Raw genomic sequence first — 55294 nt, 5'->3', positions numbered from 1 at the left:
ACCTGTTCGGCACCACCGTGCTGGAGAACCTCCGCGTCGCGCGGCCGGACCTGTCCGAGGACGACGCGCGCGCCGCGCTGGCCGCCGTCGGCCTCGACGCCTGGCTCGACGCCCTGCCCGACGGCGCGGACACGATGCTGGGTCCCGACGGCGCGGACGTCTCCGGCGGCGAGCGGCGCCGGCTGCTGGTCGCCCGGGCGCTGCTCGCCCCGGCCGGGGTGCTGCTCGTCGACGAGCCCGCCGAGCACCTCGACGCCGCCACCGCCGACGCCCTGGTCGCCACCCTCGCCGCGCACGCCCGCGAGACCGGGCGGGCGGTGGTCGTCGCGTCGCACCGGCTCACGCCGCTCGCGGTCGCGGACGAGGTGCTGCTGCTCGGCATCTCGTCCGCGACCGGGGGCCGCGCCGCGCGGGTCGTGGCCCGCGGCCCGCACGCCGCGCTGCGGCGCGACGAGCCGGCCTACGCGTGGGCGGCCGACCAGGAGCGGGCCGGCGAAGCCAGGGTCCTCCCAGGGTGATGCCGGATGCCGGGGCGCGCCCCGGCACCCCTAGGGTCGGGCCCATGATCACGATCGACGCCCTGACGAAGCGGTACCGAGAGGTGACCGCCGTCGACGACGTCTCCTTCACCGCGCTGCCGGGCCGGGTGACCGGGTTCCTCGGCCCGAACGGCGCCGGAAAGTCGACCACGCTGCGGCTGCTCACCGGGCTGGGCGAGCCGACGTCCGGCACCGCGCGGGTGCTCGGACGGCGGTACGCCGACCTGCCGAACCCGGGCCTCGACGTCGGCGTGCTGCTCGACGCGTCCGCCCAGCACGGCGGCCGCACCGGCCTCGAGACGCTCACGCTCGCGCAGCGCACCCTGGGGCTGCCCGCCCGGCGCGTGGACGCGGTGCTGGACCTCGTCTCCCTCACCGCCGCCGAGGCCCACCGGCGGGTGCGCGACTACTCCCTCGGCATGCGGCAGCGCCTCGGCGTCGCGACCGCGCTGCTCGGGGAGCCGCAGGTGCTCGTGCTGGACGAGCCCGCCAACGGCCTCGACCCCGCCGGCATCCGCTGGATGCGCGACCTGCTGCGCGCGTTCGCCGACGACGGCGGCACGGTGCTGCTGTCCTCGCACCTGCTCACGGAGATCCAGATGGTCGCGGACGACATCGTGGTCATCGGGCACGGCCGCGTGGTGGCGCAGGGCACCAAGGACGAGCTGCTCGCCGGGGCGGGCACGCTCGTGCGGGCCGCCGACCCCGCAGCGCTCGCCGCCGCCCTCACCGGCGCCGGGTTCACCGCCGCACCCGCCGCCGACGGCGCCGTGACCACCGACGCCGGCCTCGCCGCCGCGGGAGCAGCGGCGTTCGCCGCCGGGATCGCCGTCACCGAGCTGCGCGCCGGTGACGGCGCGAGCCTCGAGGAGACGTTCCTGGCCCTGACCACCGACACCCAGCGCGACACCCTGGACCGAGCGAGCGGAGCCGCCGCATGACCGCCGTCGACACCGCCCCGCCCGCCCACGACGCCGTGGCACCGACGCTCCGCGGCGCCACCGCTCCCCCGCTGGCGCGCCTCGTCGACGTCGAGCTCCGCAAGGTCCGCGACACCCGCGCAGGGGCGTGGCTGCTCGCGACGATCGCGTTCGTCGTCGTCGCGATGATCGCGGCGGGCACCGCCTGGGGCGTGAACGCCACCGCGTCCTTCGGCTCGTTCGTGTCCGTCCAGGTGATGCCGATGCAGCTGCTGCTGCCGATGGTCGCCGTCCTGGCGGTCACCGGCGAGTGGAGCCAGCGCGGGGCGCTCACCACGTTCGCCCTGGTGCCGCGCCGCGGCCGCGTCGTCGCCGCGAAGGCGCTCGCCGTGCTGCTCGTGACGCTCGCGGCGACGGCGCTGTCGGTCGCCGTCGCCGCGGTCGGCGTGCTCGTGGGCGGCGCGCTGCACGACGTCCCCGTCGCCTGGGACCTCACCGCCGACCAGGCCGCGCGCGCCCTGCTGATCCATGTGGTCTCGGTGGCCGTGGGCTTCGGCCTCGGCGTGCTGATCCGGTCGTCGGCGCCGGGGCTGGTGGCGTACCTCGGCTTCGTGCTCGTCGCGCCCATGCTGTCGGCGATCGCCGCGTCGTACGTCGCCTGGTGGGCCTCGCACGGGCTCTGGCTCGACCTCCCCACGACGCTCCAGGCCTTCTCCGCGCCCCAGGTGACGGGCGAGTCGTGGGCGCAGCTCGGCACGTCGACCCTGCTGTGGGTCGGCGTCCCGCTGGCGGTCGGGCTGCGCGGGCTGCTGCGGACCGAGATCCGCTAGCCGGCTCCCAGCACTGCCATCGCCGCGGCGCGGCCGGGGACGCCGCTCACTCCCCCGCCGCGCCTCGCGCCCGCTCCCGCCAGGAGCACGCGGGGGTGCGCTGTCTCGACGCCCCACGTGCCGGGCCGGTCCAGTCCGGAGTCGTCCCCGGCGTCGCCGGCGGCCCACGGCCACGTCAGGTCGCGGTGGAAGATGTGCCCGCCCGGCAGCCCGACGTCGTCCTGCAGGTCCACGGGGGTCCGGGCCTCCAGGCACGGCCGCCCGTCGGCGTCGCGCAGCAGCACGTCCTCGACGGGCTCGGCCAGCACGGAGTCCAGCGACGCGAGCGTAGCCGCGAGCGCCCGCTCCCGCGCCGCGTCATGGGCGGCGGCGTCGCCCCGGAACAGCCGCGCCGGCATGTGCAGGCCGAACAGCGTGAGCGTCTGGGCGCCGGACTCCCGCAGGTCGGGGCCGAGGATCGACGGGTCCGTCAGGGAGTGGCAGTAGATCTCGCACGGCGGGAGGGTGGGCACCCGCCCGGCGGCGGCCTCGGCGTGCGCGGCCTGGAGCTGCGCGAACTCCTCGTTGACGTGGAAAGTCCCGCTGAACGCCGCCACGGGGTCGACGCCGTCGCGCAGGCGGGGCAGCCGGCGCAGCAGCATGTTCACCTTCAGCTGCGCGCCCTCGGGGGGCCGGGTCGTCCCGCGGCCCGACGGCGCGGCCCCGGCGGCGGCCAGCAGGCGGTCCAGGGTGTCGGGCGCCGCGCCGCACAGCAGGGCGCCCGCCGCGACCTCGTGCTCGCGGCCGTCGTCGGCCGTCCAGGAGACCCGTACCTCGCCGCCGGTCCCGGGGTCGACGGCGGTGACGTCGGCCCGCGTGACGACGGTGGCGCCCGCCGCGCGCGCGGCGTCCCGCAGCGCCCCGGACACGGCGCCCATCCCGCCCACCGGCACGTCCCAGTCGCCGGTGCCGCCGCCGACGACGTGGTAGAGGTAGCAGCGGTTCTGCGCCAGCGAGCCCTCGTCGAGGTCCGCGAACGTGCCGATCAGCCCGTCTGTCGCGACCGCACCGCGCACGACGTCGGAGGCGAACCGCGCACGCAGCGCCTCGCCGAGCGGGCGCTCGACGAGGGCGCGCCAGGTCGCGTCGTCGTCCACCAGCGCGCGGGCCTGCGACCGCGACAGCAGGGGTTCGGTCAGGGTCGGGAAGAGCCGACGCGCCAGGCGGCCGGTGGCGGCGTACCAGCGCCCCCACGCCGCGTGGTCGCCCGCCGCGCCGAGGGCGGCGAACGACGCCCGGGTGGCGGTGTCGTCGCCCGTGTCGACGAGGAGGCCGGCGTCGCCAACCGGCGTGTACGAGGAGTACCGGCGCCGGCGCAGCGTCACTGGCAGCGCCAGCTCGTCGACGATCCGCCGCGGCAGCAGCGACACGAGGTAGGAGTACCGCGACAGCCGCGCGTCGACGCCCGGGAACACCCGCGCCGACACCGCGGCGCCGCCCACGTGGTCGAGCCGTTCCAGCACCAGCACGCTGCGGCCCGCCCGTGCGAGGTAGGCGGCTGCCGTGAGCCCGTTGTGCCCGCCGCCCACCACGACGGCGTCGTAGCGGGCGGCGGGTGACGTCGTCGTCATGTCCACATCGTGCCGTACCCGCCGGGACGACGGTGGCCAGCCCTACCGGATCACGGCGGACAGCACGGTGGGCGCCGCAGGTCGGCGAGCCTAGCGTCGTCGACATGCAGACGCTCGAGGCCACCATCGGCACGACCAGCTCACGTCCGCCTGTCGTCGTCCGTCGCGCGACCGCCCTGTGGGCCGTCGCGGTCGGGTCGGGGATCGTCGAGACGCTGCTGGTCGTCGTCCCGCTGACGACCACCGGCGGGATGGACGCCGGGCTCTGGGCCGGCCTCGCGATCCGCGCCGTCGTCTACACCGTCGCGGCGCTCCTGGTCGTCGCGTACCGGCGGCGGCGTCGCTACGCACGGACCGCCCTCACGGTCCTGCTCTCCGGGGTGGGGTTGGCATCGATGGTCGTGCCCGCCGTCGCCGCGCTGGCGGCCGGCGCGGGCTTTCTCGACGCCGTCGGGTCCGGGGGCGTGCTGGCACCGGCGTTCGCCGTTGTCCGCGTGGCGCACGTGGCGGCGGTCGTCGCCGCGACCGTCACGATGTTCCTCCCCGGGGCGAGCGCCTGGTACCGGGGAGCGCCTGTCAGTCCGAGGGCCCGGACGGCGGCCTGACGCCGAGCCGGGCGAGGAACAGCGCCTCCCCGACGGCGAGGTTCTCGATCTCGCTGGGGTGCACGCTCTCGTTCGGGGCGTGGATGAGGCACGCGGGCTCCTCCACCCCGAGCAGCACGATCGCGGCGTCGGGGTACTGGCTCGCGAGGATGTTGCACAGCGGGATCGACCCGCCCTGTCCCGCGGTCACGGTCGCCTGGCCGTAGGCGTCCGCGAGCGCCGCGGACAGCGCCTCGAAGACCTGGCCGTCGGTGCGGGCGGCGAAGGGCTGGCCCGGGGTGTCGCGCTCGACGGTGACGCGGACGCCCCACGGCGCGTGCGCCTCGAGGTGTGCCGCCAGCCTGTCCTGCAGCTCGCGGGCGTCGGCACCCGGCGGCACGCGCAGGTTGAGGCGGGCGGCGGCGCGCGGCTGGATCGCCGCGGCCGAGCCGACGACGGACGGCGCGTCGATGCCGAGGATCGTCACGACGGGCCGGGCCCACAGCATGTCGGCGACGGTGCCGTCGCCGAGCAGCCGCGTACCCGGCAGCGCGCCCGCGTCGGCGCGGAACTGGTCGGCGTCGTACCCGACCCCGGGCCACGTGCCCGCGGCGTCCACCCCGTCGATCGTCGTGTTCCCGTCGGCGTCCCGGAGGGAGGCGAGGATCGCGACCAGCGCCGCGAGCGCGTCGGGGGCGGCGCCGCCGAACATGCCGGAGTGGATCTCGCCCTCGAGCGCATCGACGCGCACGACGACGCTCGTCGCGCCACGCAGCGACACCGTGAGCGTGGGCAGCCCGAGCGTCGCGTTGCCCGTGTCCTGGATGAGCATCGCGTCGGCTGCGAGCGCCCCGGGGTTGGCCTCCACCCACCCGTCGAGGCCGCCCGTGCCCTGCTCCTCCGAGCCCTCGATCACGATCCGCACCCCCACCGGCAGGTCGTCGCCCACCAGCGCGCGCAGGGCCCGCAGTGCCGTGAGGTGCGTGACGACGTTCCCCTTGCAGTCCGCGGCCCCGCGGCCGTAGAGCCGGCCGTCGCGCTCCGTGAGCTCGAACGGCGGCGTGGTCCAGGCGGCGTCGTCCAGCGGCGGCTGCACGTCGTAATGGGCGTACAGCAGCACGGTCGGCGCGCCGGGCGGACCGGGCCGGTGGCCGACGACGACGTCCGAGCCGTCGGGCGTGCGCTCCCGGCGTGCGTCGTCGATGCCCTCGGCACGGAAGGCGTCGACGACCCACTGCGCGGCGCGCTCGCACTCGGCGCGCGGGTAGAGGCGCTCGTCCGCGACCGACGGGATGGCGACCAGGGTGCGCAGGTCCTCCAGCGCGCGGGGCAGCAGCGGCGCGACGGCGGCACGCACGGCGTCGACGTCCGGCATGGCGTCGGGAGCGGCGTCGGTGGCGGTCATGAGGCCTCCTCGGTGGTGGGCTCGGTGGTGGGCTGGGTGGTGGTGTCGTCCAGGTTGAGGGAGTCGACATAGGCGTCGAACTCGTCGAGCTGGTCGGGGCAGTACGTCTCGATCACCAGCCGGTCGCCCTCGAGCCGGCGCTCGTCGAGCACGGACGGCCGAAGGCCCGGCCCGGCGGCGCCGTTGGCGGAGCCGAGGTCGGCAGTGGCGTCCACGAGCGCGGCGGGGTCGGTGCAGAACCCGCCGCCGTCGGACCCGAGCACGCGGGCGATGGTCTCCTCCGTGAACGCCGTGATGCCGATGTCGGCGAACGCGGCGTGCAAGGTCGCGGCCTTCTGCTCGGCCTCACGCTGGTCCTGCCGGTCCTGGTGGCCGGCGAACTGGATCATCATGATCGCGCCGAGCACCAGGAGCAGGACGGCGGCCGCCGTGTACGTGATCCAGCGGCGGCGGTCCGGCCTCTCGGTCCCCGGCTCGGGGGACGGCGTCGTGGTGGTCATGTCACTCCCCCTCGTCCGTCGTGGCCGCGCTCGCCGCCGGCTGCCGCCACGACGGCTTGCGCAGCCGCAGGAACAGCCACGGGATGAGCAGCCCGATGATGCCGAGCCCGCCGCCGACGATGAGGATGTAGGTCCACACCGAGCCGCTGGAGAACTGCGCGGGCGGCACGAACCCGATGATCATCGCGGCCACCGAGGCGAGGAACCCCACCACGCACAGCACGTTCAGCGCGGGGGCGCGGTAGCCGCGGGGGTGGTCCGGGGCCGTGCGCCGGAGCCGCATCGCCGCGACGAACAGCAGCAGGTACATGATCAGGTACACCTGCGTGGTGATCACCGACAGGATCCAGTAGGCGCTGGAGACGTCGGGGATGAACGCGTACAGCAGCGCGATGAGGGTGGTGAACACGCCCTGCGCCACCAGGATGTTCTGCTGCACCCCGTGCTTGTTGAGCTGCTGCAGGAAGGGCGGCATGTAGCCCTCCTCCCGCGCCACGGTCAGCAGGCCCTTGGACGGCCCCGCGAGCCAGGTGAGCATGCCGCCGATCGACGCCGCGATGAGCATGAGGCCGAGGATCGGCGTCAGCCACGACACCCCGAAGTTGGCGAAGAACGCGTCGAACGCCTGCATGACCCCCGCGGTGAGGCTGAGCTGGTCCGCCGGGATCACCCAGCTGATCGCGACCGCCGGGAGGATGAAGATCACCAGCACCAGCCCGATCGCCAGGAACATGGCGCGCGGGAACTCCTTGCCCGGGTTGCGCAGCGTGTTGACGTGCACGGAGTTCATCTCCATGCCGGCGTACGACAGGAAGTTGTTGACGATGAGCACCAGCGACGCGATGCCCGTCCACTGCGGCAGCAGGTGCGACGCGTCCATCGGCGCCGCCGACTGGTTGCCCTGGCCGAGGAACACGATGCCCAGCACCACGAGGATCGCCGCCGGGATCAGCGTGCCGATGATCAGCCCGGCGCTCGACAGGCCTGCCACGGTCTTCGTGCCCTGGGACGACACCCACACCCCGGACCAGTAGATGACCACGATGACGATGGCCACGTACACGCCGTTGGACGCCAGCGCCGGGTTGATGACGTACGCGAACGTGCTGGCCACGTACCCGAGCAGGCTCGGGTAGTAGAAGATCGTCATCGCGAACTGGCACCAGACGGCCAGGAAGCCGAGCGGCTTGGACAGTCCCTCCGCCACCCACCGGTAGACGCCGCCCGACCAGCCGGACGCCAGCTCCGCCGACACCAGTGACGTCGGCAGCAGGAAGACGAGCGCCGGCACGATGTACAGGAACACCGCCGCGAGGCCGTAGACCGCCATCGTCGGCGCGGCCCGCAGGCTCGCCACCGACGAGGTGATCATGAACGCCAGTGTGATCCACGTGATGTAGTTGCGCGGCGTGCGCGCCGTCATGGCCTTCCGCACCTGCTCGCGGGTCGGCGGCGCCGTCCCTGTGCCCGTGCCCGACGTCGTCATGCCGACCTCCCCGTCATCCGTCCCTCCCGGCGGAAGCCGGCCCTTCGCACGATAAGAGGGCAGGTCACGGGCCGCACGGCGAACGGTACGGATCCACCCGGCTCCCGGCTGCTAACGTCGCGAGGCGTGAAGATCCTCGTGCCGGGCAACGCGCCCTTCGACCTGACGATCGACGTCCCCGGCGTGGAGGTGGCGCGCTACGTGATGCGTGACCCGGTGCCCGAGGAGCACACGGGCGCCGACGCGCTGGTCACGTGGTCGAGCCCCCAGCGCGTCCTGGAGGACGCCGCACGGCGGATGACGCGCCTGCGCTGGGTGCAGACCCTCAACGCCGGCCCCGACCAGGCGCTGGCTGCCGGGTTCGCCCCCGACGTCGTGATCTCCTCGGGCCGCTCCCTGCACGACGCGACCGTCGCCGAGCACACCCTCGCGCTCGTCCTCGCCTCCGTGCGCCGGCTCGACCGCACCCTCGCCGCGCAGCGCGAGCACGTCTGGGACCGCGACCTCGGCAAGGAGCAGGCGCAGGACGAGGCCCGCTTCACCCTGCGCGGTGCGCGGGTGACGATCTGGGGCTTCGGCTCCATCGCCGCCGTCCTCGCCCCCCTGCTCGCCGCGCTCGGCGCGCGCGTGACCGGCGTCGCGTCGTCGGCCGGCGAGCGCTACGGGTTCCCCGTGGTCACGTCGATCGACGAGGTGGCGCCCACCACGGACGTGCTGATCTCCCTGCTGCCCGCGACCGAGGCGACCCACCACGTGCTCGACGCCCGCGTGCTCGGGCTCCTGCCGGCGCACGCGCGGTTCGTCAACGCCGGGCGCGGCGCCACGGTCGACGAGGAGGCGCTCGTCGGCGCCCTGCGCGACGGCACCCTCGCCGGCGCCGCCCTCGACGTCACCGAGACCGAGCCCCTGCCCGAGGGCTCGCCCCTGTGGGACGCTCCGCACCTGATCCTCACGCCCCACGTCGCGGGCGGGCGCCCGCAGGGCGCGGCCGGCTTCGTCACCGAGCAGCTGCGGTCGTGGCTCGCCGACGGCGCGGCCGGGCTGCGCAACGTCGTGGCGCGCTGAGACTCGCTCAAGCGGCCAGCGCCAGGCCCGCCGCCGCGCCCGCGGCCAGCAGGCCGACGGCCGGCGTCCAGTACCGGTCGTCGGCCCGGGCGAATCGGGTGTCGCGCACGCGCTTGGAGACGCCCACGTAACGCCCGTCCCCGACGACGCGGACCAGCAGGACGACGAGCGCCGCGATCCCGAGCGGGCGCCACCCGGCACCGTCCGCGCCCAGCGCCAGGGCGAGGACGACGACGGCGTACACGACGAGCGCCACGACGACGGCCAGCGTCGCCGCCCGGCCGGGCCGGAGCACGGGCTCGCGGGAACCCGTCCGCTGGGGCAGCACCCGGCCGGCCCCCGCCGTGGATCCCGCCGCCCACGCGACGTGGAACCCCGCGGCGACGAGCGCGGCGGCCACGGCGGCGATCGTTCCGGACCACAGCGCCACGGCCGGCACCGCCGACCCGGCGGCCAGCGCGAGCAGGCCTGTCACGGCGAGCACCGGCCACGCGAGGTGGCCGGGCACCGCCGCGAAGATCGTCACCGCGGTCACGAGGCAGAGCGCTCCGACGGTCACCGGCACCGACCAGCCGAGCAGCGCCCCGGCGAGGGCGTACCAGGCGAGCGACAGCAGGTGCCAGACGGCCCGGAGCAGGCGGTCCGCCCAGGGGCGAGGGACGCCGACGCGCCAGTCGGGCGACGCGAGCAGCGGGCGGACCACCACCCGCTCTCCCAGCAGGGAGTGCACGGTGGCGATGACGGCGAGCAGGACGGCGGCGGCGGTCGACATCGGATCCTCCATACGGTGGCGTACGGTCACGCTAGCCGTACGGTGGCGTATGGTCAACGGGTGGTTGCCCTCTCCGCCTCCGACTGGGTCCGCGCCGCCGCCCGGCGCCTGGCCGCGGACGGCGTCGACGCCGTCCGCGTGGAGCCCCTCGCCCGGGAACTCGGCGTCTCCAAGGGCAGCTTCTACTGGCACTTCTCCGACCGGGACGCGCTGCTCGGCGCACTGCTGGAGTACTGGCGCGAAGCGGGCACGGCCGGCGTCATCTCGCAGGTGGAGGACGAGGCCGGCACCGACCCCGCCGACCGGCTGCGTCGCCTCGCCCGCCTCGTCTTCGCGCACGCCGACAAAGGTTTCGACGGGGCGGTGCGCGCCTGGGCGGCGCGCGAGGGCAGAGCCCGCGACGCACTGCGTGCCGTGGACGACGTCCGCGTCGCCTACCTCGTCCGGCTGGTCACCGACGCCGGGGCCCCGGACGCCGATCGGCGCGCCGCCGTCCTGTACCGGACGCTGCTCGGCGAGTACGCCATGCGGCACGCCGGCGCCGACCCCCTGGACCGCGACGCCGTCGACGCCCTCGTCGACTGGGCGCTCAGCCGCTGACCGCCCCGGTCGTCACCAGCGTCCGTTCCGCGGGCGCGGCTGGCAGACCGGGCAGGTGTACGACGAGCGGTTCATGAACGCGTCGCGGCGGACCGGCGCACCACAGCGCGGGCACGGCTCGCCCGCGCGGCCGTAGACGGCGAGGCCCCGCGCGAAGTAGCCGGACTCGCCGTTGACGTTGACGTACAGGGCGTCGAAGCTCGTGCCGCCCTGGGCCAGCGACTCGGTCATGACCTCGGTGGCGGCGTCCAGCGCGCGGCGCACCTCGACCGGACGCAGCCGGTCGGTGGCACGCGCGAAGTGCAGGCGCGCGCGCCACAGCGCCTCGTCGGCGTAGATGTTCCCGACGCCGGACAGGAGCGTCTGGTCGAGCAGCGCGCGCTTGATGCCGGTGCGCCGCCGCCGGATCGCGGCCACGACGGCGTCGGCGTCGAACGCCGGGTCGAGCGGGTCGCGGCCGATGTGGGCCACGGGCTCCGGCACGGCCGGGAGCGCGCTGCCCAGGCCGCCGGGCGCGCCGTCGGGCGTGGGCTCCAGGTCGGTGACCGACAGGTGGCCGAACGTGCGCTGGTCGACGAAGTCCAGGTACTCCGCGCCGCTCGGCGCGTCCGCCACGTGGAGCCGGACGCGCAGGTGCGGGTGTGCCCAGCCCCCCGCGACGGCCGGGTCGCGCACGAGGAGCTGGCCGGACATGCCGAGGTGGGCCAGCAGCGCGGCACCGCCGGTCGGACCCGACGACGCCATGTCGCCCCGGGTCTCGTCGGACTCGCCCAGCGGCAGCCAGAGGAACTTGCCGCGCCGCACGGCCGCGTCCAGGCGCCGGCCCCGCAGCTGGTCCGCGAACCCGGCGGGACCGCCGTCGTGCCGCCGCACGGAGTAGTCGCGGAAGACCTCGACGTCGCGCACGACGGCGCCCACGACGAGGCGGTCGAGGCCGTCCCGGACGGTCTCGACCTCAGGGAGCTCAGGCACCGGCGGCGGCGTCCGGCTCGCCGGGGACCGGCAGGTGCTGGAGCGCCCGGTACGCCTCCTCGGCGGCGGCCTGCTCGGCGTGCTTCTTGGCCGAACCGGTGCCGAGGCCCAGCACCGGGCCCGCGGTCACCTGGGCGTGGAAGATGCGCGCGTGCTCCGGCCCCTCCCCGGTGACCTCGTACACCGGCGCGCCGAAACCGCGCACGGCGGCGGCCTCTTGCAGCGACGTCTTCCAGTCGAGTCCGGCGCCGAGCCCGGCGGCCGCGTCGAGCGTGGAGTCCACGAGCCGGTGCACGAGCTCGCGCGCCGGCTCCAGGCCGTGGGACAGGTAGGTCGCGCCGATCAGCGCCTCCACGGTGTCCGACAGGATCGAGTCCTTGTCGAAGCCGCGGGTGCGGAGCTCGCCCTTGCCGAGCAGCACGTAGCCGCCCAGGTCGAGGCGGCGCGCGATCGCGGCGAGCGCGCGCTGCGACACCGTCGCCGCGCGCATCTTCGCCAGCTCGCCCTCGGACTGGTCGGGGTGACGCCGGTACAGCGCCTCGGTCACGACCAGCCCCAGCACGGTGTCGCCCAGGAACTCCAGCCGCTCGTTGGTCGGGATGCCCCCGGCCTCGTGCGCGAACGAGCGATGCGTCAGGGCAAGCACAAGAAGCTCGGGGTCCAGGTGGACCCCGAGCTTCTCGAGAAGAGCGGTCGGCTCCGGACGCTGCCGGGTGCCGGGTGCAGGCATGTCAGCCCGCGTGCTCGGTGCGCAGCGCCTCGGCGTACTGGCGGCCCTTGTAGGCGCCGCAGGTGGGGCACGCGGCGTGGGACAGCTTCTGCCCCTTGCAGCTCGGGCACGTGGTGAGGACGGCCGCGGTGGTCTTCCACTGCGAGCGACGCGCCCGGGTGTTGCTGCGCGACATCTTGCGCTTCGGAACAGCCACGGCTAGCTCTCTTTCGTCTCGTCGGACACGCTCGACTCCTCGAGCATGGTCTGCAGTGCCGACCAACGAGGGTCGACCAGGTCGTGATGGTGGTCCGGGTCGTCCGCCAGCCGGGCTCCGCACACGGAGCACAGGCCGGGGCAGTCCGGACGGCACAGCGGTTGAAATGGTAGTGCAGTCACGAGGGAATCCCGAACCGCCGGCTCGAGGTCAGCCTGGTCGTCGACCAGCACCGCCTCGTCCTCGGCGTCCTCGTCGCCGGAGTCCTCGGCCGCCTGCGCCCTCTCGGGGTAGGCGAAGAGCTCCTGCACGTGCACCGTCACCTGCTGGGAGACCGGGTCGAGGCAGCGCACGCACTCCCCCACCGCCGTGCCGCGCACGACGCCGGACACCAGCACCCCCTCCATGACCGACTCGAGCCGCAGGCCCAGAATGAGGTCGTCGCCCTCGGGGACGCCGATGACGGCGGTCCCCATGTCCGCGGGGGCGGGCACGACGCGCGCGACCTCCTGCATCGTTCCGGGTCGCCGAGACAGCTCGTGCGTGTCGAGCACGAGCGGCGAGGGCTTCGCGGTCTTGATGGCAGGCTCCATGGACTGGGCGGGCAGGAAGAGTGCGGCCCGGACTCGGGCCAGCGACCTAGTCTAGGCCATCCGGACGGCACGACGCAGCACGCCCGGGAGTGACCCGCCTCTCAGCGCCGCGGCCGGCAGGCGTCAGGATTGCTGCTCCTGGGGCCAGCGCGGATCGGCGACGGCGTCCCACCGCACGCGCGGCGCGCCCCGCTCGAGCCGTTCCGCCAGCTTGTCCCGTCCGGCGCGCACCTGGCTCGTCAGGGCGTCCAGGTCCTGCTGGAAGTCCGCGAGCCGCCCGTCGCAGTACGCGTCGGCGTCCGTGCGCAGCGCGGCCGCGCGGGTCTCGGCCTCCGTAACGATCTCCGCCGCGCGCGACTGGGCCTGCACCACGACCTGCTCGGTCTGCACCAGCTCGATCGCGCGGGCGCGCGCGGAGGCCACGATCTCCTCGGCCTGGCGGTGCGCGTCGTCCAAGGTATCGCGCGCCGCCGCCAGCACCTCGTCGGCGCGGGCCACCTGGGTCGGCAGGGCGTCGCGCAGCTCGTCCACGAGCGCGAGCGCCTGGTCGCGGTCGAGCCTGACGTTGGTCGACAGCGGCACGGAGCGCGCGTTCTCGACCAGCGCGGCCAGGTCCTCCAGGATGTCCAGCAGCCCGCCGGCGGGGTTGTCCCGGCCGGCGCCGGTGGTGGTCTCGGTCGTGTCGCTCATCGGTGCTCCTCGATCCTGCTCATCGGCCCAGCGCCGCGCGCACGGCGTCGGCGACCCCGGGCGGCACGAGGTCGTCGATCGGCCCGCCGTACCGGGCCACGTCCTTGACCAGCGACGACGCGACATGCGCGTAGCGCTGCTCACCGGGCACGAAGATCGTCTCGATACCGGTCGAGCTGCCTGTCAGGTGCCGGTTCATGAGGGCCATCGGCAGCTCGGCGTCGAAGTCCGCGCCGCCCCGCAGCCCCTTGACCACGGCCACGGCCCCGACCTCCTCGCAGAAGTCCACGAGCAGGCCGGGCACCACCTCGACCCGCACGTCGGCGGTCTCCGGGTCGGCCGAGAGCGCGGCCCGGGCGAGGTCCACCCGCTCCTCGGGGCCCAGCAGCGCGTTCTTGGAGGCGTTGCGGGCGACCCCGACCACCACGACGTCGAACATCCGGCGCGTGCGCCGCACGATGTCGAGGTGACCGAGCGTGATCGGGTCGAACGACCCGGGGCAGACGGCGATGCTCACCCGGTCACGCTAGTACAGGGCCGTCACGATCCCGGGGAGCCCGGCCGGGCCCGTCGCCGGCCCGACGTCGGCCGCCGGCGCGTGCCGTGGGGCACGGTCGGGGAGACGATGGGTGGATGACCGCCGAGCCCGACGTCACGCCCCTGACGTCCGACGCCCAGCTCGCCTCCCTGTGGCGCGACGTGCTGGCCCCGTCGTTCCCGCCCGAGGAGCTGATGCCCCTCGACGACCTGCTCGCGGGCTGTCGCTCCGGCGTCCAGACCGCGTACGGCGTCGAGCAGGGCGACCGTGTGACCGCCGGGATCGTCGCGTCCTGGTCGCCCGGCACGCGGGTGCTGCTGGTCGACTACCTCGCCATCGCGCCGGGCGGTCGAGGCGGCGGCGTCGGCGGCCGGCTCCTGGACCTGTCGGTCGCGGCGTGGCGCGCGGAGCTGCGGCCGGCGGTCGTGCTGGCCGAGGTCGAGCACCCTGCCCACCACGCGACGCACGCCCGGCACGGCGACCCGGCCGCCCGGCTGCGCTTCTACGCCCGGCACGGCGCGCGGGTGCTGACTCTCCCCTACTTCCAGCCGGGGATGGGCGGCCCGGGCTCGTCGCGCGTCCCGGCGATGCTGCTCGTGGCGCTCGCCGTGGGCGACGCGGAGGCCGATCGGCCCCCGTCGTCCGTGCTCGCGGAACCGCTCCGTCGCTTCCTCGTCGAGCACCTCGTCGCGTGCGAGGGCGCGGTGGCCGACGACGCGGCGACGCGGCGCCTGCTCCAGGCGACTGCCACCGACCAGGTCGCGCTGGTCGACCCCGCCGACCCGGAGGCGCTCGCCACGGTGCCCGTCGGCGCCCTCGAGGGTGCGGAGCGCTACGCCCCGCCGCGGTCGGCCGGCTGAGGAGCCACCTCGTCCTCGGGCTCCGGCTCGGCGTAGTGCACCGCCGTCTCTCCGTAGTCCTTGCGGGCGAACGCCGCCAGCCCGGCAGGCCAGGCGGGCTCCGGGCTGCGGGTCGACCGCTCCACCACGACGACGGCGCCGGCGGCCAGCACGCCCGGCGCGGCGAGGTGCGCGAGCACCGTCGCGAGCGCGTCCTCGGCCAGGTCGTACGGCGGGTCGAGGAAGACGACGTCGAAGCCGCGCGCCGAGCCCCCTCCTGTGCCGGCCGCCGGGGCCGCGCCCGCGACGAAGCGCTCCGCGGCGTCGGCCACGACCCGCACCTCGCCCTGCAGCCCCAGGGTCGCGACGTTGCGGCGGGCGACGTCCGCGGCGCGCCGGTTCGCGTCCACCAGCACCACCTGCGCGGCGCCGCGGCTGGCGGCCTCGAGGCCCAGCGCCCCGGAGCCGGTGTAGAGGTCGAGCACCCGGGCGCCGTCCAGCACGTCGAGGTGGTCCAGGCGGGAAAAGATCGCCTCGCGCACCCGGTCGCTCGTGGGTCGCGTGCCCTTCGGCGGCACCTGCAGCGAGCGCCCGCCGAACAGGCCGGCCACGATCCTCGTCATGCCGCCGAGCCTAGGTCACCCGGCGGTGCCGCCCGGGATCACGATCGAGGTCACGCCCGCTCGAGGAACTCCTCCTGCTCGTCGTCCAGCTGCGCCTCGATCGCGGCGCGCAGCTCGGGGTGGTCGCCGAGCTCCAGGTCCGCGTCGACCACCGCGGACGCCTCGCGGCGCGCGTCGGCGATGAGGTCGGCGTCCTGCACCACGCGCAGCAGCCGCAGCGAGCTGGACCGGCCGGACTGGGCCGCTCCGAGCACGTCGCCCTCGGAGCGCAGCTCGAGGTCGAGGGTGGCGAGCCGGAAGCCGTCGGTCGTCTCCGCGAGCGCCTCGACCCGGGTCGCCGCGGGGGTGCCCGGCTCCGCCGTCGACACCAGGAGGCACAGCCCCGCCGCGGCGCCGCGCCCGACCCGTCCGCGCAGCTGGTGCAGCTGGGACAGGCCGAAGCGGTCGGCGTCGAAGACCACCATCACCGTCGCCTCGGGGACGTCCACGCCCACCTCGATCACGGTCGTGGAGACGAGCACCTGCAGCTCGCCGGACGCGAACCGGGCCATCGCGGACTCCTTGTCCGCGGGCGCCATCTGCCCGTGCAGGACGCCCACGTCGAGGCCGGCGAGCGCCGGTGTCTCGCGCAGCATGTCCGCGACCTCGAGCACCGCCCGCAGCGGCGGGCGGTCGCCCCCCGCCCCGGGGCCGTCGCCGTCGACGAGCGCCAGCAGGTCCGGGACGTCGTCGAAGTCCTGGTCCGCCGCCCCGCCGCCGGCCGGGAGGTCGTCGTCGGGGTGGATGCGCGGGCACACGACGTAGGCCCGGTGCCCCTTGTCCACCTCCTCGCGCACCCGTGTCCAGGTGCGCTCCATCCAGCGGGGGTTGCCGGCCGGTACGACGTGCGACGTGATCCCGGCCCGCCCCGCGGGCACCTCGGTGAGGGACGACGTCTCGAGGTCGCCGAACACCGTCATCGCGACGGTGCGCGGGATGGGGGTGGCCGTCATGACGAGCACGTGCGGCGCCACCCGCCCCTTGGCGCGCAGCGCGTCCCGCTGCTCGACGCCGAACCGGTGCTGCTCGTCCACCACGACCAGGCCAAGGTCCGCGAACTGCACCTGCTCGCCCAGCAGGGCGTGCGTGCCCACGACGATCCCCGCCTCGCCGCCCGCCGCCTGCAGCAGCGCCTCCTTGCGGGCCGCGGCCCCGAGGGAGCCGGTGAGCAGGGCGACCCGGGTGCCGTGCGCGGCGCCTCCCAGCAGCCCGCCCTCGGCCAACGGCCCGAGCAGGGTGCGCAGCGTGCGGGCGTGCTGCGCCGCGAGCACCTCCGTGGGCGCGAGCAGCGCGGCCTGGCCGCCGTCGTCGACCACCTGCAGCATCGCGCGCAGCGCCACCACGGTCTTGCCGGAGCCGACCTCGCCCTGCAGCAGCCGCTGCATGGGGCGTGCCTGCGCGAGCTCGTGCGCCAGGTCCTCGCCCACCGACCGCTGCCCCTCGGTGAGCGTGAACGGCAGCCCAGCGTCGAAGTCGGCGAGCAGGCTCGCCTCGCCCTGCGGCCGCAGCGGGCGGGCGGTCGCCTCCTGCTCGGCGGCGTGCGCCCGGCGCTGCGCGAGCGCGACCTGCAGCACGAAGGCCTCCTCGAAGCGGAAGCGGTCCCGGGCCTGCTGCCACGAGCGCTGGTCGACGGGCTGGTGGATCGCCCGCAGCGCGTCGAGCCTGCCGGGCAGGCCGTGCCGGTCCCGGACGTCCGGCGGCACCGGGTCCTCGACGTCCGCCTCCGTGAGGGGGTCGAGCACCGTGCGCACGGCGCGCTGGATGCGCCAGCTCGGCACCGACGACGACGCCGGGTAGATAGGGATGGGCCGGCTCGCCTCGAACATGGCGGCCTCGGCGTCGTCGGCGTCGACGCCCACGAGGACGTAGTCGGGGTGGGTGAGCTGGCGGGTGCCCCGGTACTCGCTGACCACCCCGGTGAACAGGCCGACGCGCCCGGGCCGCAGCTTCTCCTCGTGCGGGCGCAGCGCGCCGCCACGCTTGGCGAAGAACGTCAGCGCCAGCTCCTGCCGCCCGTCCGTGACGACCGCCTGCAGCATGGCGCCCGCGCGCGAGCGCATCGTGCGCACCGTGGCGCGCGACACCCGTGCCATCACGGTGACGTGCTCGCCGAGAGCGAGCCGGTCCATGTCCGTGAGCGTGCCGGGGTCGCCGTACCGGCGCGGGTAGTGCCGCAGCAGGTCCCCGACCGTCGTCAGCCCCAGCTTGGCCAGCGGGCCCGCGCTGCGCGCCCCCAGCACCTTGGTGAGAGCCTCCCCCTCGCGCCCCGTCACGGTGCCGTCCCGGTCGTGCCCGCGACGTCCGTCCCGAGCGGCTCGACGCCGATCGCCACGTGGTGGCCGGGTCGCCCGGTCCGCATGACGACCACGTCCGCGCCGTCCGAGACGGCGGCGGCCCGCGAGGCGAGCATCTCGAGGGTGGCGTCGGGCACGTCGTCGTCCGGCAGCAGGGTGACGATCGCGATCGGGGACCCCGCGACCAGCCGCTTGACGATCGCCCCGACCGTGACCGCCGGGCCCGCGCCGACCCGCAGGCCGGCGACCACCGCGCCGACGGCCGCGGGGACCTCCTCGTCCTGCGCCTCGGCATCCAGCGTCGCGGCCAGCGCGGAGGCCCCGGCGACCAGGTGCACGTCCCCCGGCGCGACGACGCGGACGATCTCCGGCGCCTCGTCCGGGCCCTCGGCGGGCGCGGCGGAGGCGACGTCGCCGGCCCCGGCCAGCAGCGGCTCGGGCGCGAGGACGAGCACGCGCGGCGCGCCGGCACCGAGCGCCGCGGCCGCGAGATCGTCCGCCGTGGGGTGGACGTCCAGGTCCAGGACCACGACGGCACCCGCGCGCGCGAGCTCGGCGGCAAGCGTCGGGGCCGCCGTGGTGACGACGAGGGCCCATCGGTCGGGCGGGACGGCGAGATGGCGCACCGACACCCGCGACACCGCGCCGCGCGAGGCCCACCGCCGCGCCACGGCGAGCGCGGCGTCGAGGTCCGAGGTGTGCACGTGCGCCTGCCACAGCGACCGGTCGGCGCCGTCCGGGTCGGGCCCGGTGGCGCCCTCGTCCCCGCCGCCCACCACGACGACGGAGCTGCCGACGTCGTCCAGGTCGGCGCGCAGCGCGTCCGCCACCGCGCCCGGGCGGAACCCGACCGCCGTGGCCGACCGTTCCAGGACGAACATCAGCTCGACGTCGTCCGCCGCGTCGCCACCCGGCGCGTCGTAGACCTCGTGCGGGCGCGCGCCGTCGGCACCCGGCGTAGGGGACGCCGGCTCCCCGTGGCCGTGCAGGTCGATGTCCAGCAGCACGGGGGCGATGCTGCCGTCCGCCTCCGACACGCCCTGTGCAGCGGCCCGCTGCGCCGCGGCCAGGGAGTCGAGCACGAGCACCAGCCCGCACGCGCCGGCGTCGAGCACGCCCGCGGTGCGCAGCGGCGCCAGGGCACCCATGCTGCGCAGCGCGGCCTCCCGCGCGCCGCGGCGGGCCGCGTCGATCGTGGTCAGCCGGGCGGGCGCGCCGGGCGGCCCGACCATCCCGCCCGCCTCGACGTGCCGGGCGGCGGCCGCCGCGGACTCGGCCGCCGTGAGGATGGTGCCGGGCGCCGGGCGCGCGACGGCCTGACGCGCCGTCCGCGCCGCGACGTCGAGCGCGATGGCGAGGCTGTCGCCGCGCGTCGCGGCGATCGTGAGGCCGCGCAGCCACTCGCTGAGGATGACCCCGGAGTTCCCGCGGGCGCCGAGCAGCGCGGCCCGCGCCGCCAGCCGCAGCAGCCGCGCACCGCTCGCGCCCGGCGGAGCGGCGTGGACGGCAGCCTCGGCGTCGCGGACGGTGAGGTACATGTTGGTGCCGGTGTCGCCGTCGGCCACGGGAAAGACGTTCACGCGGTCGATCTCGGCGCGGGCCGTGGCGAGCGCCCGGGCGGCGGTGCGCACCCAGGCGCGGACGACGGCGGCGTCGAGGAGCTCGGGCTGATGCACGCCCCCACGGTAGCGGTGAGGGACCCCACGTTGAGGGGCACCCCAGGGATCGGCTATCCTCGTGTGGTTGCCCGGTTGGTTCCGGGCTCCCCCAACCACCAAGCTTCACGCCCTGCTGCCCTGGCGCGGGTCGTGTCACGACGATTCAGGAGAGACCGTGGCTGCCAACTGCGACGTCTGCGGCAAGGGCCCGGGCTTCGGGCACAGCATCTCGCACTCCCACATCCGCACGAAGCGCCGCTGGAACCCCAACATCCAGCGCGTCCGTGCCGTGGTCGCGGGCACCCCCAAGCGTGTCAACGTCTGCACCTCCTGCCTCAAGGCGGGCAAGGTCACGCGCCAGGCCTGAGCCTGCGCGCCGGGCTCGCCCGGCGCATCGACGCCTTTCGCAGGACGCCCGTCGGGATCTTCCCGGCGGGCGTCTTGTCGTCCCCGCGAGCGACGCGTGCCGCGTGCACCGATCGCCTGCGGCCACCGGCAAAGAATTCGTGAAGGATTCACCAAACCGCCTTGGCCGACCCGGTGCCGCCGTGGCACTCTGAGCAGATGATCGTGCAGACCGACAGCGACGTGGAGATCCGGCCCGCCGCGGTGACCGACGCCGGCCGGATCGCTCAGGTGCACCTCACCTCGTGGAAGGGCGCCTACGCCAGCGTGCTGCCGGCCGAGTACCTCGACTCCCTCGACGCGACCGAGCGCGCCGCGCAGTGGCAGCAGATCCTCGACGAGGGCACCCGCACCACGCTCGTCGCCGAGGGCGACGGCCGCCTCCTGGGCTTCGCGAGCTACGGCCCGTCGCGCGACGAGGACGCCGAGGACGGCGACCTCGAGCTCTACGCGATCTACCTCGACCCCGAGTCCTGGGGCCGCGGCGTGGCCCGCGACCTCATGCGCACCGTCCTGGCCGACGTCCCCGACGGGGTGCCGATGTCGTTGTGGGTGCTCTCCGAGAACGAGCGCGCCCGGCACTTCTACCGCCGGCACGGCTTCCAGGCCGACGGCGTCGAGCGCATGGACGACATCGGCGACACGCCCGTCACCGAGGTGCGCTACCGCCGCGGCTGACCGCTCCGCGCTCGAACTCCGGCCGGCGAGGCTCTCGAGACCCGCCCCGGGTGTCGACGGGCTCAACCAGCGAAGTGGTCCCACCCGCCGCGCACGGCGGGTTCCTGGCCGTCGACGGTGACGCCGGCGGGACCGGGCAGCACGCGCCCCACCCGCCTGAATCCCTCCGGCAGCACGACGTCGGACGGGAACGCGGCGAGCAGGCCGTGGTCCTCTCCCCCGGTGAGCGCCCACGCCAGCGCGGCCTCGCGCCCCACGCCCAGCGCCCGCGCCGCGGGCAGCAACCGGTCGACGTCGCCCGCGAGCGCGTCCCGCTCGATGTCCACGCCGACGCCGCTCGCCCGGGCGAGCCGGCCGGCGTCGCGCAGCAGCCCGTCCGAGACGTCGAGCATCGCGGTGGTCCCGCTTCGCGCCGCCTCCGGGCCGGCAGCCAGCGGGGCCTCGGGCCGGAGGTAGCCGGCGACGCAAGCACCCACCCCGCCGCTGACATCGTCGGCACCGGGATCGGCGCTGGTGGCGTCCTCGGGCCCGACGAGGCCCGCGTCGAGCAGCGCCAGGCCCGCCGCCGACAGCCCGCGGTGTCCCGCGTACGCGAGCACGTCGCCCGGTCGTGCGCCGGACCGTGTCACGGGCTCGCGTCCCTCCAGGTCGCCGTGCGCGGTGACCGCCACGACGACGGCGTCCCCGCCCGACAGGTCGCCGCCCACGACGCCCGCGCCGACCGGGCCGCAGACGTCGGCCAGCCCGCGGGCCAGGCCGGTCACCCAGTCGACCGGCAGGTCCCCCGGCACCACGAGCGACACGACCAGGGAGGTCGGGCGTGCGCCCATGGCCGCGACGTCCGCGAGGTTCGCCGTCGCCGCCCGCGCGCCGACGTCGTCGCCGGCCGACCAGCGGCGGCGGAAGTGGCGGTCCTCGACCAGCACGTCGGTCGTGACGACGAACCGTCCGTCGGGCGCCGCGACCACGGCCGCGTCGTCGCCGGGCCCCAGCAGGGTCGCCGGCCCCATGGGCAACAGCGGGAAGATCCGGGCGAGCAGCTCCTCCTCGGTCAGGTGCCGTACGAGGGGGCGGGTGGCGTCGGTCACGGGGACGACTGTAGGCGGTCGTCACGCGCCGCCCGCCCGGTAGCGTGGTCGCCGTGCCCCGTCGTGCCCTGATGTCGTCCCGTGCCGCCCGCGCCCTGGCGCTGGGCGCCCTCGTCGTCCCGCTGGCGGCGTGCGCCACCACCATCGGCGCCACCGCGGCGGACGATGCCGCGAACCCGGCCTGCGCGCCCGTCATGCTCGCGCTGCCGGACGTGCTCGCGGGCGACCTCGACAAGGCGAAGACCAACGCCCAGGCCACCGCCGCCTGGGGCGAGCCGGGGGCCGCCGTGACGATGCGCTGCGGCGTCGCCCCGCCCGGGCCGTCGCCCGACTGCCAGCGCGTCGAGTCGGCCGCGGGCGCCGTCGACTGGATCGTCGAGGCCGGCGACGACGGCACGTGGCGGTTCACCACCTACGGCCGCGAGCCCGCCATGGAGGTCGTGGTGCCGCCGTCGGTCACGGAGAACCACTCGACGTCGTTCGTCGGCGATCTCGCCCAGGCTGTGGGCAACGTGCCCGCGACGGCGGAGTGCAGCTGACCCGACCGCGTGGCACGGTGACGGGATGGAACCCCGCGTCAGCCTCGTCACCCTCGTCGTCGCCGACCTCGACGCCACCCGGCGCTTCTACGTGGACGGCCTGGGCTGGGAACCGCTCATGGAGGCGCCCGGCGAGGTGCTGATGTTCCAGGTGGGGCAGCACGTCGTGCTGTCGCTGTGGGACGAGGGGCACGCGACGGCGGAGATCGGCCCCGTGACGCGCGGCGGGACCGCGCCGGTGACCCTCGCGCACAACCTCGGCGCCCCCGACGACGTGGACGCCGTGCTCGAGGACGCGCGGCGCGCCGGCGCCCCGACCGTCCGCGACGGCGTGCGGCGGGAGTGGGGCGGCTACTCCGGGTACTTCACCGACCCGGACGGGTTCCTCTGGGAGGTGGCACACGCGCCGGGCCCGCTCGGGGAGCTCGTGGTGCCCTGAGAAGGCCCCGGGCGGCGCTCAGCGCAGGCCGGTCCGCCGCTCCAGGGCGAGCTGGATGAGCTCGTCCACGAGCTCGGGGTAGGTCACGCCCGAGGCCTCCCACATCCGGGGGTACATCGAGAAGGGCGTGAACCCGGGCATCGTGTTGATCTCGTTGACGATCACGCGCTCGTCGTCGGTGACGAAGACGTCCACGCGCGAGAGCCCCTCGGCCTCGACGGCCTCGAACGTGCGCACCGCGACCTCGCGGATCTCGTCGATCACGTGCTGCGGCAGCTCGGCCGGGCAGCGCAGGTCGACGTGCGCCTCGTCGAGGTACTTCGCCTCGAAGTCGTAGAACGCGTGGCTGTCGTGGTCGACGACGATCTCGCCGGGAAGGGACGCCCGGGTCGGGGCGCCGTCGCGCCCGCCGAGCACGGCGCACTCGATCTCGCGGCCGTCGATCCCGGCCTCGACGACCACCTTGGGGTCGTGCTCGCGCGCGGCGTCGACGGCGGCCGGCAGGTCCGCCAGGTCGTCCACGCGCGAGATGCCGAGCGACGACCCGGCCCGCGCCGGCTTGACGAACAGCGGGAGCCCGAGCGGCTCCACCGCGGCGACGCACGCCGCGCGGTCCCGCTCCCAGTCCCGGGGCCGGATGACGGCGTACGGGCCGACGGCGAGACCCTGGCCCGCCAGCACCAGCTTCATGAAGTGCTTGTCCATGCCGACGGCCGAGGCGAGCACCCCGGCGCCGACGTAGTGCACGTCGGCGAGCTCGAGCAGGCCCTGCACCGTGCCGTCCTCGCCGAACGGGCCGTGCAGCAGCGGGAAGACGACGTCCACCTCGCCGAGCAGCGCGGGCACCTGGCCCGGCTCGAGCACGCGCAGGGTCCGCTCGCCCTGGGTGAGGGACAGCACGACCTCCGCGCCCGACTCGGCCGTGACCTCCGGCAGGCGGCCGTCGGCGATCTGCCAGCGCTCGGGGTCGTCCGCGGCGATCACCCAGCGGCCCTCGCGCGTGATGCCCACGGGCACGACGTCGTAGCGGTCGCGGTCGATCGCGCGCAGCACGCCCGCGGCGGTCGAGGCGGAGATGGCGTGCTCGCCCGAGCGACCGCCGAACAGCACGGCGACACGGGTCTTGCGCGGGGCGCCTGCGCCCGGGGTCGGGACGACGGGGACGGAGGCGGTGGTGGCGTCGGACATCGCCGCCCAACCTACCGGAACCGACCCCGCCGTCCGCGCGGCTCAGCGGGCACGGAGCTCCTTGCGTAGGATCTTCCCGGCCGCGGACTTCGGCACCGCGTCGACGAACTCCACCACCCGCACCTTCTTGTACGGCGCCACCTGGTCCGCGACGAACGCCTGCACGTCGTCGGCCGTCAGTCGGCCGCCCTCCGTCCGCACGACGAACGCCTTCGGCACCTCCCCCGACTCCGGGTCGGGCACGCCGATCACCGCGGCGTCCGCGATCTGCGGGTGGGTCAGCAGCAGCGCCTCGAGCTCTGCCGGTGCCACCTGGTAGCCCTTGTGCTTGATGAGCTCCTTGAGCCGGTCGACGACGGTGAACGCCCCGTCGGCGTCCACGGTCACGATGTCGCCCGTGTGCAGGAAGCCGTCGGGCTCGAGCGTGTCCCGGGTGGCCTGCTCGTCCGCGAGGTACCCCACCATGACGTTCGGGCCCGCGCACAGCAGCTCCCCCGGCGCGCTGACGCCCTCGTCGGGCTGCGCGATCGCCTCCCCGGTCGCCGGGTCGACCAGCCGGGCGATCATGTTGGGCACCAGCAGGCCGACCGTGCCCGACGAGATGTCGGTCCGGTCGACCGGCACGACGTGCGAGACCGGCGACATCTCGGACATGCCGTAGCCCTGCAGCACGCGCGCGTCGGGCAGGCGCCGGCCCACCGCCTCGGCGAGGTGCTCGTCGAACGGCGCCGCCCCGGACATGAGCAGCCGCACGCTGGACAGGTCGCGCCCCGCCGCCGCGGGGTGCTTGGCGAGCGCCAGCGCGATCGGCGGCGCGACGAGCAGCACGGTGGCCCGGTGCTGCTCGACGACGCGCAGGTACTCGGCGAGGTCGAAGCGCGGCAGGGTCACCAGCGAGCAGCGCTGGTAGATCGCACCGTTCATGAGCACCGTCATGCCGTAGATGTGGAAGAACGGCAGCACGGCGGGGATCACGTCGTCCGGCGTCAGCGGCAGGTACGCCTGGGTCTGCAGCACGTTCGCGACGAGGTTGCGGTGGGTGAGCATCACGCCCTTCGGCAGCCCCGTCGTGCCGGACGAGTACGGCAGGACGGCGAGGTGGGTGCGCGGGTCGAAGGCGACGTCGGGGGCGGGGTGCCCGCCGGCGAGCAGCTCGGTGAGCGACGGGTGCCCGTCCGCGCCGTCGAGCACGACGACGTCGCCCGGCGCCATCCCGACGGCGTCGGCGCCGTCCTCGGCCGCGGTCAGCAGCGCCGAGACCGTCACGAGCGCCCTCGCCCCCGACGACTCGAGCTGCTTGGCGACCTCCCGGCCCGACGCGAGCGCGTTGATCGTGGTCACGGTGACGCCGGCGCGCAGGAGGCCGTGGAAGACGGCCACGAACGCAGGCACGTTCGGGCTGTGCAGGGCCACCACGTCCCCGACACCGAGCCCGCGCGCAGCGAAGGCGCCGGCCACCGCGTCCACGCGGGCGCGCAGCTCGCCGTACGTGGTCGCCGCGCCGCTCGGGCCGTCGACCAGGGCCACGCGGTCGAGGTCGGCGTCGTCGAGCGAGGCGAAGAGGAACTCGTCGAGGCTGACGTCGGGGATCTCGACGTCGGGGTGCGGGCTGCGGATGACGCTGCGGTCGGTGCGGCCGTCGGCGGTGCCGGCGCTGGGGTCGGGCATGGCGGTCCCTTCGTGCGGCACGGTCCTCGTCGACCGTGTGCACCGGAGCGTAGCGCCGGGGAACCCCTCGCGCGGCGGCGACGTTGGGGCGAACGTGGACCACACTCTGACGACGCTCAGCGTCCCGGCGCCCGCGGCCGAGGACGCCGCCGCGCCCGCCGACGACCCCAGTCATAGTTCGGGCTCACCGCAGCCCCGACCTGAGGCGGTGCACCCCCGGTGACCGCCGCGCTCTCCCTCCTCCTCGGCATCCTGGTGATCCTCGTGATCACTGCCGCGACGGCCTACTTCGTCGCCCAGGAGTTCGCCTACATGACCGTGGACCGCTCCCGGCTCGCCGCCCGCGCGGAGGCCGGTGACGCGACCGCGCAGCGCGCCCTCGCCGTCACGCGCCGCACGTCCTTCGTGCTCTCGGGCGCCCAGCTCGGCATCACCGTGACCGGCCTGCTGGTCGGGTACGTGGCCGAGCCGCTGGTGGGCGACGCGCTCGGCACCCTGCTCGGCGGCGTGGGCGTCCCGACCGGCGTCGGCGTGGCCGTCGGCACGGTCGCGGCGCTCGTGCTCTCGACGCTGGTGCAGATGCTCTTCGGCGAGCTGTTCCCGAAGAACCTCGCCATCTCGCGCCCCGAGCCCACGGCCCTGCGCCTGGCCGCCTCGACGACGGCGTACCTGACCGTGTTCGGCTGGCTCATCGCCGTGTTCGACAAGGCGTCGAACGCCCTGCTGCGGCTGCTGCGCATCGAGCCCGTGCACGACGTCGAGCACTCCGCCACGGCCCGCGACCTGGAGCACATCGTCGCGGAGTCTCGCGAGAGCGGCGACCTGCCCGGCGACCTGTCGGTGCTGCTGGACCGGATCCTCGACTTCCCGCAGCACGACGTCGAGCACGCGATGATCCCGCGCTCGCGCGTCGGGACGGTCGACCCCGCCCTCACGGTGGGCGAGCTGCGTACCCTCATGGCCGGCGGCCACTCCCGGTACCCCGTGGTGGACGACGAGGACCGGGCGCTGGGCGTCGTGCAGCTCACCGATCTGCTGCGGACCGGGCTCGACGAGGCCGCGCCCGTCACCGACCTCATGCGGCCGGTCGCGGTGCTGCCCACCCTCATGACGCTGCCGGACGCGCTGAGCGAGCTGAACCGTGCGAGCAACCAGCTCGCGGTCGTCGTCGACGAGTACGGCGGCTTCGCGGGCGTGCTCACGCTCGAGGACCTCGCCGAGGAGCTCGTCGGCGAGATCACGGACGAGCACGACCCCGAGCTGCCCGTCACGGTCGCCGCCGAGGACGACGGGGCCTGGGTCATGGGCGGCGACGTCCACCTGGACGAGGCCGAGCGCGCCATCGGGCACGACCTGCCCCGCGGCGACCACGAGACGGTCGCCGGGCTGCTCATCGCCCAGACGGGTGCGCTGCCCAGCGCGGGCGACAGGGTGACGGTCGAGCTGCCGCCGGACCCGGCGGACCTGGTGCACGACGAGCCCCGCCCCCGGCGGCTCGAGGTGGACGTGATCTCGGTCGAGCGGCACGTGCCCCACCTGGTGCGCGTGCGCCTGGTCGAGGGAGCGGTGGAGCCCGTCCAGGGCGAGGCCACCACCGAGACCGCCGTGACGTCGAACGAGGAGGACCGATGAGCAACCCCTGGGTCGTGGTCGCCGCGACCGTCGTCATCATCGCGCTGAGCGCCTTCTTCGTCGCCGTGGAGTTCGCGCTGCTCGGCGCGCGCCGCCACCGGCTGGAGGACGCCGCGCCGCGCAGCCGCTCGGCGCGGGCCGCGCTGCGCAGCTCGTCCGAGCTGACGCTGCTGCTCGCCGGCTCCCAGCTCGGCATCACCGCCTGCACCCTGGCGCTCGGCGCCGTGACCAAGCCCGCGGTGCACCACTGGCTCACGCCGCTGTTCGCGGACTGGGGGGCGCCGTACTGGGTCGCCGACGTCGCGGGCTTCGTGCTCGCGCTGATCCTCGTGACGTTCCTGCACCTCGTGGTGGGCGAGATGGCGCCCAAGTCGTGGGCCATCGCGCACCCCGAGGCGTCCGCCACGCTGCTCGCCCTGCCGATGCGGGCGTTCATGTGGCTCACGCGGCCGGTGCTGCGCTGGCTCAACTCGCTCGCGAACCGGTGCCTGCGCGCCGTCGGCGTGGAGCCGGTGGACCACATCGAGGCCGGGCACGACCCGGCCACGCTGCGGCACCTCGTGGAGCACTCCGCGAACGTCGGCGCCCTCGACGCCGCGTACTCCTCGCAGATCGCGGGAGCGCTGGAGCTCGAGACCCTCACGGTCGACGCGCTGGTCCCGGCCGGGGCGCTCCCCACGGCCGTCCCCACGGGAGCGACGGCGGCCGACGTGCGGGCGGCGTCGGTGACGTCGGGCCACCTGCGCATCCTGCTGCGTGACGGCGCCGCGTCCGGCCGCGAGGGCGAGGTGCACGGCGGGGTGGTCGACGACGTGAGCGGTGTCGTGCACGTGCGCGACACCCTGCTGCTCGACGACGACGCCCCGGTGGCGCCAGTCGCGCGCGAGCCGTTCGTGCTCGACGCGTCGACCACCGTGCACGCGGCGATCTCCCTGCTGCGGGAGGCGGGCGAGCAGCTGGCCCTGGTGCGTCGCGACGGGCGCACGCTGGGCGTCGTCACCCTGGCGGACGTGCTGCACCGCCTGCTGCCGCAGGCGGAGGAGGCGACGGTGGCCACCGGCGGCTGAGCACGGGCGGCCGGGCGGCGGCGCGGCGTACGGTGAGGACATGCCTGTGACCTCGCCGGACGCCGCGCCGTCGTCCTTCCCCTCCCCTCTCGACGAGCCCCGCCAGATCCTCACCGACGAGCTGCTGGAGACGATCCGCGGCCGCGCGGCGACGTACGACCGGGAGAACGCGTTCTTCACCGACGACCTGGCCGACCTCAAGGCGGCGGGGTACCTGCAGGCGATGGTCCCGCAGCACCTGGGCGGCGCCGGCCTGACGCTGCGCGAGACGGCGCGCGAGCAGGCCCGGCTCGCGGGCGCGGCGCCGGCCACGGCGCTGGCCGTCAACATGCATCACGTGTGGGTGGGTGTCGCCCGGTACCTGCACGAGCGCGGGGACTCCTCGCTCGACTGGCTGCTCGAGGAGACGGCACACGGCGCGGTCTTCGGCTTCGGCTACTCCGAGGCGGGCAACGACCTGGTGCTGCTCGGCTCGCGCACCGAGGCCCGACCCGACGGCGAGGGCGGGTACTCCTTCCACGGCACGAAGATCTTCACGTCCAACTCCCCCGGCTGGACACGGCTCGGCGTCATGGGGCTGGACGACACGACCGACCCCGACGACCCGCGCATCGTGCACGCCTTCGTCACCCGCGACGGCGGCGGGTTCGAGATCAAGGACGACTGGGACACCCTCGGCATGCGAGCCTCGCAGTCCTGCACCACGGTGCTCGACGGCGCGCACGCGCCGGCGGACCGCGTGCTGCGTCGTCTCGCGCCCGGCCCGAGCCTCGACCCCTACGTGCTGGGCATCTTCACGAGCTTCGAGATCCTGCTCGCGAGCGTGTACCTGGGCATCGCCGACCGGGCGCTGACCCTCGCCGTCGAGACCGTGAACAAGCGCCGCTCGATGAAGACCGGCAAGGCGTACTCCCAGGACCCGGACATCCGCTGGCGCATCGGCACCGCCGCCCTCGCGCTGGACGGGCTGTGGCCGCAGCTCGACCTGGTGGCCGGCGAGGTCGACGCCCAGGTGAACAGAGGCGCCGGCTTCTTCCGCTCGACGGCGGGGCTCAAGGTGCGCGTCACGGAGACGGCGCGGCAGGTCGTGGACGAGGCGATCCGCTGCTCCGGCGGTTCCACGTACTTCAACCGGTCCGAGCTCGGCCGCCTCTACCGTGACGTGCTCGCCGGGATCTTCCACCCGAGCGACGACGAGTCCGCACACTCGACCGTGGCGCAGGCGGTGCTCGGCCCGCTGGAGGACTGAGGCGCGCCCGACGCGTCGCCCGGCGTCGGTGTCTGGTGGCCGGCGGTGTCTGGTGGCCGGCGGTGTCTGGTGGCCGGCGGTGTCTGGTGGCCGGGCCGCCGGCGCGCTCGCGGAGCCCACGTCGTAACCTGCGGCCATGACGCACGACCAGCTCTCCCCCGCCACGCTCGCCGTCACGGCCGGCCGACCGCCCCGCGTCCAGGGCGGTCCCGTGAACCCGCCGGTGGTGCTCAGCTCCACGTACGTGAACCAGGGCGTCTCCGCGCCGGGCGACCTGCTGTACACGCGGATCGACACCGAGACGTGGCACCCGTTCGAGGAGGCCCTGGCGGCGCTCGAGGGCGCGCACCACGGGGTCGTGTTCGGCTCCGGGATGGCGGCGGTCGTCGCCGCCGTCGGCGACGTGCCGAGCGGCGGCGCGGTCGTCGTGCCGCGGCACGCCTACCAGGTGTCGCTGGGCTACCTCGACGACCTCGCGGCCCGGCACGGCGTCGACGTGCGCCGGGTGGACATCGCCGACACCGACGAGGTCGTCGCGGCCCTCGACGGGGCGGACGTGCTGCTCGCCGAGTCGCCCACCAACCCCATGCTCGAGGTGGCGGACCTGCCCGCGATCCTCACGGCGGCGCGCGAGCGGGGGGTGCGCTCGGTCGTCGACAACACGTTCGCGACGCCGCTCGGGCAGCGCCCCCTCGACCTGGGTGCGGACGTCGTCGTGCACTCGGTGACCAAGTACCTGGCCGGGCACTCCGACGTCGTGCTCGGCGCCGCCGTCACGCGCGACGACGACCTCGCCGCGGGCCTGCGCGCCTACCGCACGCTGCACGGCGCGATCCCCGGCCCGATGGAGGTGTGGCTGGCGCTGCGCGGCCTGCGCACGCTGCACCTGCGGGTCGAGCGCGCGAACGCGAACGCGGCGGACCTCGCCCGGCGGCTCGCCGCGCACCCCGGCGTCGCGGAGGTGCGGCACCCGTCGCTGCCGGACGACCCGGGCCACGAGCGCGCGGCCGGGCTGATGAACGGCTTCGGGGGCATCCTCGGCCTCCGCCCGCGCGGCGGCGCCGCCGCGGCCGACGCCGTCGTGGCCGCCGTGCGCCTCTGGGTGCCGGCCACCTCGCTCGGCGGCGTGGAGTCCACCCTGGAGCGGCGCCGCCGGTTCGCCACCGAGTCGCTCACGGTGCCCGAGGACCTGCTGCGCCTGTCTGTGGGTGTCGAGGACGTCGAGGACCTCTGGGCCGACCTCGACCAGGCCCTGCGGTCCACCTTCAGCTGAGCTGCGGGCCCAGGCCGCCGGCCAGCAGCCGGGCGTGCAGGTCGGCGAGGTCCGCGGCGTGCAGGTCGAACGCGTCGTCGGCCCGCGGGGCGTCGCCCTGCGGCCGTGGCACGTACGCGGTCCGCATGCCCGCACACGCCGCCGCGCGCAGGTCCCACGCGTGCGCGGCGACCATGACCGGCTCGACGGCGCCCGGCCGCGCCGCATGGTCCGCCGCATGGCCCGTCGCCGACGCCTCGCCCGCGGACACGACCGCCGCCGCGTAGAGCGCCGGAGCGGGCTTGTAGGTGCCGGCGTCCTCGGCCGAGACCGTCCCGTGCCAGGCCAGCCCCACGCCCAGGGCCTCGAGCGTGCGCCGGCTCGCGTTCGACAGGCCCAGCACCGTGAAGTCGCGCGCCAGCAGCGCCACACCCTCGGCCGAGTCCGGCCACGGGCGCAGCCGCTCGGCGGCCGTCGCGAGCCGGTCGACCGCGACCGCGGGGAGCGCGCCCTCGCCGGCCAGCCCGGCGAGGACCTCGTGGTCCAGCTCGTGGCTCGGCGCGAACGACCGCCGGCCCGCCAGCACCGCGCCCTCCTGCTCACCGACCCGCGCGAGCCAGGTGGCCACGACCCGGGGCGCGTCCACGTCCGGCGCGGCGACCCGCACCTCGGCGACGAGGCTGCCTCCCTGGTCGACCAGCGTGCCGAGGACGTCGAACACCAGGACGGGGCGGGGCACAGGCGTCATGGCGCCACCGTACTGTCGGGCGCGGCCGGCCGCCCCCGACGTCCCGTCCTCGCGGTGCGGCCCCGGCCGGTGCTGCGTACGGTCGTGCCGACCCGCCCTGACGGCCGAGCACCGGGAGGCGCCATGACCCGCACCCGCGCGACCACGACCGCCCTCGCGTCGGCGCTCACGACGGTCCTCGTGACGACGCTCGCCGGGTGCGCCGGCGGGGGCCCGGCCGACGACGGGTCGCCAGGCACCCGCGCGTCGTCCGCCACGCCGACCGGGTCGACCGCGGGCGGACCCACCGGTGACGCCACCGGCGACACGACCGGCGCGGCCGGGGGCGTGCCCACCGCGGACATGCCGTTCGCCGCCGACGCGTCGCCGGACACGGCGGAGCCCGGTGCCGACGCCGCACTCGTCGTCACCGACGTCCGGGTCGGGGCGCACGACGGGTTCGACCGCGTCGTGTTCGACCTCGAGGGCGCGGGCACGCCCGGGTGGAGCGTCGAGTACGTGGACGCGCCCGCGGACGGTGGCAGCGGCCACGCGGTCCGGGTGGACGGCGACGCCGTGCTGCGGGTGCGCCTGTCGGGCATGGCGATGCCCGGCGAGGGCGCGGCGGAGTACGGCGGTGCGACGGTCGACGCCGAGGTCGCGGAGTCCGTGGAGGAGGTCGTCTACCGGTTCTGGTTCGAGGGGTACACGACGGCGTTCGTCGGTGTGGACGAGCCGGGCCTACCGTTCCGGGCCTACGCCCTCGCGGACCCCGCGCGCGTCGTGGTCGACGTGCGGCACGGCGGCGTGGGCTGACCCCGGTCGAGCGCAGCCGGGCTCCGCCGGCGTCAGGCGTCGACGCCCTCGGACTTCTTCGGCCGGGACAGGAGGGCGCGGGCCATCTCCTCCACCGGCAGGCCGTCGTAGAGCACCGCGACGACGCCGGCGGTGATCGGCATGTCCACGCCGTGCTTCGTGGCGAGGTCCAGCACGGAGCGGCAGGACTTGGCGCCCTCCGCCGTCGTCCCGGTGGCCTCGACGGCCTCCTCGAGCGTCCGGCCCTCGCCGATGTACTTGCCGAGCGTGTGGTTGCGCGACAGCGGGGACGAGCATGTCGCCACGAGGTCGCCCATGCCCGCCAGGCCCGAGAACGTCTCGGCGTCCGCGCCGAGTGCCAGGCCGAGCCGGGTGATCTCCACGAGGCCGCGGGTGATCACGGTGGCCGTCGTGTTGTAGCCGAAGCCGCGACCCTGCGCCATGCCCACGCACAGCGCGATGACGTTCTTGACGGCGCCGCACAGCTCGACGCCGATGACGTCCCGGTTGAGGTAGGGGCGGAAGTAGGCGTTCGAGCAGGCGTCGGCGACGAGCTGCGCCGCGGACTCGTCGGAGCACGCCACGACCGTCGCCGTGGGCTGGCGCTGCGCGATCTCGAGCGCCAGGTTCGGACCGGAGACGACGGCGACGCGCGACGACGGCACGTCGAGCGCCTCGACGATGACCTGGCTCATGCGCTCGTCGGTGCCGAGCTCCACGCCCTTCATGAGCGACACGATCACGGCGTCGGGCTCGACCAGGTGACGCAGGTCGCGCAGCGTGGTCCGGGCGACCTGGGACGGCACCGCGACCACCACGACCTGGGCGCCGGCCAGCGCCTCGGCCGCGTCCGTGGTGCCGGTCATGACGGGCAGCTCGACGCCCGGCAGGTACTTCGTGTTGGTCCGCTCGGCCGTCACCTCGCGGGCGATCCCGGCGTCGCGACCCCACAGCCGGACCTCGCACCCGGCGTCCGCCATGACCATCGCGAACGTCGTGCCCCACGAGCCCGAACCGAGCACCGCGGCACGGATCGGCACACCGCCGCGGGCCTCAGGGCCGGTCGAGGTGCCGGTCATCGGCGTGGTCGGTGTCGTCACGGGCGCTCCACGGGCGGGTAGATGGTCTGCTTGCGTTCGTACTCGGGGTGCTTGCGCAGGTCGAACCGGGCGGGCGGCGGCGTCTCGTCGCGGACCTCGCCGAGCAGCGCGGCGATCGCGTCCATCACGCGGTTCGTCGCTTCCCGCAGCACCTGGGTGTCCAGCGGGCGACCGTACAGGTCGGACAGGTCCACGGGCGGGCCGGCGACGATCGTCACGGGCTTGCGCGGGAACGGCCGCGGGATCCTGCCGTACCGGGGCAGGACCTTGTGGGCACCCCACTGGGCGACGGGCACCACCGGCAGACGGCTGGTCAGCGCCATCCGCGCCAGGCCGGTCTTGCCCTCCATCGGCCACAGGTCCGGGTCCCTGGTGAGGGTGCCCTCCGGGAGGATCGCCACGCAGGCGCCGCTGCCGAGCTGGGTGCCCGCGTCCTCGAGCGAGCGGGCCGCGGCAGACGTTCCGCGGTCCACCGGGATCATCCGCGTGGCGCGCAGCACCGAACCGACCACCGGCGCGGTGAACAGCCCTCGCTTCGCCAGGATCCGCGGCTCGAACCCCTTGTCGAAGAGGTAGTGCGCCAGCGTCAGGGCGTCGAACTCGGTGACGTGGTTGGCGGCGGCGATGAACCCGCCCTCGCGGGGCAGGTTCTCCTCGCCGCCGTCCCAGTCGTAGCGGACCATCGAGAACAGCAGCGGCCGCACGATGCGCGCGACGACGCGATAACCACGGGAGTCAGGACGGGCGATCGGCACGGGGCCAGAGCCTACCTTCCACGACTCGTCGGTCGAGCCTGCGCCGTCCTGAGCCTCTGGAGGGACCGGACCACGGAGACCCGCAGGCGCGACCTGCCGGGCGCCTCAGCCGCGCGTGACGTCCGCGCCGAGGGCGACGAGCTTGTCCTGGAACGACTCGTACCCGCGGTCGATCAGGCTGATCCCCCGGACCGTCGAGGTCCCCTTCGCCGCCAGCGCCGCGATCAGGTGCGAGAACCCGCCGCGCAGGTCCGGCACCACGATGTCGGCCGCGCTGAGCGGCGTCGGGCCCGAGATCACGGCCGAGTGGTGGAAGTTGCGCTGCCCGAACCGGCAGTCGCGACCACCCAGGCACTCCTTGTAGACCTGGATCGTCGCGCCCATCTTCCGCAGCGCGTCCGCGAACCCGAACCGGTTCTCGTAGACCGTCTCGTGCACGATCGACAGGCCCTTGGCCTGCGTGAGGGCGACCACCAGCGGCTGCTGCCAGTCCGTCATGAACCCGGGGTGCACGTCGGTCTCCAGCACGATCGAGTCCAGGTCGCCGCCCGGGTGCCAGAACCGGATCCCGTCCTCCTGCACGTCGAACCGGCCACCGACCTTCCGGAACGTGTTGAGGAAGGTCATCATCTCCGGCTGCGTGGCGCCCTTGATCGTCACGTCGCCGCCCGTGGCCAGCGCCGCGGACGCCCACGACGCCGTCTCGATCCGGTCGCCCAGCGCGGTGTGCGAGTAGCCCTCGAGGCGGTCCACGCCCTCGATCCGGATCACGCGGTCGGTGTCCACCGAGATGATCGCGCCCATCTTCTGCAGCACCGCGATCAGGTCCATGATCTCCGGCTCGATCGCCGCACCCGTGAGCTCCGTGATGCCCTCCGCGCGGACCGCGGTCAGCAGCAGCTGCTCCGTCGCACCCACCGACGGGTACGGCAGGGAGATCTTCGTGCCCTGCAGGCGGCGCGGGGCGCGCAGCTGGATGCCGTTCGGCATCTTGTCCACCACCGCGCCGAACTGCCGCAGGATGTCCAGGTGGTAGTTGATCGGCCGGTCACCGATCCGGCAGCCGCCCAGGTCCGGGATGAACGCCTCACCGAGCCGGTGCAGCAGCGGGCCACAGAACAGGATCGGGATCCGCGACGAGCCCGCGTGCGCGTCGATGTCCGCGACGTGCGCCGACTCCACGTTCGACGGGTCCAGGTCGAGGATGCCCGCGTCCGGGTCCGACTTCACCGTCACCCCGTGCAGCTCGAGCAACCCCGTGACCACACCCACGTCACGGATCTGCGGCACGTTCCGCAGCACGCTCGCCGACTCCCCCAGCAGGGACGCCACCATCGCCTTGGAGACGAAGTTCTTGGCCCCTCGCACCGTGATGGTGCCCTCGAGAGGGGTCCCGCCGTTGACGTGCAGCAGATCGTTCATGTCGTCGTGTTCGTCCCGTCGTTACGGATGCAGTGGTCCTGGGATGTCACCGTTGGTGTCGTCCCAGCGCGCCGTCGATCCTGCCTCGCCCAGCACGGTGGTGCCAACACGCGCCACCGCGGGCTTATTCACGTTCACCACACCTTCACGCCCCGGGCACCGGCACGCACGAGCGGCCGATTCACATGATGAGACGTCTGTTCATGATGCGATACGTCGGTCGTACGGTCGTCGACCATGAGCACTTCCGTCACGTCCGGCGCCACCAGCACGCCGACGCCGGCCGCCAACTCGCGCGGCCGCGTCATCGTCGCGTCGCTGATCGGCACCTCGATCGAGTTCTACGACTTCTACGCGTATGCGACCGCGGCGTCGCTCGTGTTCCCCGCGCTGTTCTTCCCGAACCAGGACGGGACGACGGCGCTGCTCGCGTCGTTCGCGGCGTTCGGGGTGGCGTTCGTCGCCCGCCCCGTCGGGTCGGTGCTGTTCGGCCACTTCGGCGACCGCGTCGGCCGCAAGGCGACCCTGGTCGCGTCGCTGCTCACCATGGGCGTCGCCACCGTGGTGATCGGCCTCATCCCCGCCGCCACGACCCCGGGGTGGGCCGTGCTCGCGCCGCTCGTCCTGGTGCTGTGCCGGTTCTGCCAGGGCCTCGGCCTCGGCGGCGAGTGGGGCGGCGCCGCCCTGCTGGCCACCGAGAACGCCCCGCCCGGCAAGCGCGCGATCTGGGGCACGTTCCCGCAGCTGGGCGCGCCGATCGGCTTCATCCTCGCCAACCTCGTGTTCATCGGCCTGTCCCAGACCCTGACGGAGGCGCAGTTCACCTCGTGGGGCTGGCGCGTGCCGTTCCTCGCCAGCGCCGTCCTCGTCATCGTCGGCCTGTGGGTGCGCCTCAAGCTCATCGAGACCCCGGCCTTCACCAAGGTCGTCGAGGCCGAGGCCGTGGCGAAGGTGCCCGTGGCCGAGGTGTTCCGCACCTCGTGGCGCAAGATCGTCTCGGGCACGTTCATCATGCTCGCCACCTACGGGCTGTTCTACCTGATGACCACGTTCACGCTGAACTACGGCATCGCCGCCACCGAGACCACCGACGGCTCCCCCGCCGGGCTCGGCTACGAGAAGATCGACTTCCTGTGGATGCTCATCGTGGGGTGCGTCTTCTTCGGCCTCTTCACCCTCGCGTCGGGCCCGCTCGCCGAGCGGTACGGCCGGCGCCCCCTGCTGCTCGTCGTGACCGGCGGCATCGCGGTCTTCGGCCTGCTGTTCGTGCCGCTGTTCGCCGCCGGGACGGTGGGCGTGATGTCGCTGCTCATCCTGGGCTTCACCCTCATGGGGCTCACCTTCGGGCCGATGGCCGCGCTCCTGCCCGAGCTCTTCCCCGCCAACGTCCGTTACACGGGCGCCTCCATCTCCTACAACGTCGCGTCGATCCTCGGCGCCGCCGTGGCGCCGTTCATCGCGGTGTGGCTGTGGGAGGCCGCGGACTCGCCCGTGCTGGTCGGCGTGTACCTCGCGGCCATGGCCGCGATCACGTTCGTCGCCCTGTGGCTCCAGAAGGAGACCCGGGACGTCGACTTCAGCGGGGACATCAAGGCCTGACCCCTCGGGTCACCGGTCGAGCCTGTCGGAACCACCCGGTCCCGACAGGCTCGACCTGCGTCCGGCGCGACCCCCGCGCGTCGAGGGCAGGCTCCGCCGACCTCCGGTCAGGCCCGGCCGGCGTCCTCGTGCTCGCGGTGCTGCACGGGCGACATCGCCGCGGCGCAGACGACGCCGATCACCAGGACCACGCCGACGAGCAGGAGCGTCTGGGAAGCCGCGTCGGCGAAGCCCGCGAAGAACGCCTGCTGGGCGGCGACCCCTACCTGCTCGGCGACCGACGCGGGCACCGAGTCCGGCAGCTGCACGGAGCCGACCGCCGTCGTGCCGAGGCTGCCGCTCGCCTGCGAGATGCCGTCGACGAACGCCTGCCGGTACTGCTCGGGCAGCGCGGCGGCGGCGTCCTGCGCGGCCGCCGGGACGGTCACCGTGAGCCGGGCAGACAGCAGGGCCACGACGACCGCCGACCCGATGACACCGCCCACCTGGCGGTTGGTGTTGAACGCGCCCGCGCCGGCGCCGGCCGTGCGCGCGTCGAGCCCCGACGTCGCGAGGTTGGAGAGCGGCGAGAAGGTGAGGCCGGTGCCGACGCCGAACAGCGCCATCGGCCACAGCAGGGCGTAGGGCGACAGGTCGGGGTCGATGACGGCGGCGAGCCACAGCACCGCGCCGGCGATCGCGGCGAACCCGGCCGCGACCACCCACTTGGCGGGCACGCGGTCCGAGAGCCGGCCCGCGAACGGCGCGACCACTCCGGACACGAGGGAGCCCGGCATCATCACGAGCGCCGCGTTGATGGGCGTGAGGCCGAGGATGGACTGCAGGTAGATCGTCAGCGGGAAGAAGATCCCGATCATCGCGAACGTGACGACCATGCCGTCCACGTTGGCGAGCGAGAAGTTGCGCGAGCGGAACAGCCGGAGCGGCAGCAGGGCGCGCGGCCCCTGCCGGTGCTGCCACCACACGAAGACGGCGAGGACGACGACGCCGAGCGCCACGATCGACCAGACCGAGAACGGCCCCCAGATGTGGCCCCAGTCGAAGTTCTCGCCCTCCTGCAGGCCGAACACCACGGCCGCGAGACCCACCACGGACAGGACCACGCCCAGCGGGTCCATCGTCGTGCCGTGCGACGGCAGGTGCGGCAGCCGCGCGAAGGCGAACCACAGCGCCGCGACGCCCACCGGGATGTTGACGTAGAAGATCCACTCCCAGCCGATCGTCTCCACGAAGACACCGCCGAGCAGCGGGCCGACGAGCGTCGCGACGCCGGCCGTCGCGCCCCAGAGCCCCATCGCGGCCCCGCGCTGGGTGGCCGGGAACACGCGGGTGATCATCGACATCGTCTGCGGCGTCATCATCGCCGCGCCGACGCCCTGCAGCACGCGGAAGCCGATGAGCCAGCCGATCTCGGGCTCCGAGCCGATGTTGCCGGAGAAGCCGCACAGGAACGAGAACGTCGTGAACACGATCAGCCCGGCGATGAACACCGACTTCTGCCCGTAGCGGTCGCCGAGCCGGCCGGCCAGCAGCATCAGCACCGCGTACGAGAGCAGGTAGGCGCTGTTGACCCAGCCCACCTCGATGAGGGAGGCGCCGAACTGGTCGGTGAGGGTCGGGATGGCGATGTTCACGATCGTGGTGTCGACCATGATCATGAAGAAGCCGAGGATGAGCGGCGGCAGCACGCTCCATGCCGACCTGCCCTGCAGGTCGACGAGCGGGGTCACCGGGGCGCGCCCGGACGTCGTGGACATGCGACGAGAGTGGCACGGGCCACCGACGGCCGCGCGCCCTGGGACACCGGGCCGGGCGGGCCGCCTCAGCCGCCGGGGCGGTCCAGCGCGGCCCGCAGCGCGGCGGCGATCTCACCGGCCGCAGCGAGCTGGTCGTCGGTCAGCGCGTCGACGAACAGGTGCCGGACGGTGCGCAGGTGCGCGACCGACGCGCGCCGGAACGTCGCCGCCCCGTCGTCGGTGAGCGCGACGCCGGCCGACCGGCTTCCCTGCCGGGCGACCAGGCCGCGTCGCTCCATGCGGCCCACCTGGTGCGACAGTCGGCTGCGCTCCCAGCCGACGGCGTCGGCGAGCGCCGAGGAGCGCAGGCAGTGGCCGTCGGCGTCGTGCAGCGCGAGCAGCACCGCGTAGTCGGACGAGGACAGCGACGACTCCGCCTGCAGGCGCGACGAGAGCCGCGAGCGCAGCGCGTCGGTCGTCTCGACGAACTCCCGCCACGTGCGCAGCTGGTCGCCGGTCGGCGAGCGCCGCGCGCCGGACCGCTCCTGCGTCACGCAGCCCACCACCCTCCGGGAATTGACACGTCAACTCCGACGTTACCCCGGCGTCCGCACAGATGACACGTCAACTCGCGACGGCCGGACCCGGCCCGCGGCACGGGAGGATTCATGACCACGCTCCAGCTCGGGCTCGACACGTTCGGCGACCGTCCCGTCGGCGCCGACGGCGAGCTCGTCTCGCACGCCGCCGCGATCCGCCAGGTCGTCGAGGAGGCGGTCCTGGCCGACCAGGTCGGCGTCGACGTCGTCGCCCTCGGCGAGCACCACCGGCCGGAGTATGCGGTCTCGACGCCGGAGACCGTGCTGGCCGCCATCGCCTCCCGCACCGAGCGGATCCGCCTCGCCTCGGGCGTCACCGTCCTGTCCTCCGACGACCCCGTCCGCGTCTTCCAGCGGTTCGCCACCCTCGACGCCCTGTCCGACGGTCGCGCCGAGGTCATCCTCGGACGCGGCTCGTTCACCGAGTCGTTCCCGCTGTTCGGCTACGACCTGGCCGACTACGACCTGCTCTTCGAGGAGAAGATCCACCTCTTCTCGGAGCTGCTCACCGAGAAGCCCGTCACATGGTCCGGCACCACCCGGCCGGCGCTGCGGGACGCCGACGTCTTCCCCAAGACGGAGTCCGGCCACCTGGCCACGTGGGTCGGGGTGGGCGGCTCGCCGCAGTCCGTGGTCCGCGCGGCCCACTACGGCCTGCCGCTCATGCTCGCGATCATCGGCGGCGAGCCCGCGCGGTTCGCGCCGTACGTCGACCTGTACCGGCGCGCGACCGCCCAGCTCGGCACGACGGCGCACCCCGTGGGCATGCACTCCCCCGGGTTCGTCGCCGACACCGACGACGAGGCCGTCGAGATCTTCTGGCCCCACTACCGTCGCCAGCGCGACCGCATCGGCGCGCTGCGCGGATGGCCGCCCCTGCGGCGCGAGGAGTTCGACGCCGAGGTGGCGCACGGCTCGCTGTACGTCGGCTCGCCCGAGACCGTGTCCCGACGCATCGCCGCCGCCGTCACCGAGCTCGGCGTCGGCCGCTTCGACATGATCTACACCACCGGCGCGCAGCCCGCGGAGGCCCGGCTGCGCAACGTCGAGCTCTACGGCACCCGCGTGATCCCGCGGGTCCGGGAGCTGGTCGCGGAACGCGCCACGTCCGGCGAGGCAGTCGTCGGCGCCGCCGCGGGCGGCGACGCCGTATGACCGCGCCGGCGCCTCTCGACGGAGCGGCCACGGTCGGCATCCTCGGTGCCGGGAAGGTCGGGACCGTCCTGGCGCGGCTCGCCGTCGCCGCCGGGTACCGCGTGCTCGTCGCGGGATCCGGCGACCCGGAGAAGATCGCGCTCACGGTCGACGTGCTCGCCCCCGGCGCCCACGCCGTCACCGCCCAGGAAGCCGCGGCGAAGGCCGACGTCGTCGTCCTCGCGCTCCCGCTCGGCCGGTACCGGACCGTTCCCGCGGACGCGCTCGCCGGGAAGCTGGTCGTCGACGCCATGAACTACTGGTGGGAGGTCGACGGGCACCGGACGGACCTGAGCGACCCGGCCACCTCGACGAGCGAGCTCGTGCAGGGGTTCCTCCCGGCGTCCCGCGTCGTCAAGGCGTTCAACCACATGGGGTACCACGACCTCGACGCCGGGGCCCGGCCCGCCGGGGCGCCCGGACGCCGGGCGATCGCCGTCGCCGGGGACGACGCCGACGACGTGCGGCTGGCCGCCGACCTCGTCGACCGGCTCGGCTTCGACCCGGTCGTCGCCGGCCCGCTGTCCGCCGGGGCGCGCCTGCAGCCCGGCACCCCGGCGTTCGGGGCGAACCTTCCCCACGCGGAGCTCCGCGCGATCGTCGCCCTCGCCAGCTGAGCGGCGCCGTCGGCGTACCGGCCAGGACGGCTCCGCGCGGGGCGCCTATGCTGGCGGGCAGGGCGGCGCGTCCCGCCCGACCCCCGGACCGACGCTCGCGCCGCCGGGACCGCGCGAGCGGTGGGGGCAGAGGGGACCTCGAGTGCTCGACGCGGTCAGGACACCGTGTTCACCGGTGCCTGCCGGCGGGCGCGAGCCGCGGGTGGCGCACCGAGCGAGCACGCAGGAGTCCTCATGACCACGCAGGAGTCGTTCAAGAAGCGCGTCCGCGCGCGCATGGTCGCCACCGGTGAGAGGTACGGCGCCGCGCGCCGCACCCTGCTCGCCCAGGCGTCGCCGTCCGACGCCCCCGCCGCCCGGGCGTGGGCCTCGGAGCCCGACCTCTCCGACGACACGATCCGCGCGAGCACCGGCCGCGCCTGGGACGAGTGGGTCGCCCTCGTCGACGCCGGGCCGGGCCGCGACGCCGGGCACACCGCCATCGCCGCCTGGGTGGGCGAGCACCCCGGCGTCTCGGGCTGGTGGGCGCAGTCCGTCACCGTCGGGTACGAGCGCATCACCGGCCTGCGCGTGCCCGGACAGCGGCCGGACGGCACGTTCTCGGTGAGCCGGTCGCGGCTGCTGGACCTCGACCCTGCCGAGCTGCGCGCGCTGCTCGACGACGACGGCGACCGCGCCGACCTCGTGCCCGGCCTGGTGCTCGCCCCGCGGTCGCGGGCCGGCGTCAAGAGCCCGCGGTTCAGGGTGTCCGACGCCGACGGCGAGCACGGCGTCGTGATGTTCTCGCTGGACCCGGCCGGCTCGCGGCTGCGGCTGACCGTGACGCACGAACGGCTCGGGTCCGCGACCGGGGCCGAGCAGTGGAGGGAGTTCTGGTCCGAGTGGCTGGCGGCGCTCGCCGACGCCTGACGTCGCCGGACGACGCCGGGGGCGTACTACCCGAGCTCGGGCCGCACGCCCTCGGCGATCAGCCGCCGGCGCTCGACGTACTCCGGCAGGATCGTCACGTCGTCGTCCGCGAACCACTCGAAGGGCGCGGTCGACGCGACGAGCGCGAAGTTCGCCCACGGCTCGAACGAGCCCGAGCGCACCACGACCTTGGCGCGCGGCGCCCAGTGCTCGATGAGGTGCTGGTGCGTGGTGCCGTGGAAGGTGGCGCCCGACCCGGTGAACAGGTCCTGCACGTCGCCGTACAGGCGCGGGTGGCGCGACCTCACCTCGGTGGCCAGGTGCACCTCCTCGACGAAGACCTCCTCCAGCAGCACCCGCAGGATCGTCCGCACGTCGAGGTGCCCGCGCGTGAGCGCGAGGTCGACGCGGTGGGCGTCCTGCGGGATGGGGAAACCCGCGTCGGTCACCAGCACGACGTCGGTGTGCCCCAGGGTCGCCAGCGCTCCGGCCAGCCCGGGGTGCAGGATCCGTCCGCTCCTCATGCGCTCTCCTCCGTCTCGATCGTCCCGGCCTGCACACCGGACCCCCCGAGGAACGCCTCGACGTCCTCCCGGGTCCGGTAGGACGGCACGGTCTCCCAGCCTTCGCAGCACAACGCCGCGACGGCGTTCGCGAACCCGGCCGCCGCGGCCAGGTCCTGCCCTTCCCCGAGCGCGACGGCGAGCGCCGCGTTGAAGCTGTCGCCCGCGCCGTTGGAGTCCACGACGTCGACCGCCACCGGCGGCACCGCCGTCGAGCCGGCATCGTCCACGACGACCGCGCCCGCGCCGCCGCACGTGACGACCACGGCGCGCGGCCCGAGGGCGCGCAGCCGCCGCGCGAGCTCGGCGACCGGGGTCGGGTCGCTGGGCGGCAGGCCCAGCGCGACCCGGGCCTCGTGCTCGTTCGGCGTCAGCACGTCCACCGCCGACAGGTCCACGCCGCGCAGGTCGACGGCCGGCGCCGGGTTGAGCACCGTCGCCACCCCGGCGGACCGCGCGACCGCCAGCCCGTGCAGCGCGGACCCCAGCGGGATCTCGAGCTGCGCGAGGACGACGTCCGCGGCGCGCAGCACGTCGGCCGACGCGTCCAGGACCTCCGGCGAGAGCCGGTCGTTGGCGCCCTTGTCGACGACGATGAGATTGCGTCCCGCGGTGTCCTTGACGATGAACCCGACGCCTGTCGGCGCCGTCGGGTCGACCGTCACCCGGGTGCCGTCCACCCCCTCGGCGGCCAGCAGCGCGCGGAACTCCGCACCGTGCGCGTCGTCACCCACCGCCCCGACGTACGTCACCTCGGCGCCGAGCCGCGCGGCCTGCACGGCCATGTCGGAGCCCTTGCCCCCGAACGTCTCGCGGTACTCCTGCCCGAGCAGGGTCTCCCCCGGCCCGGGCAGCCGGTCGACCGTCATCACGAGAGCCTTCGCGTAGCTCCCCACCACCGTGAGCCTCATCGCTCTCCTCCGTGTCGCGCGCTGTCGCGCCTGGATCAGTAGGCGTCCGGGTCGCCGACGAGACCGTCGACGATGGCAGGTCCGGAGCTGGTGCCCACCAGCTCGGCGCCGGCCTCGAACAGGCTCTGCATCTTCGCCAGCGAGTTGACCTTGCCGGAGACCTTCACCCGGCAGGGCGGCTCGATGTTCGCGGCGAGCAGGCGCACGTCGTGCTCGGTCGCCGCGAGGCCGCCCTTGCCCCAGCCCGAGGACTGCTTCACCCAGTCGACGCCGGCCTCGTACGCGATCCGGGTCGCGCGCACCTTCAGGTCGTCGGTGGGCAGGAAGCCGAACTCGAGCATCACCTTCACGACGACGCCCTCCGCGTGCGCGAGCCGGACGACGTCCTCGACGTCCCGGGCATAGAGGTCCTCGTCGCCGCCGAGCAGCAGGCCCGGGTGCGGCGGGAAGTCGAACTCGTCCACCCCGGCCGCGACGAGGGCCCGCAACGCAGCGAGGCGCATCTCGGGGGTGTCGTTGGCCATGGGGAAGTTGAGCGTGGAGGCGACCTTGACGCCGGTGCCGGCGAGCGCATCCTTGGCGAGGGGCACCCAGTAGGGCGCGATCATCGCGGCGTCGAAGCCGTAGGCGGCGCACGTCTCGACGTGCTTCACCACGCCGTCGCGGGTGAGGTCGGGGTTGACGTTCGTGTACTGGATCGCCCGGGCGACCTGCCGCGGGTCGGTGAAGTCGAGAGTCATGCGGGTCTCCTTGCTGGTGACGGGGAGGTCGGTCGTCGTGCCCACGGGTCAACCCTTGACCGCGCCCGCGGACAGGCCGCTCATCACGTGTCGCTGCATGAGGACGAAGATGAGCAGGATCGGCACCACCGCCAGCAGCAGGGTGGGGAACACGATCTCGTAGTTGGTGGTGTACGAGGACACGGCCGCGTACACGCCGGTGGTGATGGTCCGGAACGACGACCCGGGCCCGAGGATGAGCTGCGGGCTCACGAAGTCGTTCCACGCGCTCAGCGCGTTGAGGATGAACGCCGTCGCGACGATCGGCTTCATGAGCGGGAACACGATGCGCCACAGCACCCGCTGCTGGCTCGCGCCGTCGATCGCGGCCGCCTCGTCGAGCGAGCGCGGCAGCATGCGGATGTACCCGGTGAAGATGAACAGGGTGAACGGGATCATCGTCGAGGACATGAAGAGCACGAGGCCGGGCAGCGTCCCCATCAGGTGCAGCGCCTTGAGCACGAAGATCGCGGGCACCAGGATGATCTGCGCCGGGATGAACATGCCCGCCACGAAGAACAGCAGCAGGACCCGGAACAGCACCGTGGGGGTGCGGGCGATCACGTAGGCCGTCGGGACGGACGCCCCGATCGCGACGACGTTGCACGCCACCACGAGGAGCAGCGTCACCGCATAGCCCGAGACGACCGGGAAGTTCGGGTTGGTCCAGGCGTCCTGCAGGTACTGGGTCGACGCCGTGGCCGGGTCGAGCCCCAGCGGGGACAGCAGGATCTCCTGCTGCGGCTTGAACGCGTTGACGACGACGATGTACAGCGGCACCAGCATGGCCACCGACAGCAGCGCGATCGCCACGTTCCGTGCGGTCGCGCGCGACCGCACGGTCCGACTGCCCGACCGGTTCATGACAGCGCCTCTGCTCCCTCTTCGGCGCGCTTGCGCAGCGCGATGATCGTGAACGACAGGATCCCGGCGACGACGATGAGCAGCACCGCCTGGGCGCACGCCAGGCCGACCTTGTTGTTGGCGAAGGACACGGCGAGGATCTCGTAGGCCCAGGTCTGCGTCGCGTCCCCGGGGCCGCCGTTCGTCAGGCCGAGGACGACCTCGTAGACCTTGAGCAGCGACAGCACCGACGTCACGATCGTCACCGTCACGGTGGGCGCGAGCGCCGGCCACGTGACGTGCTGGAACACCTGCGCCTTCCCGGCGCCGTCGAGCGTCGCCGCCTCCTGCAGGTCCGCCGGCACCGCCTGCAGGCCCGCCAGGTACAGCACGAGCTGGACGCCGAGCTGGGCCCACACGATCACGGCGATCATGGTCGCGAGCGCCCAGCCCGGGTCCGACAGGAACGGCAGGGCCGACCGGCCCGACCCGGTGAGCAGGTTGTTCACGGCGCCCTGCGGGCCGAGGATCGCCTGCCACAGGAACCCGACGATGAGGGCGGACAGCACGTGCGGGTAGAACATCACGGCCCGCGCGAACGCGGTGAACGGCGTGGTCCTGCGCAGCAGGAGCGCCAGGCCGAGCGCGATCACGTTGACGCCGAACGCCCCCACGACCGCGATGATCCCGGTCACCCACAGCGACGAGTGCATGTCGCCGGTCGGGTCCGTGAAGATCCTCGTGTAGTTCTCCAGCCCCACCCACTGCGGCGTCTGGCTCGGGATGCCGTTGTACTCGGTGAACGAGTAGTAGACGGCGTATCCGACCGGCACCACCATCAGCCCGACGTAGATCAGGGCCGCCGGGACCGTCATCAGGCCCCGGCCGCGGGCGCCTCGTCTCCCCAGCATGCGTGCCGTCCTCGATCGAGCCATCTCAGCCCGCTGCCTCCGCGTCGTACCAGGCCGTGAGTTGGCCCGCGGCGTCGGCCGGGGCCGTCCCCTGCCACAGCCCCTGCGCGACCTCGGTGAACTTCTCGTTGAACCCGGCGACCGGCAGGGCGAAGTCGCCCACCGTCTGGTTGCCGGGCACGACGAGCGACGGCGCGGCGTCGAGGAGCTCCTGGACCTGCCCCGCGTACGGGTTCGCGCTGGTGTCCAGTCCCTCGCGGTTGAAGTTGTCCATCGCGGCCTGGGCGGCGATCGCGTCCTCGTCGGTGACGAGGTACTCGACGAGCTGCGTGGCGGCGTCCTTGGCCTGTGTGCCGTTCCAGACCATGTACGGGAACGCCATCGTGGCGCCCATCGGGCCCGGGTGGTCCGCGGCGTCGTCGACCGGCGGCGCGAAGATCCCGACCTCGAAGTCGGGCGGCGACGCGGCGAGCGTCGTGGTGAACCACGACCCCATCGGGTAGATGCCGACGTCGCCGGCGATGAAGTTCGCCTCCTGGGTGCCGCTGTCGGTCGCCACGTCGTCGGCCGTCGTGTAGCCCGCGTCGATCCAGTCGGCGACGTGCTCGAACACCGGCTGGAACTGGTCGCCGAGCGTCGAGGTCCCACCGGCCACGGCCTGCTGCCAGCCGGGCGTCGTGACGTTCTGCTGCGGGTGCCAGATCTCCTGCACCTGGACGCCCGTGGCCCACTCGGAGGCGAAGCCGATCGGCTTCTTCACGCCCTCGTCCTCGAGGGCCTGCAGGGCGGCGTCCATCTCCTCCCACGTGGTGGGCGGCTCGGCGACGCCGGCCTGCTCGAAGAGCTCCTTGTTGTAGTACAGGAGCGACTGCGCCTGCATGCCCACGCCCACCACGTTGATCGTGCCGTCCGTGGAGTACAGGTCGGCCATCGGCGTGTCCTGCGCCCAGTCCTGGTCCGAGAGGTCGAGGATCTCGGGCGCCGTGTCCTCGGTGGGGAAGATCGACTGGATGACGTCGGGCGCCGTGCCGGCCGCCAGCAGCGTCGGGAACGTCTCCGCGACCGACTGGCCGCTCGGGCCCTCGACCTTGACGTCGACCCCGGTCTCCTCCTCGAAGGGGGCCACCAGCTCGTCCCACTTCGCCTGGGTGAGGTTGTCGGTGATGTTCACGAGCATCCGCACCTGGTCGCCGCCGCCCGATGCGCCGCCGTCGTCGGAGCTGCAGGCCGTGAGGGCGAGGACGGGTACGAGCCCGAGCGCGGAGGCGCCGATCGCCCCGCGCCGAAACCTTGCTGACATCGTTGTCTCCCTGGGTGGGTGCGTCGTCCTCGAAGACGAGGACCACTTGTCATACATGCTACATGTGAGAGGTGGCGGGCCACCAGTCCCTATCCGAGCCGCCCTCGGAACGGGACGGGCCCGACCACGGTCACGTCCGAGGGCCGGTCCGCGGCGTCGACCCGGAAGATCCCCTCGTCCGCGACGAAGAACGCCGGCGCCCCCGGGTACTCCAGCTCCGCCGGCAGCGGCTCCTTGTCCGTCCAGGCGAAGAACGACCGGGCGAACGTGTCCCGGTCCTTGCGGCCGTAGATGCTGAGGTCCCCGGCCGTGTACGGGCTGAGGATGCACCAGTGCACGCCGTCCTCGGCCCAGAACGCCCGGTCGGACAGGATGACGGCCTGGCGGTCGCGGTCGGCGAACACGTCGTCCCAGAACGACGCGTCGACGTCGCCCCGGAGCAGCGCGTGCCGGACCAGGAACATCAGGTCGTGCGCGTGCCAGGCGGTGCTGGGCGCGACGTCGGCCTCGTGGTGCCAGCCCGTCGCCGACACGAACGGGCCGGCGGGCGACTGGTACTCGGCGTAGGTCCGCAGGCACGCGTCGCGGAACGCCGCCAGCTCCGGCACGTCGACCTCGGCGAGCACCTCCTCGATCCCGTAGAGGGTCAGCCCCATCCCGGCGACGAGCATCGGGGTGGTCGAGAGCAGGTGCGTGGCGCCCTGCACGTACCAGTAGCGGTGGAACCGCGTGCACCCCGCGTCGTCGACCCACGCCGAGCGCGCGACGTGCCGGCAGATCGCGACGGCCTCCTCGAGGAGGTCCGGGCGCCCGAACCGCCGGGCGCCGAGCGCGAGGGGCACCACCATGAGCCCGTAGTACTCGGCGGGCTCGAGGATGCCGCCGCCCGCACGGTCGGTCGGCTGGCGGAACGTGCCCACGGACTCGTCGTCGGGCACGCCGCGCACGTGGCCGAGCCGCACCAGCGCGTCGAGGTCGTCCTCGAGCTCGTCGGCGAAGACGTCGTCACCGCTCAGCTCCGTGTACCGCAGCTTCGCCCAGACCCGCGCGTACTCCTGGTTCACCGTGCCGTCGGGGGTGGGCCGGCCGCCGCCGTAGACGCGGCACGCGTCGAGGTTGCGCCGCACGGACACCAGCACCTGGGCGCGGTCGTCGTCGGTCAGGAGGTGGCCGGCGTGCCGCAGCCCCTCCACCAGGCCGAGGCAGCCCACCATGTTGTGGATGAGGCCGGACGTGGCCGACTCCCCCACCTGGAACCCGATGTGCCGGAACTGCCCGTCGTCCTGAACGGTCCCCGCCTGGAAGAGCATCATCCGGCGCCACAGGTCGAGGCCGCGGTCGTCGGGGTGCTGTGCGAGGGCCTCGCCGAACGCCGCGGTGGCCGGCGCCGAGAACGCCTGGTGGCCGCTGGTGAAGTCCACGAACGTCGCCGGGTTGGTGCCCCACACGCTGTGGTTGTGGAAGCCCCGGATCTGCCCCTCGTCGCCCACCCACGTGCGCATCCATCGCGCCAGCGCCGCGACGTCGGGTCCTGCCTGTCCTGCCGCCATCCGTCCTCCTGCCTCGTTGCTGCAGGTGGCATCCTCGCGCACCGTGCTCGACGTGCTCACGACGCCACCAGCTCCTCCGGGTGCTCGAACTCCAGCCCGCGCGCGAACCGCTCGGCCTCCGCCACGACCGACGCGCCGATCCGGCGCAGCTCCGTGCCCGTGGATCCGGCGAGGTGCGGGGTGAGCACCACGTTCGGCAGGCTCCACAGGTCGCTGTCCGGGGCCGGCGGCTCGGGGTCGGTGACGTCGAGCACCGCATCGATCCGGCCGGTGCGCAGCTCGGCGAGCAGCGCCGCACCGTCGACGACGCCGCCGCGCGCGGTGTTGATCAGCGTGGCGCCGTCCGGCAACAGGCCGAGGACCCGCGCGTCGACCTGCCCCGCCGTCTCGGGGGTGAGCGGCTGGTGCAGCGACAGGACGTCGCTGCGCGCCGCGACCTCGTCGAGCTCTGCCGCCCGGGCTCCGGGCAGACCCGGCACCGGCCCCGGCTCGAGCTCGGGGCTGTGCACCAGCACGTCGAGGTCGAAGGGGCGCAGCAGCTCGGCGACGCGGCGCCCCACCTGCGAGGCCCCGACGATGCCGACGGTACGGCGGTAGTTGCCTGCGCCCGTCAGCAGCCGCTCGGCGTCCGGCGCCGCGCGGCGCTCGCGATAGGCGCGCTCGGCCGAGTGCGCCTTCTTGTTCGCGAGCAGGATCATGGCCAGCGTGTACTCGGCGACCGGGACGGCGTTGGCAGCCCGGGCGTTCGACGCCGTCACCCCGCGCGCCGCGAGCCTCGCCGGGTCGGCGAGGCACGTGCGCGCGACCCCGCCCGCGTAGGCGACGGCGCGCAGCCGCGGCACCAGCTCCGTCGCCAGGGGCGGGGCGCCCCACCCGGCCACCAGCAGCTCGGCGTCGGCCAGCCGGCGACGCGCGCCCGGCGAGGCCACCTCGGTGACCACCTCCGGGTCGAGGTCGACGGCGGCGCCGAGCCGGGCGAGCCCCTCGGGCCCGAAGATCCGCTCGACGAGGGTGGGCGGGTCGAAGGCCAGGACCGCGCGGGGGCGCACGGGGCCGCTCCGCCGCAGGCTCGCGATCACGGCTGCTCGCCCGCCCGGCGGCGTGCGAGGCGCAGCCCGGCGTCGACGGGCCGCACGTGCGGGCCCGACGGCACCGCCCAGGTGCCCGACTCACGGTTGGCGGCGATGAGCCCTTCGTCGACCTCGATGCCGAGGCCGGGCGCGTCGCCCAGGACGATCCCGCCGTCCTGGATCTCCTGGTCCACGCGCAGCCCGACGGGCCACGACAGGTCCTGCACCTCGGTGACGAGGTGGTTCGGGACGGCGGCCGACGCGTGCGCGACGGGGTTGGCGTTGTAGCCCACGGGGCTCACCGGCAGGTCCCGCCCGAGCGCCAGCACCGCGACCCGCAGGAAGTGCGTGATGCCCCAGACGCTGCCCGCCTGCACGACGCCCACGGCGTCCCGGTCCAGCAGCGGCCCGTACTGCTCGAGCCCGGTGAGGTTCTCCCCCGTGGCGACCGCGGCGCGCAGCTCGGAGGCGACGGCCCGGTGCCCCGCCACGTCCCACCGGCGCACCGGCTCCTCGATCCACATGATGTCGACCTGGTCCTCCACGCGACGCGCGAAGCGGACGGCCTGGTGGCGCCCCCAGGCCTCGTTGACGTCGTACATGAGGTCGGGATGGTCGGTGTTCTCACGCAGGACGTCACGGACGATCGCGAGCCGCTTGACGTCGCGGTCGACGTCGAGGCCGCCCTTGACCTTGGCGCCGGTGAAGCCGCGCTCCGCCCAGGGCTCATAGAGCTCGACCAGCGCGTCGTCGGGCAGCGCGAACTCGAGCCCGGACGCGTAGGCCGGCACGAAGCGGTCGGCCGCACCGAGCGTGCGCCACAGCGGCTCGTCGGCGAGCTTGGCCTTGAGGTCCCACAGCGCCATGTCGAAGGCGCCGATCGTGCCGAACGTGCTGCCCGCGTGCCCGGACTTGAAGACGAAGGCGAGCATCCGGTCGTAGAGCGCGGTCACCGCGCGCGGGTCCTGGCCTTCCAGGGCCCCGAAGACCAGGTCGAGGTCGCCGCTCGCCCCGAGGCCGACGCCGGTGACGCCCGCGTCCGTCTCGAGGAGCACGACCGGCACCTCGGTCACCCCGTCCGCGACGACGCCGTTGACGTCGCCCACCGGACGCCCCCATCGGTGGACGGTGGTGAGGGTCCGGTATCCCGTGATGCGCATCCGCTGCTCCTACTCCGCGCTCGCCGCCGTCGGCGCGCGTCTCGAGGCCGGGTCGTGGGAGGTGCAGCGGCTGGAGTGCCCGCGCCTCGCCGAGTCTGACGGCTAGGTCATAACTTATGATACGAGTGATGAGTGCGCAAGCCTCCGCTACGCTCAGGGTGGCCGTCAGCGCAGGCCGCGACGCAGAACGGAGCCCGGACGACATGACAACGACGCCCTCGACCGCCGGAGCGGTACCCCGCCCGCAGCGACACCGCCCGCCGCTCGCCGCCGCGGTGGTGAAGAGCCTCGTCACGGCGATCGTCGTCGGCGACTACCCCCCGGGCAGCGCCCTCCCCCCGGCGGGCGCGCTCTGCGAGCAGTACGAGGTCAGCCGCACCGTGATCCGCGAGGCCACCACGGCCCTGGTGGAGAAGGGTCTGGTCGCGTCCCGGCAGGGATGGGGCACCATCGTGCTCGACCAGGACCAGTGGAGCCTGCTCGACCCGCTGGTCCTCGACGCCCTCTTCCAGCGCGAGGACCGGCTCGTCTACCTGGACAATCTCATCGAGATCCGGACCACCCTGGAGTGCGCGATGGCGCGGCGGGCGGCAGGCCTGCTCGACGCCGAGCAGCGCACCGCGCTCACGGCGAAGCTCGACGAGCTCGCGGACCTCGTCGACGACCCGACCGGCTACGCCCGTGTCGACGTCGAGTTCCACGAGCTGATCCACCGCGCGTCGCGCGACGCGTTCGGCCGCGCGATCGTGTCCAGCGTGCAGGGCAAGGCGCTGCACACGCCGCAGTACAGCGGCACCCCGAGCGTCGAGGACGTCCGCTCGACGCACGAGGGGCACACGCGGATCCTCGAGGCGCTCGTGGCCGGCGACGCGGCCGGCGCCGAGGCCGCGATGCGCGACCACATCACGTCGTCGTGGGCACGACGCCGGCCCCAGGAGGCGCCCGGCGCGTAGCCCGCGCCGCCGAACCCGCGCGCCCGGTGCTCCGGGCGACTCAGCAGCCGCCACGGAGCACCGGGCTTCTTCTCGGACTGTTGACTTGTACGACATGTGATGTACTACGTTACGTTCCATCGCAGCACGACGTCCCCGGCACCCCGCCGCGCGGGCGGAGCAGGCCGGGCGACGCTGCCCGGCCCCGGCGCACGACGCATGCGGCAGCACCCCAGCGACACCCCGTAGTTCCGGTACCGAAGGCGACGACGCCCGGCCGAGTGGGCAGGCGTCCGACCTTTCGTGATCCCAGCGACGAGAGGCATGGATGCGATGAGCACGTTCACCCGACGAGACCTCTTGAGGTCGACCGGCGCCGTGGCGGCCGGCGCCGTCGTGCTGGCGGGAGGAGCCCGCCCCGGCACCGCCCGGGCCGACACCCCCGCGCCGGCCGGCCACGATCCCGAGACCAACCCGCTGCGGCTCTGGTACCCGCGGCCCGCATCCCAGTGGCTGGAGGCGCTCGCCGTCGGCAACGGCCGGCTCGGCGCGATGGTCTTCGGCGGGGTCGCGGCCGAGACGCTCATGCTCAACGAGGACACGGTCTGGGCGGGCGGCCCGCACGACTACGCCGACCCGGGCGGCGCCGAGTCCCTGCCCGAGATCCGGCGGCTGCTGGCCGAGGAGCGCTGGGCCGAGGCCCAGCGGCTCGCCGACGAACGCTTCATGGGTCGGCCCACGGAGCAGATGCAGTACCAGCCCGTCGGCGACCTGCGCCTCGCCTTCCCGGGACTGACCGACGACGTCGCGGAGTACCGCCGGTCGCTCGACCTCACCACGGCGGTGACCACCACGACGTTCGTCGCGGACGGCGTGCGCCACACGCGGGAGGTGTTCGTCAGCCACGCCGACCAGGCGATCGTCGTGCGACTGAGCGCGGACGCGCCCGGGGCGGTCTCGGTCGACGCCACGTTCGCCTCGCTCCAGGAGACGACCACGCTGGCGCACGACGGCCGGACGCTCGCCCTCGAAGGCCGCTCCGGCGCCGCCGAGGGGCTCGAGGGCGAGGTGCGGTTCGTCGCCCTGGCGCGGGCCGTCGCCGACGGCGGGTCCGTGGTGTGCGACGAGTCGTCGCTGCGCGTGCGGGGCGCCGACGCCGTGACGCTGCTCGTGACGGTGGGCACGAGCCACCGCAGCTATCTCGACGTAGGCGGCGACCCCCTCGAGCAGGCCGGTCCGCCGCTCGAGCGTGCGACGGTCAGCGGGTTCGGCGTGCTGCGCCGGTCGCACGTGCGCGACCACCGGGAGCTTTTCGGCCGGGTGGACCTCGACCTCGGCACGTCGTCGGCGGTCGACCTGCCGACCGACGAGCGGGTGGCGGCGTTCCGCGCCGGCGGCGACCCGCAGCTGGCCGCCCTGTACTACCAGTTCGGCCGGTACCTGCTGATCTCGAGCTCGCGGTCCCCGGGGCAGCCGGCCAACCTGCAGGGACTCTGGAACGCGGAGATGCTGCCCGCCTGGCAGTCGAAGTACACGCTGAACATCAACTGCGAGATGAACTACTGGCCCGCCGGCCCGTCGAACCTCGCCGAGTGCTGGCGCCCGCTGTTCGCGATGATCGAGGAGCTCGCGGAGTCCGGGGCGCGGACAGCGCAGAAGATGTGGGGGGCCCGGGGCTGGGTGGCGCACCACAACACCGACCTCTGGCGCGGGACCGCCCCGGTCGACCACGCCTTCTACGGGGTGTGGCCCACCGGCGGCGCGTGGCTCTCGCTGCTCTTCTGGGAGCACTACGAGTACACCGGCGACCTCGACACCCTGCGCGAGTACTTCCCGGTGCTGCGCGGCGCCGTGGAGTTCTTCCTCGACACGCTCGTCGTCGACGACGCGACCGGCTACCTGGTCACGAGCCCGTCGCACTCCCCCGAGCTCAAGCACCACGAGGACGACGACGAGGGCGTGAGCCTCTGCGCCGGGCCGACGATGGACTGCCAGATCCTGCGCGACCTGTTCACCGCGTTCGACCAGGCGTCGAGGGAGCTGGGCCTCGACCGCGAGACGGCCGTGGCGGCCCTCGCCGCGCGCGACAAGCTGCCCCCGAACCAGATCGGCTACCTCGGCCAGCTCCAGGAGTGGCTGATCGACTGGGAGGACGCGGCCACCGAGACCAGCCGCCACGTCTCCCACCTGTGGGGCGTTTTCCCGAGCGACCAGATCACGCCCCGCCGGACGCCGGAGCTCGCGGCCGCGGCCGACCGCTCGCTCGAGCTGCGCGGCCCGGCCGTGACGGCCGGATGGTCGTTGGCCTGGAAGATGAACATCCGCGCCCGGCTCCTGCAGCGCGACGGCGCCTACACGCACCTCACGCAGCTGCTCTCCCCCGGCCGGACGGCGCCCAACCTGTTCGACCTGCACCCGCCGTTCCAGATCGACGGCAACTTCGGCGGCACGTCGGCGATCAACGAGATGCTGCTGCAGTCCCACTCCGGCGAGGTCTGGCTGCTGCCGTGCCTCCCCGAGGCGTGGCCCGAGGGGCGCGTGCGCGGCCTGCGGACCCGCGGCGGCTTCGAGATCACGATGACGTGGTCCGGCGGCCGGCTGGACCACGCGCGTGTGCGCTCGCTGCTCGGCCGCGCCGTCCGTCTGCGCACCGACGGTCCCGTGCGCGTCGTCGGGCCGGACGGCCCCGTCCCCGTGGAGCGCCCGGAGAACGGGCTCGCCGTGTTCGAGACGCGCCGCGGCGCCACGTACGTCGTGCAGCCGGCCGGCTGACGGCTATCTGACCTGACCGGCACCACCACACCGAGAGAGGACACCGATGTCCAGACGATGGATCAGGACGAGCGTCGCGGCGGTCGTCGCGGCCAGCGCGGTCGCGGCCGTCGGGGTCGGGGCCACGGCCTTCGACCCGTACGCGGCGAGCACCCAGAGCGCGGGGAAGTGCCCCCAGTTCTACGTCTCGCCCGACGGCGACGACGACCGCGGCAACGGCTCCCAGAAGAAGCCCTGGGCCAGCCTCGACAAGGCCCGCGACCACATCCAGGACCTCGGCCTCAACCACGAGCGCAAGATGCGGTGCGACATCGTGGTCAACCTCGCCGAGGGCGACTACC

54 protein-coding genes and 1 pseudogene (1 of these 55 only partly in view) are annotated in these 55294 nt (G+C 74.3%); 23 read left to right on the top strand and 32 right to left on the bottom strand.

The window, feature by feature from the left end:
- The 3 genes in view from cydC to B5Y66_RS11995 are tightly spaced (at most 44 nt apart) and all read left to right on the top strand, a layout consistent with a single transcriptional unit that may run on beyond the window.
- Positions 1-518, top strand: partial view of a thiol reductant ABC exporter subunit CydC gene (gene cydC, locus B5Y66_RS12005; protein WP_079574733.1) — the final stretch only. Its footprint begins 1294 nt before the window's first position; the window shows 518 of its 1812 coding nt (coding positions 1295-1812); its start codon lies beyond the left edge, outside the window; it ends in the stop codon at positions 516-518.
- Positions 519-562: 44 nt separating this feature from the next.
- Positions 563-1480: an ABC transporter ATP-binding protein gene (locus B5Y66_RS12000; RefSeq protein ID WP_079574732.1), complete on the top strand. Its 918-nt coding sequence runs from the start codon at positions 563-565 to the stop codon at positions 1478-1480.
- Positions 1477-2289, top strand: a complete 813-nt coding sequence (locus tag B5Y66_RS11995) for a hypothetical protein (RefSeq protein WP_079574731.1) — start codon at positions 1477-1479, stop codon at positions 2287-2289. The genes B5Y66_RS12000 and B5Y66_RS11995 overlap by 4 nt, the downstream gene beginning before the upstream one ends.
- Here B5Y66_RS11995 and B5Y66_RS11990 read toward each other — a convergent pair.
- The gene (locus tag B5Y66_RS11990; protein WP_079574730.1) at positions 2286-3899 is read right to left on the bottom strand and encodes a phytoene desaturase family protein; all 1614 of its coding nucleotides are present in this window, start codon (positions 3897-3899) and stop codon (positions 2286-2288) included. The two genes, B5Y66_RS11995 and B5Y66_RS11990, sit on opposite strands and share 4 nt — an antisense overlap.
- A 104-nt stretch (positions 3900-4003) precedes the next feature.
- Here B5Y66_RS11990 and B5Y66_RS11985 point away from each other — a divergent pair, with 104 nt between their 5' ends.
- On the top strand, positions 4004-4504 hold the full coding sequence (locus B5Y66_RS11985; RefSeq protein WP_079574729.1) for a hypothetical protein: 501 nt from the start codon (positions 4004-4006) through the stop codon (positions 4502-4504).
- Here B5Y66_RS11985 and B5Y66_RS11980 read toward each other — a convergent pair.
- From B5Y66_RS11980 to B5Y66_RS11970, 3 genes are read right to left on the bottom strand one after another with little or no spacing between them, the layout of a single operon-like run.
- Positions 4476-5888: a dipeptidase gene (locus B5Y66_RS11980; protein ID WP_079574728.1), complete on the bottom strand. Its 1413-nt coding sequence runs from the start codon at positions 5886-5888 to the stop codon at positions 4476-4478. The genes B5Y66_RS11985 and B5Y66_RS11980 overlap by 29 nt on opposite strands.
- Positions 5885-6388 (bottom strand): hypothetical protein, encoded by a 504-nt coding sequence (locus B5Y66_RS11975; RefSeq protein ID WP_079574727.1) that lies wholly within the window; start codon positions 6386-6388, stop codon positions 5885-5887. Before B5Y66_RS11975 ends, B5Y66_RS11980 begins: the two co-directional genes overlap by 4 nt.
- A 1-nt stretch (position 6389) precedes the next feature.
- Positions 6390-7874 (bottom strand): APC family permease, encoded by a 1485-nt coding sequence (locus tag B5Y66_RS11970; RefSeq protein ID WP_245807074.1) that lies wholly within the window; start codon positions 7872-7874, stop codon positions 6390-6392.
- A gap of 126 nt (positions 7875-8000) precedes the next feature.
- Here B5Y66_RS11970 and B5Y66_RS11965 point away from each other — a divergent pair, with 126 nt between their 5' ends.
- On the top strand, positions 8001-8939 hold the full coding sequence (locus B5Y66_RS11965; protein ID WP_079574726.1) for an NAD(P)-dependent oxidoreductase: 939 nt from the start codon (positions 8001-8003) through the stop codon (positions 8937-8939).
- A gap of 7 nt (positions 8940-8946) precedes the next feature.
- Here B5Y66_RS11965 and B5Y66_RS22235 read toward each other — a convergent pair whose 3' ends face one another.
- Positions 8947-9711: a DUF3995 domain-containing protein gene (locus B5Y66_RS22235; RefSeq protein ID WP_176168854.1), complete on the bottom strand. Its 765-nt coding sequence runs from the start codon at positions 9709-9711 to the stop codon at positions 8947-8949.
- Between the two features lie 60 nt (positions 9712-9771).
- Between B5Y66_RS22235 and B5Y66_RS22725 the strand changes: the two genes are divergently transcribed.
- Positions 9772-10311 (top strand): TetR/AcrR family transcriptional regulator, encoded by a 540-nt coding sequence (locus B5Y66_RS22725; protein ID WP_139820860.1) that lies wholly within the window; start codon positions 9772-9774, stop codon positions 10309-10311.
- Positions 10312-10323: 12 nt separating this feature from the next.
- On the opposite strand, the gene mutM is transcribed toward B5Y66_RS22725, so the two are convergent.
- The 6 genes from mutM to coaD form a co-directional block, all read right to left on the bottom strand.
- Positions 10324-11283 carry a bifunctional DNA-formamidopyrimidine glycosylase/DNA-(apurinic or apyrimidinic site) lyase gene (gene mutM / locus B5Y66_RS11950; protein ID WP_079574724.1) on the bottom strand — a complete coding sequence of 320 codons (960 nt, stop codon included), beginning with the start codon at positions 11281-11283 and terminating at the stop codon, positions 10324-10326.
- A complete protein-coding gene (gene rnc / locus B5Y66_RS11945) occupies positions 11276-12013 on the bottom strand; it encodes a ribonuclease III (RefSeq protein WP_079574723.1) in 738 nt (245 codons plus the stop codon). The genes mutM and rnc overlap by 8 nt, the downstream gene beginning before the upstream one ends.
- A 1-nt stretch (position 12014) precedes the next feature.
- Positions 12015-12209 (bottom strand): 50S ribosomal protein L32, encoded by a 195-nt coding sequence (gene rpmF, locus B5Y66_RS11940; protein WP_079574722.1) that lies wholly within the window; start codon positions 12207-12209, stop codon positions 12015-12017.
- A 2-nt stretch (positions 12210-12211) separates the two neighbouring features.
- Positions 12212-12802, bottom strand: coding sequence for a YceD family protein (locus B5Y66_RS11935; protein WP_079574721.1), 591 nt, complete (start codon positions 12800-12802; stop codon positions 12212-12214).
- A gap of 123 nt (positions 12803-12925) precedes the next feature.
- Positions 12926-13492, bottom strand: a complete 567-nt coding sequence (locus tag B5Y66_RS11930) for a hypothetical protein (RefSeq protein ID WP_079574720.1) — start codon at positions 13490-13492, stop codon at positions 12926-12928.
- Positions 13493-13511: 19 nt separating this feature from the next.
- Positions 13512-14009 (bottom strand): pantetheine-phosphate adenylyltransferase, encoded by a 498-nt coding sequence (coaD, locus tag B5Y66_RS11925; protein WP_079574719.1) that lies wholly within the window; start codon positions 14007-14009, stop codon positions 13512-13514.
- 116 nt (positions 14010-14125) lie between these two features.
- Here coaD and B5Y66_RS11920 point away from each other — a divergent pair, with 116 nt between their 5' ends.
- The gene (locus tag B5Y66_RS11920; RefSeq protein WP_079574718.1) at positions 14126-14890 is read left to right on the top strand and encodes a hypothetical protein; all 765 of its coding nucleotides are present in this window, start codon (positions 14126-14128) and stop codon (positions 14888-14890) included.
- Here the strand turns inward: B5Y66_RS11920 and rsmD are convergent.
- Genes rsmD through B5Y66_RS11905 form a run of 3 tightly spaced genes read right to left on the bottom strand, consistent with a single transcriptional unit; the run spans position 14863 to position 19501 of the window.
- Positions 14863-15492: a 16S rRNA (guanine(966)-N(2))-methyltransferase RsmD gene (gene rsmD / locus B5Y66_RS11915; protein WP_079574717.1), complete on the bottom strand. Its 630-nt coding sequence runs from the start codon at positions 15490-15492 to the stop codon at positions 14863-14865. The genes B5Y66_RS11920 and rsmD overlap by 28 nt on opposite strands.
- 50 nt (positions 15493-15542) lie before the next feature.
- Positions 15543-17804 (bottom strand): ATP-dependent DNA helicase RecG, encoded by a 2262-nt coding sequence (locus B5Y66_RS11910; RefSeq protein WP_079574716.1) that lies wholly within the window; start codon positions 17802-17804, stop codon positions 15543-15545.
- Entirely contained in the window at positions 17801-19501 is a 1701-nt protein-coding gene (locus B5Y66_RS11905) for a DAK2 domain-containing protein (protein ID WP_079574715.1), read from the bottom strand. The genes B5Y66_RS11910 and B5Y66_RS11905 overlap by 4 nt, the downstream gene beginning before the upstream one ends.
- 157 nt (positions 19502-19658) lie before the next feature.
- On the opposite strand from B5Y66_RS11905, the gene rpmB reads away from it, so the two are divergent.
- The gene (gene rpmB / locus B5Y66_RS11900; protein WP_069984843.1) at positions 19659-19850 is read left to right on the top strand and encodes a 50S ribosomal protein L28; all 192 of its coding nucleotides are present in this window, start codon (positions 19659-19661) and stop codon (positions 19848-19850) included.
- Between the two features lie 197 nt (positions 19851-20047).
- On the top strand, positions 20048-20566 hold the full coding sequence (locus tag B5Y66_RS11895; protein WP_079575008.1) for a GNAT family N-acetyltransferase: 519 nt from the start codon (positions 20048-20050) through the stop codon (positions 20564-20566).
- A 62-nt stretch (positions 20567-20628) separates the two neighbouring features.
- Here B5Y66_RS11895 and B5Y66_RS11890 read toward each other — a convergent pair whose 3' ends face one another.
- The gene (locus tag B5Y66_RS11890) at positions 20629-21654 is read right to left on the bottom strand and encodes a thiamine-phosphate kinase (RefSeq protein ID WP_079574714.1); all 1026 of its coding nucleotides are present in this window, start codon (positions 21652-21654) and stop codon (positions 20629-20631) included.
- Positions 21655-21707: 53 nt separating this feature from the next.
- Here B5Y66_RS11890 and B5Y66_RS11885 point away from each other — a divergent pair, with 53 nt between their 5' ends.
- On the top strand, positions 21708-22193 hold the full coding sequence (locus tag B5Y66_RS11885) for a DUF3515 family protein (protein ID WP_322788698.1): 486 nt from the start codon (positions 21708-21710) through the stop codon (positions 22191-22193).
- A gap of 25 nt (positions 22194-22218) precedes the next feature.
- Complete coding sequence (locus B5Y66_RS11880; RefSeq protein WP_079574713.1) at positions 22219-22632, top strand: VOC family protein; 414 nt, start codon at positions 22219-22221, stop codon at positions 22630-22632.
- A gap of 18 nt (positions 22633-22650) precedes the next feature.
- Here B5Y66_RS11880 and B5Y66_RS11875 read toward each other — a convergent pair whose 3' ends face one another.
- Together B5Y66_RS11875 and B5Y66_RS11870 are read right to left on the bottom strand one after the other, a co-directional pair.
- On the bottom strand, positions 22651-23820 hold the full coding sequence (locus B5Y66_RS11875) for a D-alanine--D-alanine ligase family protein (protein WP_079574712.1): 1170 nt from the start codon (positions 23818-23820) through the stop codon (positions 22651-22653).
- Between the two features lie 42 nt (positions 23821-23862).
- Entirely contained in the window at positions 23863-25488 is a 1626-nt protein-coding gene (locus B5Y66_RS11870; RefSeq protein WP_079574711.1) for an AMP-binding protein, read from the bottom strand.
- A 219-nt stretch (positions 25489-25707) separates the two neighbouring features.
- On the opposite strand from B5Y66_RS11870, the gene B5Y66_RS11860 reads away from it, so the two are divergent.
- From B5Y66_RS11860 to B5Y66_RS11845, 4 genes are all read left to right on the top strand, one after another.
- A complete protein-coding gene (locus B5Y66_RS11860) occupies positions 25708-27120 on the top strand; it encodes a hemolysin family protein (protein WP_079574709.1) in 1413 nt (470 codons plus the stop codon).
- Positions 27117-28187 carry a CNNM domain-containing protein gene (locus B5Y66_RS11855; protein ID WP_079574708.1) on the top strand — a complete coding sequence of 357 codons (1071 nt, stop codon included), beginning with the start codon at positions 27117-27119 and terminating at the stop codon, positions 28185-28187. The genes B5Y66_RS11860 and B5Y66_RS11855 overlap by 4 nt, the downstream gene beginning before the upstream one ends.
- 40 nt (positions 28188-28227) lie before the next feature.
- The gene (locus tag B5Y66_RS11850; protein ID WP_245807073.1) at positions 28228-29436 is read left to right on the top strand and encodes an acyl-CoA dehydrogenase family protein; all 1209 of its coding nucleotides are present in this window, start codon (positions 28228-28230) and stop codon (positions 29434-29436) included.
- A gap of 136 nt (positions 29437-29572) precedes the next feature.
- Complete coding sequence (locus B5Y66_RS11845) at positions 29573-30709, top strand: trans-sulfuration enzyme family protein (RefSeq protein WP_079574707.1); 1137 nt, start codon at positions 29573-29575, stop codon at positions 30707-30709.
- Here B5Y66_RS11845 and B5Y66_RS11840 read toward each other — a convergent pair.
- A complete protein-coding gene (locus B5Y66_RS11840) occupies positions 30702-31436 on the bottom strand; it encodes an HAD-IA family hydrolase (protein WP_079574706.1) in 735 nt (244 codons plus the stop codon). The genes B5Y66_RS11845 and B5Y66_RS11840 overlap by 8 nt on opposite strands.
- Before the next feature lie 123 nt (positions 31437-31559).
- Here B5Y66_RS11840 and B5Y66_RS11835 point away from each other — a divergent pair, with 123 nt between their 5' ends.
- Complete coding sequence (locus tag B5Y66_RS11835) at positions 31560-32231, top strand: AMIN-like domain-containing (lipo)protein (RefSeq protein ID WP_079574705.1); 672 nt, start codon at positions 31560-31562, stop codon at positions 32229-32231.
- A gap of 32 nt (positions 32232-32263) precedes the next feature.
- Here B5Y66_RS11835 and B5Y66_RS11830 read toward each other — a convergent pair whose 3' ends face one another.
- The 3 genes from B5Y66_RS11830 to murA all read right to left on the bottom strand — a co-directional run bounded on the left by B5Y66_RS11830 (position 32264) and on the right by murA (position 35508).
- Positions 32264-33310, bottom strand: coding sequence for an NAD(P)H-dependent glycerol-3-phosphate dehydrogenase (locus B5Y66_RS11830; protein ID WP_079574704.1), 1047 nt, complete (start codon positions 33308-33310; stop codon positions 32264-32266).
- Between the two features lie 17 nt (positions 33311-33327).
- Positions 33328-34086 carry a lysophospholipid acyltransferase family protein gene (locus B5Y66_RS11825; RefSeq protein ID WP_079574703.1) on the bottom strand — a complete coding sequence of 253 codons (759 nt, stop codon included), beginning with the start codon at positions 34084-34086 and terminating at the stop codon, positions 33328-33330.
- A gap of 105 nt (positions 34087-34191) precedes the next feature.
- Positions 34192-35508 carry a UDP-N-acetylglucosamine 1-carboxyvinyltransferase gene (gene murA / locus B5Y66_RS11820; protein WP_079574702.1) on the bottom strand — a complete coding sequence of 439 codons (1317 nt, stop codon included), beginning with the start codon at positions 35506-35508 and terminating at the stop codon, positions 34192-34194.
- Between the two features lie 237 nt (positions 35509-35745).
- Between murA and B5Y66_RS11815 the strand changes: the two genes are divergently transcribed.
- Positions 35746-37107 (top strand): MFS transporter, encoded by a 1362-nt coding sequence (locus B5Y66_RS11815; protein ID WP_079574701.1) that lies wholly within the window; start codon positions 35746-35748, stop codon positions 37105-37107.
- A gap of 107 nt (positions 37108-37214) precedes the next feature.
- Here B5Y66_RS11815 and B5Y66_RS11810 read toward each other — a convergent pair whose 3' ends face one another.
- Positions 37215-38864, bottom strand: a complete 1650-nt coding sequence (locus B5Y66_RS11810) for a DHA2 family efflux MFS transporter permease subunit (RefSeq protein WP_079574700.1) — start codon at positions 38862-38864, stop codon at positions 37215-37217.
- A gap of 65 nt (positions 38865-38929) precedes the next feature.
- Entirely contained in the window at positions 38930-39397 is a 468-nt protein-coding gene (locus B5Y66_RS11805) for a MarR family winged helix-turn-helix transcriptional regulator (protein ID WP_079575005.1), read from the bottom strand.
- Positions 39398-39511: 114 nt separating this feature from the next.
- Here B5Y66_RS11805 and B5Y66_RS11800 point away from each other — a divergent pair, with 114 nt between their 5' ends.
- The 3 genes from B5Y66_RS11800 to B5Y66_RS11790 all read left to right on the top strand — a co-directional run bounded on the left by B5Y66_RS11800 (position 39512) and on the right by B5Y66_RS11790 (position 42162).
- Positions 39512-40597, top strand: coding sequence for an LLM class flavin-dependent oxidoreductase (locus tag B5Y66_RS11800; RefSeq protein ID WP_079574699.1), 1086 nt, complete (start codon positions 39512-39514; stop codon positions 40595-40597).
- Entirely contained in the window at positions 40594-41253 is a 660-nt protein-coding gene (locus B5Y66_RS11795) for an NADPH-dependent F420 reductase (RefSeq protein ID WP_245807072.1), read from the top strand. Before B5Y66_RS11800 ends, B5Y66_RS11795 begins: the two co-directional genes overlap by 4 nt.
- Positions 41254-41487: 234 nt before the next feature.
- A complete protein-coding gene (locus tag B5Y66_RS11790) occupies positions 41488-42162 on the top strand; it encodes a hypothetical protein (protein ID WP_079574698.1) in 675 nt (224 codons plus the stop codon).
- 26 nt (positions 42163-42188) lie between these two features.
- Here the strand turns inward: B5Y66_RS11790 and rbsD are convergent, their stop codons facing one another.
- The 9 genes from rbsD to B5Y66_RS11745 form a co-directional block, all read right to left on the bottom strand.
- Positions 42189-42686 carry a D-ribose pyranase gene (rbsD, locus tag B5Y66_RS11785; protein ID WP_079574697.1) on the bottom strand — a complete coding sequence of 166 codons (498 nt, stop codon included), beginning with the start codon at positions 42684-42686 and terminating at the stop codon, positions 42189-42191.
- Complete coding sequence (locus B5Y66_RS11780) at positions 42683-43636, bottom strand: ribokinase (protein ID WP_079574696.1); 954 nt, start codon at positions 43634-43636, stop codon at positions 42683-42685. Before B5Y66_RS11780 ends, rbsD begins: the two co-directional genes overlap by 4 nt.
- 35 nt (positions 43637-43671) lie before the next feature.
- Positions 43672-44421, bottom strand: a complete 750-nt coding sequence (gene deoC, locus B5Y66_RS11775) for a deoxyribose-phosphate aldolase (RefSeq protein WP_245807071.1) — start codon at positions 44419-44421, stop codon at positions 43672-43674.
- 3 nt (positions 44422-44424) lie between these two features.
- The gene (locus B5Y66_RS11770) at positions 44425-45228 is read right to left on the bottom strand and encodes a carbohydrate ABC transporter permease (protein WP_245807070.1); all 804 of its coding nucleotides are present in this window, start codon (positions 45226-45228) and stop codon (positions 44425-44427) included.
- A 47-nt stretch (positions 45229-45275) separates the two neighbouring features.
- The gene (locus tag B5Y66_RS11765) at positions 45276-46169 is read right to left on the bottom strand and encodes a carbohydrate ABC transporter permease (protein ID WP_139820859.1); all 894 of its coding nucleotides are present in this window, start codon (positions 46167-46169) and stop codon (positions 45276-45278) included.
- Between the two features lie 25 nt (positions 46170-46194).
- Positions 46195-47469, bottom strand: a complete 1275-nt coding sequence (locus tag B5Y66_RS11760) for an ABC transporter substrate-binding protein (RefSeq protein WP_079574693.1) — start codon at positions 47467-47469, stop codon at positions 46195-46197.
- Between the two features lie 89 nt (positions 47470-47558).
- Positions 47559-49079 (bottom strand): hypothetical protein, encoded by a 1521-nt coding sequence (locus B5Y66_RS11755; RefSeq protein WP_245807069.1) that lies wholly within the window; start codon positions 49077-49079, stop codon positions 47559-47561.
- On the bottom strand, positions 49076-50068 hold the full coding sequence (locus tag B5Y66_RS11750) for a hydroxyacid dehydrogenase (protein ID WP_139820858.1): 993 nt from the start codon (positions 50066-50068) through the stop codon (positions 49076-49078). Before B5Y66_RS11750 ends, B5Y66_RS11755 begins: the two co-directional genes overlap by 4 nt.
- Before the next feature lie 26 nt (positions 50069-50094).
- Positions 50095-51249, bottom strand: coding sequence for a mandelate racemase/muconate lactonizing enzyme family protein (locus tag B5Y66_RS11745; protein ID WP_079574691.1), 1155 nt, complete (start codon positions 51247-51249; stop codon positions 50095-50097).
- A 203-nt stretch (positions 51250-51452) separates the two neighbouring features.
- Here B5Y66_RS11745 and B5Y66_RS11740 point away from each other — a divergent pair, with 203 nt between their 5' ends.
- The 3 genes and pseudogenes from B5Y66_RS11740 to B5Y66_RS22720 all read left to right on the top strand — a co-directional run.
- Complete coding sequence (locus tag B5Y66_RS11740) at positions 51453-52202, top strand: FadR/GntR family transcriptional regulator (protein WP_079574690.1); 750 nt, start codon at positions 51453-51455, stop codon at positions 52200-52202.
- 312 nt (positions 52203-52514) lie between these two features.
- Entirely contained in the window at positions 52515-54953 is a 2439-nt protein-coding gene (locus tag B5Y66_RS11735) for a glycoside hydrolase family 95 protein (RefSeq protein ID WP_079575002.1), read from the top strand.
- Positions 54954-54999: 46 nt separating this feature from the next.
- Positions 55000-55294, top strand: a pseudogene (locus tag B5Y66_RS22720) (hypothetical protein); the annotation flags it as partial.

The sequence above is a fragment of the Krasilnikoviella flava genome, from assembly GCF_900167525.1.
Classification (GTDB): Bacteria; Actinomycetota; Actinomycetes; order Actinomycetales; family Cellulomonadaceae; genus Isoptericola; species Isoptericola flavus.
The sequence above is the reverse complement of the archived record's forward strand: the minus strand, read 5'-3'. Positions and strand labels throughout refer to the sequence as shown.

What these genes read in the sequence shown, in the direction of transcription:
- B5Y66_RS12000 (WP_079574732.1), top strand. Translation starts at nt 563, where the DNA reads ATGATCACGATCGACGCCCTGACGAAGCGGTACCGAGAGGTGACCGCC.
- B5Y66_RS11995 (WP_079574731.1), top strand. Translation starts at nt 1,477, where the DNA reads ATGACCGCCGTCGACACCGCCCCGCCCGCCCACGACGCCGTGGCACCG.
- B5Y66_RS11990 (WP_079574730.1), bottom strand. Translation starts at nt 3,899, where the DNA reads ATGACGACGACGTCACCCGCCGCCCGCTACGACGCCGTCGTGGTGGGC.
- B5Y66_RS11985 (WP_079574729.1), top strand. Translation starts at nt 4,004, where the DNA reads ATGCAGACGCTCGAGGCCACCATCGGCACGACCAGCTCACGTCCGCCT.
- B5Y66_RS11980 (WP_079574728.1), bottom strand. Translation starts at nt 5,888, where the DNA reads ATGACCGCCACCGACGCCGCTCCCGACGCCATGCCGGACGTCGACGCC.
- B5Y66_RS11975 (WP_079574727.1), bottom strand. Translation starts at nt 6,388, where the DNA reads ATGACCACCACGACGCCGTCCCCCGAGCCGGGGACCGAGAGGCCGGAC.
- B5Y66_RS11970 (WP_245807074.1), bottom strand. Translation starts at nt 7,874, where the DNA reads ATGACGACGTCGGGCACGGGCACAGGGACGGCGCCGCCGACCCGCGAG.
- B5Y66_RS22235 (WP_176168854.1), bottom strand. Translation starts at nt 9,711, where the DNA reads ATGTCGACCGCCGCCGCCGTCCTGCTCGCCGTCATCGCCACCGTGCAC.
- rnc (WP_079574723.1), bottom strand. Translation starts at nt 12,013, where the DNA reads ATGCCTGCACCCGGCACCCGGCAGCGTCCGGAGCCGACCGCTCTTCTC.
- B5Y66_RS11935 (WP_079574721.1), bottom strand. Translation starts at nt 12,802, where the DNA reads ATGGAGCCTGCCATCAAGACCGCGAAGCCCTCGCCGCTCGTGCTCGAC.
- B5Y66_RS11930 (WP_079574720.1), bottom strand. Translation starts at nt 13,492, where the DNA reads ATGAGCGACACGACCGAGACCACCACCGGCGCCGGCCGGGACAACCCC.
- B5Y66_RS11920 (WP_079574718.1), top strand. Translation starts at nt 14,126, where the DNA reads ATGACCGCCGAGCCCGACGTCACGCCCCTGACGTCCGACGCCCAGCTC.
- rsmD (WP_079574717.1), bottom strand. Translation starts at nt 15,492, where the DNA reads ATGACGAGGATCGTGGCCGGCCTGTTCGGCGGGCGCTCGCTGCAGGTG.
- B5Y66_RS11895 (WP_079575008.1), top strand. Translation starts at nt 20,048, where the DNA reads ATGATCGTGCAGACCGACAGCGACGTGGAGATCCGGCCCGCCGCGGTG.
- B5Y66_RS11880 (WP_079574713.1), top strand. Translation starts at nt 22,219, where the DNA reads ATGGAACCCCGCGTCAGCCTCGTCACCCTCGTCGTCGCCGACCTCGAC.
- B5Y66_RS11875 (WP_079574712.1), bottom strand. Translation starts at nt 23,820, where the DNA reads ATGTCCGACGCCACCACCGCCTCCGTCCCCGTCGTCCCGACCCCGGGC.
- B5Y66_RS11870 (WP_079574711.1), bottom strand. Translation starts at nt 25,488, where the DNA reads ATGCCCGACCCCAGCGCCGGCACCGCCGACGGCCGCACCGACCGCAGC.
- B5Y66_RS11855 (WP_079574708.1), top strand. Translation starts at nt 27,117, where the DNA reads ATGAGCAACCCCTGGGTCGTGGTCGCCGCGACCGTCGTCATCATCGCG.
- B5Y66_RS11850 (WP_245807073.1), top strand. Translation starts at nt 28,228, where the DNA reads ATGCCTGTGACCTCGCCGGACGCCGCGCCGTCGTCCTTCCCCTCCCCT.
- B5Y66_RS11845 (WP_079574707.1), top strand. Translation starts at nt 29,573, where the DNA reads ATGACGCACGACCAGCTCTCCCCCGCCACGCTCGCCGTCACGGCCGGC.
- B5Y66_RS11840 (WP_079574706.1), bottom strand. Translation starts at nt 31,436, where the DNA reads ATGACGCCTGTGCCCCGCCCCGTCCTGGTGTTCGACGTCCTCGGCACG.
- B5Y66_RS11835 (WP_079574705.1), top strand. Translation starts at nt 31,560, where the DNA reads ATGACCCGCACCCGCGCGACCACGACCGCCCTCGCGTCGGCGCTCACG.
- B5Y66_RS11830 (WP_079574704.1), bottom strand. Translation starts at nt 33,310, where the DNA reads ATGACCGGCACCTCGACCGGCCCTGAGGCCCGCGGCGGTGTGCCGATC.
- murA (WP_079574702.1), bottom strand. Translation starts at nt 35,508, where the DNA reads ATGAACGATCTGCTGCACGTCAACGGCGGGACCCCTCTCGAGGGCACC.
- B5Y66_RS11815 (WP_079574701.1), top strand. Translation starts at nt 35,746, where the DNA reads ATGAGCACTTCCGTCACGTCCGGCGCCACCAGCACGCCGACGCCGGCC.
- B5Y66_RS11810 (WP_079574700.1), bottom strand. Translation starts at nt 38,864, where the DNA reads ATGTCCACGACGTCCGGGCGCGCCCCGGTGACCCCGCTCGTCGACCTG.
- B5Y66_RS11800 (WP_079574699.1), top strand. Translation starts at nt 39,512, where the DNA reads ATGACCACGCTCCAGCTCGGGCTCGACACGTTCGGCGACCGTCCCGTC.
- B5Y66_RS11795 (WP_245807072.1), top strand. Translation starts at nt 40,594, where the DNA reads ATGACCGCGCCGGCGCCTCTCGACGGAGCGGCCACGGTCGGCATCCTC.
- B5Y66_RS11790 (WP_079574698.1), top strand. Translation starts at nt 41,488, where the DNA reads ATGACCACGCAGGAGTCGTTCAAGAAGCGCGTCCGCGCGCGCATGGTC.
- rbsD (WP_079574697.1), bottom strand. Translation starts at nt 42,686, where the DNA reads ATGAGGAGCGGACGGATCCTGCACCCCGGGCTGGCCGGAGCGCTGGCG.
- B5Y66_RS11780 (WP_079574696.1), bottom strand. Translation starts at nt 43,636, where the DNA reads ATGAGGCTCACGGTGGTGGGGAGCTACGCGAAGGCTCTCGTGATGACG.
- B5Y66_RS11765 (WP_139820859.1), bottom strand. Translation starts at nt 46,169, where the DNA reads ATGCTGGGGAGACGAGGCGCCCGCGGCCGGGGCCTGATGACGGTCCCG.
- B5Y66_RS11760 (WP_079574693.1), bottom strand. Translation starts at nt 47,469, where the DNA reads ATGTCAGCAAGGTTTCGGCGCGGGGCGATCGGCGCCTCCGCGCTCGGG.
- B5Y66_RS11745 (WP_079574691.1), bottom strand. Translation starts at nt 51,249, where the DNA reads ATGCGCATCACGGGATACCGGACCCTCACCACCGTCCACCGATGGGGG.
- B5Y66_RS11740 (WP_079574690.1), top strand. Translation starts at nt 51,453, where the DNA reads ATGACAACGACGCCCTCGACCGCCGGAGCGGTACCCCGCCCGCAGCGA.
- B5Y66_RS11735 (WP_079575002.1), top strand. Translation starts at nt 52,515, where the DNA reads ATGAGCACGTTCACCCGACGAGACCTCTTGAGGTCGACCGGCGCCGTG.